The organism is Brachybacterium sp. UMB0905 (genome assembly GCF_002871795.1).
Classification (GTDB): domain Bacteria; phylum Actinomycetota; class Actinomycetes; order Actinomycetales; family Dermabacteraceae; genus Brachybacterium.
Window position 1 is genome coordinate 57,672 of sequence record NZ_PNHL01000004.1, and the last position, 55,138, is coordinate 112,809.

A 55,138-nucleotide genomic window follows, 5' to 3' on the forward strand; every position below is an offset into this window, starting at 1 on the left:
GGCCAGACGCGTCGCGGCGAAGGCGATCGTCTCGGGCATATCGTCGGCGCTTGCGAGGCTGAGGCGGTATCCCGCGGCCTCCTGCTGCGCGCGCAGCTCCCGGTCCTGCTCGGGGATCTGCCAGCCATCCAGGCTGATGCGCATCGCCACGGACTCGCCCTGCGCGGTGAAGCCGTGGGCGAGCAGCAGCTCATGCATCTGGGGCCAGGCGGTGCGGTCTACCCCGGGCCAGAAGTACCCCTGCGGATACCCGCCGATGGTCACCTGCCGGGCGCCCCGCTCCCGCAGATGCTCGAGCGCTCCATCCACCAGGCGACCGGCGAGGTCCCCGGCATCGGGCAGAGCGGGATCCACTGCCCCCACCGTGAGGTACCCCTGCTCCGGCTGAGCGGGAATGCCGCCCTCGGCGCAGGTCGCGTAGAGGAACCCCAGAAGCGTGCCATCCCCGGACTCGGCCAGCTGGAGGCCGCCGGGCCGATGGTTGGGCTCCAGCAGCACGCGGTCGCGCAGCAGACGCGGCGAGACGGGATCGGTGGGCAGGCAGCGGCCCAGCAGCTCTGCCATCGCCTCCAGATCACCGGGGCGCAGTGGGCGGGACGAGATCCTCGGGGTGGTCATGGCAGCGTCTCCAGCATCGGGGTGGGGTCGGCGGCGAGGGCCACGGCGCGCGGCAGGCCCGCGAGACAGCCCCGCAGGGTCATCTGCGCCGTGTAGTAGTCGATGTAGCGGAAGCCGTAGGTCTCCCCGCGCGCGAAGGCCTGCCCGGAGATTGCCGCGGACCAGGCCTGGAACGCGTCCTCGGAGATCTCTGCCGCGCAGGTGGGGGTGAAGCCCTCGGCATCCTCCCAGTTCTCGGTGAACAGCAGCTCGGCGATGCCGTGGCGCTCCCCGAGCTCTGGCGCGAAGCCCGGCAGGCCGCTCAGCAGTCGAGCCCGCTGGGCGGCGTGGGAGGCGCAGGTGTGATCGGTGTGGATGCTGCGCGGCCAATGCGCGATCAGCAGCTCCGGACGGATCTCGCGCAGCAGCGGCACGAGCTCGCGGGCCGCCTGCTCCACGTCGGTCAGCTCCCCATCGGCCACCTCTCCCACCAGGTGGAACTCGGCGCCGATGCCGCGGGCGAATTCCTGCGCTTCTGCGATCTTCTGCGCCCGGTACTCCTGCTGCCCCAGGCGCGGATGGCCACGCTCCCCGGCCGTGAGGGCCACGAGCACGGACCGCCCGCCGTCCAGGACGTTCTGGGCCAGCAGCGGTCCCGCCGCGAGGTCCATGTCCCCGATATGACCGCCGACGGCGAGGATCGTGCGCGCCCTCACCGCAGATCCTCCTGCGGGGACGGAGCGGGCGGCGAGTCGGCGAGGACCTGGGCGAGGTCCTTCCCGGCGTCGATGCCGTGGCGCAGGGCCGGCGAGCCCCACAGCAGGTCGATGAAGGGCGGATGCCCCTCGGGCCGGGGCGGCACCAGATCGGTCTGCTCGCGCCAGATGGGCTGCTCGGGGTACAGGCGATGCGCCGCATCGATCACCGCGAAGCCCACGGCGAGAGGATCCAGCGCCGCGGGATCGATGACGTGGATCTGCACGCCGTGCAGCGTGAGCCCGGAGTGTTTGGAGAACATCGGCCGCAGCATCGCCTCGCGGATCTCCACCCCGGGCAGCTGGCGTTCCCGCAGGGCGGCGGCCAGGCGGGCATCGGTCCAGGGGGCGCCGATCAGCTCGAAAGGACGCGTGGTGCCGCGGCCCTCCGAGAGCGAGGTCCCCTCGATGAGGCCGAGCCCCGGGTACAGGACCGCGGTGGTGGGGGTGGGGATGTTCGGCGAGGGCATCACCCAGCGCTCTGGCGCGAGCGGATCATCGTCGGCCCCGGGGCGGGCCTCGAGCACGCTCACGAGGTCTGCGCATGCGCGGCGGCGGGCGAACCAGGTGCCGAGCTCCCCGATGGTCAGGCCGTGGCGCAGCGGGATGTCCACCCGGCCGACGAAGCTCGAGCAGCTCTCCTCCAGGCCCGGGCCCTGGACCGTGGGGCCCAGGGGGTTGGGGCGGTCGGCGATGATCAGCGGGATGCCGACGTCCTGCGCGGCGCACAGCACGTCGTACATCGTCCACATGTAGGTGTAGAAGCGGGTGCCGATGTCCTGCAGGTCCAGCAGGATCTGCTCGGCCTGGGAGCCGCGGATCAGCTCGGCGATCGCGGGGGGATCCAGGCGGTACGTGTCCAGCAGCGGCACGCCGGTGCGCTCATCGCGGCCATCGCCGTCGCTGTCCCCGGCCTGGGCGGCACCCCAGTAGCCGTGCTCCGGGGTCAGCACGCCCACCAGCGGGATCCCGGCGGCGACCAGGCCGTCGAGGCCGCGCGTGAGATCGGCGGCCACCGAGGTGTAGTTCGCGCACAGCAGGGTGGGGCGGTCCGGGATCAGGGCGGGATCAGCCAGCAGGCGATCCAGGCCGGTCCCCTTGGTGGCAACCACGGGCAGACTCCTCATCGAGATGCGGATCACAACGTGTGGATACAATTTACATACCCGCCATCGTGGATGCAAAGGATTGTCGTCCGGGTGGGTTGAGGTCGAGAGGAGCCCTGCATGAACGACCCCCGACGCCGCGCCGAGCATCGCGCGCTCGCGCTGTCCGTCCTGGTGCCCGGCATGAACGGCACCACCGTCCCCACCTGGCTGCGCACCGCGATCGCCGACGGGCTGGCCGGTGTGCTGCTGTTCGCCCCCAACACTCCGTCCCTGGAGACCACCCGCGCGCTCAGCGCCGAGCTGCATGCGGCCGGTCCCGTCCTCGTGATGGCCGATGAGGAGAGCGGTGATGTCTCGCGCCTGCAGGCCGCCGGCGGCTCCTCCCTGGCCGGTGCCGCGGCGCTCGGCGCGGCCGATGATGTGGAGCTCACGCGTGAGAGCGGCCGGATGCTGGGGCGCCTGCAGCGGGCCGTCGGCATCGACATGGACCTCGCCCCCGTGCTCGATGTGGCCTCCGAGCCGCACAACCCCGTCATCGGGGTGCGCTCCTTCGGGCCCAGCGCCGAGGTGGTCTCCCGGCACGGCGCCGCCATGGTGCAGGGGCTCGCCGAGGGCGGGGTGCTCACCTGCGGCAAGCACTTCCCCGGCCACGGGGACACCCTCGTGGACAGCCACCTGTCCCTGCCCACCCTGGATATCCCCGTCGACACCCTGCGCGAGCGCGACCTGCCGCCGTTTGCTGCCGCCGCAGCAGCGGGCATGGACTCTGTGATGACCGGGCATCTGCTGATCCCCGCGCTCGGCTCCCGGCCCGGGACCCTTGAGCCTGCGGTCACTGCGCTCGTGCGGGAGCTGCCGGGCGGGGAAGACCTCGCGATCATCACCGATGCTCTGGACATGGGGGCGGTGTCCGCCGCGGGTCTCGGGGAGGTGTGCATCCAGGCGCTCGAGGCGGGCGCGGACCTGCTGTGCCTGGGGCACACGATGGGCCGGGATGATGAGGCGCAGTTCGAGCTCGCCGTCGCGGGGATCGTCCAGGCCCTCGATGCCGGCCGGCTCAGCCCGGAACAGCTGGCGGAGCCGCAGCGCCGCATCGCGCGGTTGCGAGAGCGGGCCGCCGCGCACCGCGAGCAGGCGCCGCGCGAGGATCTCCAGGAGATCGTCACGGAGCTTGAGCAGCTCGGGGCGCGGGCCGCGCGCGCCGCGGTGATCGCGCGCGGTGCGGTGCAGCGCACCGGGCAGCCCGTGCTGCTGGATGTGCGGCGCCGCGTCAACCAGGCCGCCGGGCGCTTCACCCGCAGCTTCGAGCTCGCTGTGCAGAGCCGGGACGAGCAGGCCCTCATCGGCCCTGACCTGGATCTTGCCGAGCTGCCGGAGGGTGCCGCGGTGATGGTGGTGTGCCGCGCGCCGGTAACCGATGCGGAGGAGGGGGAGCGGCTGCGCGCCGTGCTCGCCGCGAGGCCCGATGCCGTCGTGATCCACACCGGCACCCGCGACAGCGCCCCCGCGCATGATGCGCTCGTGCTCACCAGCGGCGCCGGGCGGGCGAACGCTGAGGCGGCGATCGCCCTGATCCTCGATGGGCCGCGCGAAGAGGGCGCAGCATGAACCGCCGCCCTATCCGGGACGCCGACGGTGCGACCGTCGGCACCCTCTACCTTCCGCCGGAGACCTCGGCCGACGGGGTGCTCGTCATCGCCTCGCATGGGCACAGTGCGGACCACGACTTCCTCGAGCATGAGCGGCACCGTCAGGACCTCGAGCTGTGGCTCGCGCAGGGCTGGCATGTGGCCACGCATCGGCAGGGCGGGGAGGCTTCCTGGGGCAATGCACAGGCCCTCGAGGGTGCGCGCGAGGCCTATACGGCGGCGGCAGCTCTCACTCCGGTGCGGCGTGTCGTGGCCTTCGGGTTCTCCATGGGCGGGCTCGCATCGTTGAACATCGCCGCGCACCGGGTGCTGCCGGATCTGCTGGGCGTCGTGACCGTCAACGGCGTGGTGGATACGCACACGTTCACGCCCGAGCACGGGGTGTGGGAGGCATACGGTGCGAGCTCCTGGGACGACCTCGCGGAGCGGCAGAGCGGATCTGACCCCGCGCGCGATGACCCGCAGCGCCTGGCCGGGATCCCGATCCTGCAGCTCGCGGGCCGGGCGGATCTCTCGGTGGAGCCTGCCCGGCACACCGAGGTGCTGGCTGCGCGGGCGGCGACACCCGAGCTGCTGACCACGGTGCTCGGAGCCTGGGGCCACGTGGACGGGCCGTTCAGCCCGGAGCTCATCGTGGCGTGGATCCGGGCGCGGCTGTGAGGGGGCCCAGATGACGTGGTGTTCGTTACTGTCCTCGGATCTGGTTTGGGCCAGTGCTCATCGCGGAGTACTCTGAGGGAACCTTCGGCCTCGGCGCCTATGACCCGGTGCCGGAGATACGCGCAAGTGGCGGAATTGGTAGACGCGCACGGTTCAGGTCCGTGTGCCTTCGCGGGCGTGGGGGTTCAAGTCCCCCCTTGCGCACCCGGTGAAATCCCCTGTGACCAGCACGGTCGCAGGGGATTTCGCATGAGCGGACTGCTTAGAACTCGATGACGAGCTTCACGAGCAGCCACAGCAGCGACGGCCCGAGCCCGAACACGCCCATGAACGCGGACCACACGGGCCGGTGCGTGTCCCGCGCAATGTTGCGCATCGCCACCAGCGCCACCAGGACCAGCGGGAACACCAGCCAGAACAGCACCAGAGAGACCCCACCGAGCACCGCGAGCAGCGTGCCGATATCGTCCCCCTGGGTGGCCATCGCGATCCCGACGACCAGCGCCACCAGGCCCGCCGCGCCCAGCACGATGTTGCCGAGCTGGAGAACGGCCGCCCATTCCGGCAGCAGCGAGGTCGACGTGGCCTGCCAGCGACGGCTCATAGGAACTCCAGCGGGTCGAACTCGTCGATGTCGATGATCCGCACCCGCGGCAGGCGGCTGGTGAAGGCCTGCACGTCGTACTCGAGGTCATGCACCTCGATGCCGGGCACGTCCTTGAGCTCGTTCGCCATGAACTCCTTGAAGCCCACGAGCGCGAGACGCCGCGCGGGCGCCTCGGCCAGGCGCTGCATCTGCGGCACAAAATCCTTGTCGTGGCTGACGAGCATCACGTCGGCGTCCATGTCGACGATCGCCTCGGCGGTCCGCTGGATCGCGATGTCCACCACCTTGCCGGCGCCGCGCAGCGGCACGGGCTTGTACCCGATCGCCAGCAGCGCCTGCACGAAGTTCGAGGGCAGTGACTCGTCCACAGCCAGGAAGAACAGGCCCTTTGTGGGCTGGCCCCAGGCCTGCTGCGCGTGATCCAGCAGCTTGTTCCAGCGCGGGCGCTCCTCCGGCTGCGGGCGGCGGCCCAGCACCGAGATGCCGAGCGTCGCATCGATGTTCTCGCCGTCGACCAGGAGGTACGTGGTGCGTTCCGTCATGGGGTGAGCTTAAGGGTCGACGGGGTGCCATCGGCCTGCACCGTCATCGTCGTCGCGCCAGCGCCAATGCTGAGAGGGGCCGATGGGTTTGCCAGGCGCTTCTCGCAGCCAGAGCGTGGACCCCGGATTCCAGCCGGCGATGACGCTGGCGACCCCGTCGGCCACGTCGATCAGCGTCGTGGCGGCGGTGAGATAGCCGGGCACCGTGAGGTGCACGGCGCCCCATCGCCGCGAGACAGCCTCCCAGTCGGGAATCACCCAGGTGCCGTCGCGGCCGGTCACCCGGTACCAGTCGTGCCGACGCGAGGCGGTGACCTCGAGCGGATGCTCGCGGCACAGCTTCGCCCAGTCCTCAGCGCCGGTGATCTCGAGGACCTCCGTCGGCCCCTGCACGGGCGTGGTCGTGCACTTCTCCCAGCCCAGTTCATCTTCGATGAGGTCGAGCGCGCGCGGCACCTCGTCATAGGTGACTGGCTGGTCGAGCGGAATCGACCACCAGGAGCCGCTCCACGCGGCCGCAGGGTCCTGGGGCCGCTCCCTGCGCGCCTGCTGCTCCGCATCACGGGTGGAGCGCACCCAGGCGGCGAGATCAGTCCGCGCCGCGGGGATGGGCGGCTCCCACTCCAGCAGATGCTGCACTGAGGGGGCCGGAGCGGTCCACGCGATCGTCGACACCCGCTCGGCGAGAGGGGCGAGCGCCTCCTGCACGCTGGGCATGCGTGCGACCACGTCCTCTCCGTCGGGCTCCTGCCAGTACATCGCGGAGTCCACGGAAGCCCCCAGCGCCTCGTGCACGAGATCCGGGGAGAGCGGATCCTCCGGCAGGGCGCGGAGCAGCGCGGTGAGCTCCTCGATGCTCGCCGCCTTCCGCGGCTCCACATCGCCCCAGGTCACGAGCACGCAGGACGTGTCGCGGCCGGGATTGTGCGCGTACGCGAGGTCGAACAGGGCCTCTCTCACCGCATCGGAGAGTCGGACGGCGAGCTCGAGCAGAAGCCGTCGGCCGCGCGGACCGGTCAGCAGCGCCTTCATGTCCACCCCCTCTCGATCGGTCGACCACCGCGCTCAGCGGGCGCAGCGCCTTCTCGGGTCCCGCCCCACGCTTTCTCGGGTCCCGCCCCACGCCTTCTCGGGTGCTGCCCCACGCCTTCTCGGGCCCTGCGTACCAGTATCGGTACGCAGGACCCGAGAACGCGATGTGAGGATGGGCGCGAATACGGGGATGAGGGCCGACGCGCTCAGTCCAGCCGCACCTCGCGCCCCAGTTCCGCGGACTCGTACACGGCGGCAAGGATGCGGGTGATCTCCACGCCGTGCTCGAGCGGGGCGATGCTCTCCTCGCGGCCCTGTGCGGCGGCGACGAAGTTCGCCACCTGGTTGCGGAAGCCGAGCCCGAAGTCGAAGGTCGGCGAGGCGATCTGCGGGTCGATGTTCACCACGGCGTCGTGCATCTCGGTGGCCAGGCGCAGTCGCGGCTCCACCTCCGCCCCGCCCTTGTCCCCGTACACGGACACGGCGATCGAATCCTCGAGCGCGTGCAGCGAGTACGAGCAGTCCAGCAGCATGCTCGCTCCGTTCTCGAAGCGGATCATGGCGCTCGCGAGGTCCTCGACCGTGTTCTTCGTGGGGTCGTAGTCCGCGGCGGTGTACCGCGGCATGGAGGTGATGTTCGCGCGGTTGCCGAGCTTCTCAACGGTGCTGCCGGAGACCGCCACCGCCTTCGGCGCGCCCATCAGATACCAGGCGAGGTCCAGCACGTGGATGCCGATGTCCAGCAGCGGGCCGCCGCCAGCGATCTCCTTGTCCGCGAACCAGCCGCCGGGGTTGCCCATGCGGCGGATCAGCGAGGCCTTGGCGTAGTACAGCTCGCCCAGATCCCCCGCGTCGATGAAGGACTTCAGCACCTGGCAGTTCGGGGCGTGGCGGCGCACGAACCCCACCTGCACCAGTCGGTCCGTGCCCTCGGCGGCCCGCTGGATCGCCTCCGCTTCCTCCACGGTGCGGGCCAGCGGTTTCTCCACCAGCACGTGCTTGCCGGCCTCGATCGCGGCGATCGCCCAGGAGGCGTGCGAGTCGTTCCACGTGCACACCGAGACGCCTTCCACCTCAGGATCGGCGAGCAGCTGATGCGGATCGGCGTAGGCGCGCGCGGCCCCGTACTCGTCGGCCACCTGCTGGGCGCGCTCGAGGTTCATGTCCGCGACCGCGGTGATCTGCACGCCCGGGGTGTCGCGGTAGGCGCCCAGGTGCGCGCCGGCGATGGTGCCGGCGCCGATGACGCCCACCCGGAACGGGGCGTCGGGCGGGAGGTTCGGGGCGTCGGACGCGGTGTCAGGGGTGGTGGTCATGGCGGTCAGTTCCTTTCCAGAAGATCTGTGGCGGCCGCGAGGGACCGCTCGCAGGCCAGCAGGCAGTCCTCCCAGCCTTCGAATTCGATGGTCACCGGGCCGCTAAAGCCCGCGTCGCGGATCGCCCGGGCGATGCTGCGCAGGTCCAGATCCCCGCAGCCCAGCACGGCGCCGCGCAGCTTCCGTCCGGCGCGGGAGGAGAACCAGCCGGCGCCGACGGGCGCATCGGCCGGGCGGATGTAGAAGTCCTTGAGGTGCACCGTCATCGCGTACGGCAGGTTCTCCTGCACCGAGGCGAGCGGGTCCGCGTCCACGCACACGAAGTTCCCCACATCCAACGTCGTGCGGAAATTCGGTTCGCCCACCGCGTGGATGATCCGACCCACCCGGTCCGCGGACTGCACGAAGAACCCGTGGTTCTCCAGGCTGGTCGTGATGCCCTTCGCGGCCGCGTACTGCGCGATCTCCTGGGCCCCGGCGACGATGTGCGGCAGTACTCGCTCGAACTGGACCGTGTCGTCGCCCTCGACGACGCCGTGGGGGACGACGTCATGCCGCATCCGAGTGATCCCGAGCGTCGCAGCGAGGTCCACGTAGCGCTGCACCCGCTCCACCTGGGCTGCGTCCCCGGTGGAGAGGTCCGCGCCCACGGCCAGACTGCTGAGGGGCACACCGGCGGCCTCGGCCTTGGCGCGCAGCGCCGCCAGGCGCTCATCGGACCACCCGAGCGACGGGATGGGCGAATCCGCAGCGTCGGAGAGAACAGCGAGCTCGAGGTGCTCGGCTGCGCTCGCCGCCACCCAGTCGATGACGTCCTCGAGGGTCATCGCCCCGGTGGAGAGTCTTTGGTGGAAGCTATAGGAGCTGAAACCGATGCTGATATCGCTGCTCATGCGGTGATCCCTTCTGACCAGGGGGCGGGAAGGTCCCTGACCCCCAGCGTGTGCTCGGAGAACTGGGTGTAGGCGGAGTTCAGGGCGCCGACGAGCGCACCGTCGGCCGTGAGCCGTGCGGCCACCACCTCGGGCGCACGGTCGGTGACCAGCAGGCGCGCGAGAGCCTCGCGCAGCGGATGAAGCAGCGTCTCCCCGGCGCGGGAGAGCCCGCCGCCGATGACGAGCCGATCCGGGTCCACAGTCAGCAGCACGGTCGCGAGCCGCGGCGCGATCTGCGCACAGAACTCCGCGATCTCCTGCTGCGCGGCCGTATCCCCGCGGGCGGCTGCCTCGAGCAGGGGCTGTGCCTCATCGCCCGTGGACCAGGTGAGCCGCCCCCGCTCGGAGGTCGCGGTCCAGCGCATGCCCCGCTGGGAACCGAGCTCGCCGGCCAGGCGGTGCGCGCCCTGCAGGATCTGCCCCTCGAGCACGACAGCGACCGAGATGCGGTGGCCGATCTGCACCAGCACCAGGCTGCCGGCGGCCTCACCCCGGTGATGCTCCGCGAGCGCCGCGAGCTTGATGTCGTTCTCCACCAGGGCGGGGACCGCGAACTCGGCGGCGAGGTCACGGCCCTGCAGGGTGGGCAGCACGATGCTGCGCGCCACCGTCCCATCGGGGTGCATGATCCCCGGCACGGCGATGCCCACGGCGCCCGGGGAGAGCCCGGTCCGCGCGACCACCTCGGGCAGTGGCACGTCAGCGCTCTCCTCGGTCAGGGCGAGCGGGTGCCCGGCGGCGTCGGTGACCAGGCAGCGAGTACGCCGCGCCCCGAGGTCCAGGGCCGCGAACGTGGCGGCCGACGGGTCGAAGGCGACGCGGCGGGCAGGCCGGCCGGCGGTGCCCGAAGCGGTGGCCGGGGCGGGGGCCGCGACGGGCCCGAGGTCGGTGAGGACCGCGTCGATCGTGGGGCGGGAGAGGTTCGTGCGGGCGGCGAGCTCGGCGAGGGTCAGTGGCTGCTCGGCGTCGCGCAGCGCCAGCAGGCAGTCGCGGGCGTTCGCCCGTCGGACCGCAGAGGCCGTGACCATGGGAATCCTTCATCCTCGGGCACCCTCGCGGTGCCGACAGCCCCATTGTGCAATGGGGTTACAAAATGCTGGGTGTCAGTCTGTGCGTTTGCCGAGGCCGCGTCAAGTGACAGGATCGAGGCATGCTGCAGCAGACCTACGCCGAGGCCCTCCCGGAGCTGTCCGTGCCGTTCAGGGCCGAGTGTCCCCCGTGCCCGGAGGTGGTGTTCTTCGACGAGGATCTGGGGCGCGAGCTGGACATCGGCCCCGATGATGTGGACCTGTTGACCGGCCAGATCGACGGCACGTTCGCGCAGGCCTACGCCGGCCACCAGTTCGGCAGCCCCGTCCCCGTGCTCGGGGATGGCCGGGCGGTGCTGCTCGGCGAGGTGGTGGGGGCCGATGGGGAGCGTCAGGACCTGCATCTCAAGGGCGCTGGCCGCACCCCCTTCGCCCGTGGCGGTGACGGGAAGGCGCCGCTGGGGCCGATGCTGCGCGAGGCCGTGATCGGCCGCTGGCTGCACGCGATCGGGGTGCCGAGCGCTCGCATCCTCGCCGTGCTGCGCACCGGAGAGGAGATCGCCCCGCGCCAAGGGATGCAGCCCGAGGTGGGGGCGATGGCGGTGCGCGTGGCCGCGAGCCACCTGCGCGTGGGCACGTTCCAGTACGCGGCCTGGCATCACGATGAGGAGGTGCTGGGGCGGCTTGTGGACTACGCGATCGCACGCCATCACCCTGCGGCTGAGGGGGCGCTCGGCCTGCTGGAGGCGGTGGCCCGGGTACAGGCGAAGCTGGTGGCCGGGTGGATGGTCGCCGGGTTTGTGCACGGCGTGATGAACACCGACAACATGACCATCTCCGGGCAGAGCATCGACCACGGGCCGTGCGCGATCCTCGAGAAGCACGACGCCCGCGCCGTGTTCAGCTCGATCGACGTGCAGGGCCGCTACGCCTACGGCAACCAGGCGGGGATCGCGCTGTGGAACCTGTGCCGCTTCGCTGAGGCCCTGCACCTTGAGGCCGCGGATGCGGTGCCGCTGCTCGAGCAGTTCGAGGGCTGGTTCGAGGCGGAGCGGGCAGCGCTGGTGGGCGATGCGGACCTGACCGGCATCGACGGCGCCGACCACGTCTCGTTCCTGCACGAGCGGGGGATCGGCCCGGTGTATGCGCCGCGCAATGAGCAGCTCGAGCGCGCGCTCGCCGCCGCGACCGTGGGGAACCTGGAGCCGGTGCACGAGATGCTCGAGGTGATGCGCGCCCCGTACGAGCGCCGGCCCGGCCTCGAGTACCTCGAGGAGCCGGGCGGGGAGGGCTTCGTCAGCTTCTGCGGGACGTGAGGGCCGCGAGGATCGCCTCGTCCACGGCGCGGCGGGCCGCGAGGTGGGCATGCTCGTCGTAGGAGAAGCGGGAGTAGCTGAGCGTCCCGCCCTCATCCACGAGCGCGGCGGCCGTCTGGCGATCCGTGAGCTCCGCGAGCCAGGTCAATGCCCGATGATCTGCCATGGCCTGCGCGAACACGCGGTGCCGGATCGAATACCACGGCGTCCCCTCCGGTCCGGGGTAGACCATGAAGGCGTCGCCGCCGTGGAACGCGCCGCCGGCGCAGGTCTCCTTGAACGGATCGATCGGCCGCAGCGAGAACTGCGCCCACCAAAAATTGAAGCCCCAATGCAGAAAACCGGGCGCCTCGCCGAGGAACAGCTGCCGGCCGATCACGCGGTTGCGCACCGACGGCAGGGCGATGAAGCGATTGGAGACGTCCACGCCCTGGCCCACGCAGTAGTACACCCAGGGACGCTGCCCCGCCGCGAGGAACGGCTCCACGTGGTCGGTCGCGACGATGGGGGTGTCCACCACACCCTGCTCGGCGAACTCGAAGGAGCTCAGCGCATCCACCACCAGCGCGCCCTCCAGCAGATCCGCCACCTGCTCCTTCGCCGCGCGATAGGCCGGCAGCTGCTCGGCGGACGGTTCATCGGAGATGTGCCACAGCACCTGCCCGTCCCAGTGCGCGGCCAGGTGCTCGCGCAGCGTCGGGATCAGCATCTCGAGCAGACGCCGGTACTCGGGGTCGGTCGCGTCGGTGTGCCAGCCGAAGCGGTGCTGGGGCCCGTCGGCCGTCTCCACCTGGATCGCGGGGGCGTGCCGCGCACCCCACTGCGTGAACAGGTGCGCGATCTCCAAGCCCGTGAAGCCCAGGCGCGCACAGATCTCCAGCCAGCGGTCCAGCTTCGTGAGATCCAGCTGGTACTCGCCATCCACCTCGCGGATGCCTACGAGCTGCACGAACGGGCGGGTGTGCCCCTCGGCGGTGTCCAGCGGCGGCGTCCACGTCGGGGTGAGGACGCTCGTGACATCCATCGCCCGGGCGGAGGCGAGGAAGGATTCGATGAGCGCCCAGTGCTCCTCGGAGAAGATATCCACACCGTAGTACTCCGCGAGGGAGTCCACGTGGAACCAGTGCGTGTTCGTAATCGTGAGCGGCGGCAGCTCGGCGTCATGCACCTGCACGACGGCGCGCTGCTCCTTGCCGTTCACGCGGATCACGAGCTCATGCGTGCCTGCGGGGGCGCCGGTCACCTCGATCCACAGTGCTTCCCAGCGTCCCGGGGTGAGGCCGCCGACGGTCCCGTCCGTGACCGGCTCCAGCAGGTCCGGGTACTCGCCGGGCTCGGTCACCAGGTAGTGCGCGTCGGCGTTCTCCGGGGCCGGGCTCGAGACCGGCACCCGGCGCACCGCGGCGAGGTGCGTGTGCTCAGCAAGGGGGCCGACGGCCTCCACGTCCACGCTCTCACCCTCCGGCAGCAGAGCGAGCTGCAGGGCGAGCTGCTCATTCCGGAAACCGGAGACATGTGCACCCCCGATCGGCTGCGCGGCACGGGGCATGTCCTCGCCGAACACCTTCTCCAGGGCATCGGTCAGCACGATCTGCACAGGGGGCTCCTCAACGTCGTCGCGGGTGAGGTCCCATCCTCACAGAAATTCGATGGACGGCGCGCGGGAGGAGGTCCTAGCGTCAGCGGCGCAGTGGAAAGGAGGTGATCCGAGAAGTGATTGCTGATCGGACCTGTGAGGTGGTCGCCGCCTGAGGCGACCACCGCAGAACCCCCGGGGGTCGGCCTGGTCCGGCCGACCAGCGCGCCGCGCGACCCGGGGGTTCTGTTCTGCCCGGGGCTGCGAGCGCGGCAGACACCGGGCTCACGATCACTCCGGGGGCGGAAGCTCGATGGCGCTCGTGACCAGCAGCCACCCCACCGCGATCCCGAAACTCGTGACGATCGCCGCGATGGCCTCCACCCGCAGCGGGATGCCGTTCGCCGCGGCGAGCTCCTTGTACGGCACGAACCCCATCGCCCGGTAGTACGCGAGCGCGCCCTCGCTGCCCGCTCCGATGGTGGCATCGATGTGCTGCAGACCAGCTTTCTGCGCCGCCTCGAGGACGCAGACCCGGCCACTCCATCCCCTATGGAAAGCAGGCTATCCGTTATCTGCGGTTACGTATACGCTACTGTCCATAGCGATGGGAGTTGAGATGGCGGGCTATCACATCGAGCGGGAGATGCAGGAGCTGGGTGAGCATGTGCGCGGGTGGCGCATGGTGCTGGGCCTGACCGCGCAGCAGGTCTCCGAGCGGGCAGGAATCAGTCGCGTCACCCTGCGGCGGATCGAAGCCGGGGAAAGCGGGGTCAGCTTCGGCAACGTCGCCCAGGTGCTGCGTGCGATCGGGGTGCTCGACCAGATCGTCGACGCGGCTGATCCGCTGCGCAGCGACATCGGCCGCCTCAGGGCGGGGAAGCTGCAGAAGAAGCGGGCACGATGACCACGCTCGAGGTGCTGTGGGACAGCTTCGGGTCTGCTGCCGAGCCGATCCTGGTGGGGCAGGCGCACATCACGCGCAGCCGAGGGCGCATCTCCACCACCTTTCTCTACGACCCGGGATACCTCGCCGCTGACGGGATGAGCATCGATCCCGCCCTCCCTCTGGTCTCCGGGGCTCAGCACCAGGGGTCACTCGTGCGAGCCTTCGGAGACAGCGCTCCGGATCGCTGGGGCCGAAACCTCATCGAGAAGGCGGAGAGAGCGCGAGCGCGTGAACACGGCTCAGTACCTCGCCGACTCGATGACCTCGACTTCCTGCTGGGCGTCAGCGACGACACGCGCCAGGGCGCACTGCGGTTTCGTATCGCAGGTGGCACGGAGTTTCTCGGAGCTCCGGCGCAGGTCCCCCCGGTGATCTCGCTGCCCGAGCTCCTGGATGCCGCCGATGCGCTCGCCGCGGACGACGATGCCTCTTCGGCGGTGAAGCAGCTTCTGGACACCGGGACGACGGGCCTCGGCGGTGCACGCCCCAAGGCCTCCGTCCGGCTCGAGGATGGCGCCCTCGCTATCGCCAAGTTCCCTCATCCCGGGGATCGCTGGGATGTCATGGCCTGGGAGGCGACCGCCCTCGATCTGTTGGAGTCGGCGGGGATCAGGACGCCACGACGTCGGCTCACCCGGGTAGGGGATCGGTCCGTGCTGCTGCTGCGCCGCTTCGATCGTGATGCTGACCAACGACGCATCGGATACATCAGCGCCATGACCATGCTCGGGGCAGACGACGGTGAACACCGGGACTATGCAGATATCGCAGACGGCATCCGAGATCTCTCCCGGTCGCCGAAGGATGATCATCACGAGCTGTTCGACCGCGTCGTGATGAACGTCGGGATCGGAAACACGGATGATCATCTGCGCAACCACGGGTTTCTCGCCGGACCGGGGGGATGGGCGCTGAGCCCGGTCTTCGACGTGAACCCGACTCCCGATGCGTGGCGGGAGCGCGCAACGTCAATCATGGGTGCGGACACGATGGCCGACGAGGCTGACGCGCTGCTCGCGCTGTGCGAGGAGTGCTCGCTACAACCTGAACAGGCTCGGGAACGCATGGTCTGGATCAGCGACGTGCTGGCCGGATGGCGTGAGGCGGCCCGCCGGAACGGCATCCGTGAGCAGGAGATCACGCTCATGGCCGAGGGAATCGAACTGCGGCGGGCAGCGCTGCGGCGAACTATGGGGTGAGGCTGACGATCGGACGTCGGCCTCGAGACGGAGATGCTTGCTAAGCGTAAATTTCTCGAGAGCTCTCAGCACCGATGGCAGTCCGGGGAGCGCTCGAGGGTACAGAGTCTCAGAGCCCGTGCACCACGTAGTCCCGCTCGATGTGAGCCGTGGCCAGCCCTATTCGCTCGTGCGGACGCGCTCCTGGTGCTTCTGGAACGCGGCGGCATCGAGGAACACCTCGTCGACGCTCCACACCCGGGGATCCTCCGTCGGCTCGACGGTGAAAGGGCCGCCCCGCGCTCCCCGACCGGGCCTGCGGGTGAGTGCGGGCGCCGAGAACTGAGGCCGACGGGCCGGCCGGGACGAGGGGCAGCGCAGCCGCCCTGATACCGCGGCCGTGCCGGTATGCGGCGGTCGGTGTTCAGCGATGGCCAGATAGAGCATGCCGTGGCGATATAGCCACCGCTTGTCATATATGGCCGCTCGCGGACCAGGGCCTCCGCTACATGGCCTGCTGGCGGGTACGTCTGGGCCTGCCTGCCCCTCCGTCACCGGGGCGTGCCCGCCGCCAGCTCGTCATCCGGCCCGTCGGCCGCGGCGTCATCGCCCTCGACCCACTCGAAGAGGTCCCCCGGCTGGCACTGCAGCACCCGGCACATCGCCTCGAGGGTCGACAGCCGCACCGCCTTGGCCCGGCCGTTCTTGAGCACGGCGATGTTGGCAGGCGTGATGCCCACGCGCTCGGCGAACTCCCCGACGCTCATCTTCCGGCGGGCGAGCTGCACGTCGATCCGGCTGACGATGGGCATCGCTCAGATCACCGCGTCCATCTCGGTCTGGAGGTTCGTGGCCTGCACTAGCAGGCCGCGCAGGACGACGATCAGCAGGATGACCACCATCCCCACCAGCAGGCCGAGTAGCTCTGACAGCAGGATCCACGGGGCGGAGACGTTCACGAGGGTCTGCCAGACGCACGTGATTAGCGCGATGAGCCACCCCGCGCCGATGCCGCCGATGATGGCGTCCACCCAGCGCAGTGCGCCGCGGTCGAAGATCCGGTCGCGCGCGACCCTTCCCAGCAGCGCCCAAGTCGCGACGAGGACGACCTGGAGGCAGGCGAGGACAGCGATCAGTGGGATCGCGAGCGACCACCTCGCCCAGGCGAACTCCGGGTAGGCCTCGGCCATCCACCCGGACACCACCGGGATGATGAGGGCCTGTGCGAGTAGCAGCCCGAGGCCCATGCCGACGACGGCGACCTGCAACGTGCGAGCGATTGCGCGGTTCATGCATCGAGTTTCATGCGGAATCTATCGAATGGCAATAGGTTTGAGGGTGGGATTCCGGGCACGGTGCCGGTCGGCTGGGGTTGGGGCGGGCCCGTCAGCGCGCGAGGTGCACGCGGGTGCCGGCGGCGCGGACCTCGTCGAGCATGGAGGCGGGGGCGTCGGGTGTGGTGACGAGGTCGTCCATGTCCTCGAGCGCGCCGAATCGGAAGCTCGAGGTGCGGGAGAGCTTGTCCCCGGTCACCGCGAGCATGACCCGGGCTGATGCCGCGAGGATCGCGCGCTTGATCTGTGCGTCCTCTGACGAGATGGAGGTGAGGCCGTGGGACGGGGAGGCCGAGCAGGCCCCCATGATCCCCAGATCTGCCCGGAAACCGTCCAGCGCGTCCAGGCACGCGGCCCCTCCGTAGTGCAGGCTCTCCCCGCGGACGCTGTCGCCGGGGGTGACGATGTCCGTCGAGCCACCAGTCCCGAGCGCCATCGCGGCCCGCAGCGTGAGGCACATCGCCGTGAGGGGGCGCCCGGTGAGCGCATCGGCGACCGCTGTGACGGTCGATCCGTTGTCGAGCACGAGCGCCATGTCGTCGCGCACGAGAGCGGCGACCGCACGGGCGATCGCAGCCTTGGCGGGCGCGTTCTCCGCGGCCCGGAGCGCATAAGGCATGGGCATGCCGCGCAGGTCCACCGCGACAGCCCCGCCGTGCACCCGTCGCAGGAGGCCGCGTCCCTGGAGGTCGGTGAGGTCGCGGCGGATGGTGACGGGGGAGGCTCCGATGAGGCGTGCGAGCTGGTCCACGCCGATCGGCATCGATCACCGCGGCAACCCGTCGGCCGCGTCGCGTCAGATAGATGGGATGACGCCCAACGCGCGCCGCATCGACGACGTCGGCGAGACGTGCGCGGGCGGTGGACACGCTGAGCTCAGTCATGCGTCCACTGTGGGACAACAGCGCGCTGTTGTAGATGTGTGACTGCCCCCGCCGACGTGGCGTTCAGCGGTCCCGGCTCAGCACCCCCGCTTCACCCCTCCTACCCTGGACCTATGACCTCCCCCGAGTACACCCTCCTCTCCGAGACCATCGACGAGTCCGCGATCGTCGCCTCCGGCCCCGAGGATGCGCCGATCGTGCTGCTGCTGCATGGCCTCGGCAGCCATGAGCGGGACCTGACCAGCATGGTTCCGCACCTGCCGCGGGCCTTCCGGTATGTGTCCCTGCGGGCGATCTACGCCTACGGCCCCGGCTACGCCTGGTTCGAGTTGGGCACCACCGACGTCGACGCCGCGACCACCGCGCTCGAGCAGTGGATCGACGGCAAGAACGTCATCGGCGCGATCGGCTTCTCCCAGGGCGGCCTCATGGCACTGCAGCTGCTGCGACGGGGCCACCTGCGCTTCGTCGCGAACCTCTCCGGCTGGCCGCTGCCCGTCCCGCAGCCCAAGGACGCCGCGCTCGCCGAGAATCCGCTGCCCGTGTTCTGGGGCCACGGCGGCCAGGACCCCTTCTACGACGAGGCCTCCACCGCCGCGATCCGCGAGTTCCTCACCGCCCACACTGACCTCACCGAAGTGGACCGGCCGATGATGGGCCACGCCGTCGACCAGGTCGAATTCGCGGAGCTCCTGGCATTCATACAGGCCAGGGCGGATGAATCGGACAGATAGCTGAAAGCCCGCGGGAGAGCCCCGTGCGCCGGATGGTAGAGGTAACCATCCCTCACCCTTCACGGAGCAACCGTGCGAACTCTCACCGCGTCCCCGTCGCTACCACTGTCCCGATACCGTCTCCTCCTCGTGCTGCTGGCCGCACTCGGCGCTTTGCTCCTGCTCAGCGCCTGTGCCGAGGTGGACGACGAGACTGTCGTCGAGTCCGATGGCTCGGGCGTTCAGACTCTCACCATCACCGTCCCCGAGTCCGATATGGAGGAGGTCGAGGGCTGTGCCGCCAAGATCGAGAGCATCATCAAGGAAAACAACCCCGGTCTGACCTACGAGGGGATGGAGAAGAACGGTACCGACACCGTCTACACCATGACCTTGGAGTACTCGGACGCGAAGGACGACGCCGCCAAGGCGCAGCCTGTCCTCGAAGCCGGTGAGCTGACCCCGGCCGGGGATGCCGGCACCACCGGGGTGATCGCCTTCCCGGAGGCCTCCGCCGACGAGGTCGGCCCGTGGACGGATGCCGCTCTGGCGACGGAAGGCTCCACCTTCACCTACGAGGTCGCACCCAGCTCTGACGATCCCTTCGTCGTGGAGACCCGGGTGGTGGACTCCATCGACTGCGCCGTGGCCTGCGGTGAGGCAGGGAGGGTGAACCAGTCCCTGCTGCTGGGCGAGAGCACCTCCCGTTCTGCGGAGGACGGGCTGGTCACGTACACCGTCACCGCCGCGGGCCACGGCGCCGACGAGCTTGGCGCCGCGCTGCAGAAGATCGGTTTCAGCGGCATGGAGGAGGTCCCTGTCGTCTCGGTGTCCGACATGGGGAACGGCAACCACTCGGTCTATCTCGAGATCGGAGCCGACGACGAGCTCTTCGCCAAGCTGGGCGCAGGCGGGTCCGAGCCGCAGGTCGCTGCGGAGCAGACGGCCACGACCGCGGCGACCGGGTCGATTGCCGCGGCACCGCCCGCCATCGGGGAGACGTCTGCGGAGGCGGCGCCGCCCGCGCAGGCTCAGACTCCTCCTACCGGTGAGCGCCCTGCCGAGGGTCCTGAGGGTCCGCCGCCCGCAGCGGAAGCCTGATCACCGCCACGGCATCAAGGCCGGGATCGCCCTCGGGGATCAGCCGCACCGGCTCGTTTCCGGGGGCGATCGCGATCTCCCGCACCGCCGCAGACACCTCCGGGCTGAGCGTCACCGGCCCGGCCGCGGGATCCAGCAGGAGCACGTTCAGCGCGTTCTCGGACAGCGTGAACCGCACGTTCTCCGGCGGGGTGCGCACGGCCGCGTGGAACCAGGGCCGGGTGCCGCGGATCGCATCGCCGTGCCGCTCCATCCACGCCCCAAGCTGCTCGAGCGCCGCGACCTGCAGCTCCGGCACGGACCCGTCGGCCCGTGGCCCCACGTTCAGCAGCAGGTTGCCGTTCTTGGAGACCACATCGGCCAGCAGCCGGATCACCCCGGCGCCGTCCAGCGAATGCTCCGATGACTCATCGGCGTTGTACCCGAAGGAGAGCCCCAGGCCGCGGGTGGACTCGAACACCTCCTCCTGCACTGCGGTGATGTCGTCGTATTCGCGGGTGAGCACGCCGTTCACGGGGGAGCCCCAGCGGTCGTTGATCAGCCCGTCCGGCACGGCCGCGAGGTGCTCGTGCAGCAGCTGCGGCAGGGAATCGGGGCCCTCATGCTTGCCGGCATCCGGCCATTCGATGTCGTTCCACAGAATCGCGGGGGAGTAGCCGGCGATCAGCTCCCGCAGCTGCGCGGCGGCGAACGACGCGAAGGACGAGTCGTTGCGCCGCAGAGCGAACAGCTCCTCATTCGAGGTCAGCGGCGGGAAATCGCTCACGTGCCAGTCGAGCGCCCCGGAGTAGTACAGCCCCAGCCGCAGCCCCGAGGCTGCGGCCGCGTCACGGAACTCGGCCAGAAGATCCCGGCCCGGGCCGCGCCGAGCCGCCGTGAACGGCGTGGTGGAACTGTCCCACAGGCAGAACCCGTCGTGGTGCTTCGAGGTGGGCACGATGTACCCCGCCCCGGCCCGCCGCGCCAGGTCCACGATGCCCGCCACGGCCCCATCGGCCGGATGCCACTCATCGGCGAAATCCTCGTAGGAATGCCCGAGCCCGTAGATCCGCTCATGCCGCTCGCGCGTAGGGCTACCCTCGATCCGCACCGTGTTCGCGTACCACTCGGCGTACTGGTGGCGGGCGTATGCGTTCTCCGCCGTGACAGCGCGGCGATCCAGCACATCGGCCCATGCCGGTACCGAGTACAGCCCCCAGTGCACGAAGATCCCGAGCTTCGCATCCCGGTACCAGTTCGGGATCACCGGATCCGGGTAGGCGGAGGCGGGGGCAGCATCAGCAGGGCCCTGGCGGCCGTCGAAGCGGATCATGCCAGAATCATCCCATGTCTGACTCCGCCGCCACCGCTGCTGACGCCCCCAGCCCCCACGCCGCCCCCAACGTTGCCCCCGCAACCGCGTCACGCGAGAGCCGCAGCACCCGCCCCCGCATCGGCATCGCCGGCATCGCCATCGAATCCTCCACCTTCACCCCCTACCGCTCCGGCGCCGCGGACTTCGAGGTGCGGCGCGGCACCGCGGAGATCCTGGCCCGCTACCCCTTCGAGGTGCCGGAGGCGGAGTACGTGGGCGTCCTGCACGCCCGCGCCCTGCCCGGCGGGGTGCTCGAGCGCGCGGTCTACGACGCCTGGAAACAGGAGATCCTCGAGGGCCTCACCGGCCAGGACCTCGACGGCTTCTTCTTCGACATCCACGGCGCGATGAGCGTCGAGGGTCTCGATGACGCCGAGGGCGATCTCATCACGGCGATCCGCTCCGTCATCGGCCCCCGGCCCATCGTTGGCACCGCGATGGACCTGCACGGCAACGTCTCCCCCACCCTGTTCGACGCGTGCGACCTGCTGACCTGCTACCGCCACGCCCCCCATATCGACGCCTGGGAGACCCGCGAGCGGGGTCTGCGCGACCTCGTGGAGCACGCCGCTCGCGGCCACCGCCCCCACAAGGCCCTTGTGCACGTGCCGATCCTGCTGCCCGGCGAGAAGACCTCTACCCGCATCGAGCCCGCGAAGTCCCTGTACGAGAAGATCCCCGGCCTGCTCGAGCACCCGGGCGTGCGGGACATCTCCTGCTGGGTGGGTTTTGCCTGGGCCGATCAGCCCCGCTGCAAGGCCGCGATCGTCGCTTTCGGCGATGACCAGCAGGCCGTGGAGGACGCCGCCCTCGAGCTCGCCACCGCCCTGTGGCAGGCGCGGCACGACTTCGTGTTCGTCGCCCCCACCGCGAGTTTCACCGATTGCCTGGATCGGGCGATCGCCTCTGACGCCCGCCCCTTCTGGATCTCCGACTCCGGGGACAACCCCGGTGCGGGCGGCGCCGATGACACCACCGGCTGCCTCGCCGAGCTGATCGCCCGCCCCGAGATCCGCAGCGCCCAGATCAGCGCCCTCATGGTCTCCCTCGTCGACCCCGAGGCCACCGATGCGGCCGTCCTCGCGGGCATCGGCGGCCGGATCGACGTCGAGGTCGGCGGGCACATCGACACGCGCGATCCCGGCCCCGTGCCGCTGCGCGCCGAGGTCACCGCGCTCGCCCAGCACCCCACGGTGGGGGAGCAGGCCGCCGCGCTGCGCGTCCTGGATGGGGAGGAGCCGACGGGCCTGACCGTCGTCGTCACCGCCCGCCGCTCCCAGTGGTGCACCCATGCGCAGTTCGACCACCTGGGCCTGTCGATGACCGGCTTCGATGTGGTCACCGTGAAGATGGGCTACCTCGAACCGGACCAGTACGACTCCGCCGCCGACTGGCTGCTCGCCCTCACCCCCGGCGGCGTCGACCAGGACCTCCAGCGCCTCGGACACACCCACATCGACCGGCCGATGATCCCCTTCGATGCGGAGATCCCCGCGCCCGTGCGCGCGGATGTGCGCTCGGGTAGCATTCCCCCATCGTCCCCCGAGAGCCGGGAGGACCTCTGAGGAGCACCAGGAGATCATGAGCGCCGCCAGCGACGCCCCCAGTGACAGTCGAAGGCCTTCGGGCCATCACACACTCACCCCGGGCGGAGGGATCCGCTCATGGACCTGATCGGTCCACTTGTCTCCCTGGGCGTCGGCCTGCTGCTGGTGCTGGCCTGCGGCGGTTTCGTCGCCGCCGAGTTCTCCCTGATCACCGCCAACCGCAACGACGTCGAAGCCGCTGCGCAGAACGGTGACAAGCGCGCCGCCGGCGTCCTGCACGGCATGCACACCCTGTCCACGCAGCTGTCCGGCGCGCAGCTCGGCATCACCGTCACGAACCTCGGCATCGGCTTCCTCGCCGAACCGGCGATCGCCGCGCTCACCGGCCCGCTGCTCGAGGACGCCGGGCTCAGCGCCGTCGCCGCCCGCTCGGTGTCCGTCGCGATCGCCCTGATCCTCGCCACCGGCGTGACCATGATCTTCGGGGAGCTGGTCCCCAAGAACCTCGCGATCGCCGAACCGCTGCGCACCGCCAAGCTCGTCGTCGGCTTCCAACGCCTGTTCACCCGCATCTTCATGCTCCCCATCCGCCTGTTCAACGGCAACGCGAACATGGTGGTGCGCGCCCTCGGTGTGGAGCCGCAGGAGGAGCTGTCCTCCGCTCGCAGCGCCGATGAGCTGTCCGTCCTGGTCAAACGCTCCGCCGACGAGGGCGCGCTCGCTGCGGAGACCGCCTCCCTGATCCAGCGCACCCTCGCCTTCGGCGACCGCCGTGCCCACGACGCCATGGTCCCGCGCGGTCGCGTGGACTCCCTCGAGGTCGAACAGACCGTTGCTGACCTGCTCGAGCTCGCCCGCGAGACCGGCCACTCCCGCTTCCCCGTGCGCGACGACGAGGACGAGGTCGTGGGCATCGCCCACATCCGCCACGGCCTCGCCGTCCCCCACCCCGAACGGTCCACCACCACCGTCGGCTCCGTCATGGACCCCGCCACCTACGTGCCGGACACCGTGCCGCTGGATGACCTCATGGACACCCTGCGCGCCGGCGGCCTGCAGATGGCGATCGTGGTCGACGAGTTCGGGGACCATGCGGGTCTGATCACCCTCGAGGACCTGGTCGAGGAGATCGTCGGCGAAGTGCGCGATGAGCATGATGATGAGCACGACGACGTCCCCGACCCCGACGGCTCCTGGGACCTCGATGCGCGTCTGCGCCCCGATGAAGCCACCGAGCGTCTGGGCGTGACCGTCCCCGAGCACGAGGACTACGACACCCTGGGCGGCCTGCTCACCATGGAGCTCGGGCGCCTCGCGGAGGTCGACGATGAAGTGGTGGTCCCCACCGACCCCGCCCCGGGCGAGGAGCCCGCGCAGCTGCGGCTCGTCGTCACCGAGATGGACGGCATGCGCATCGAAACCATCCACGTGTGCGTCGAACCCCTCCCGGAGGAGACCGAGGAGGAGGACCGATGAGCGACCTGCTGGGCATCGGCCTGACCCTCGTGCTGCTGCTGGCCAACGCCTTCTTCGTGGGCGCGGAGTTCTCCCTGATCTCCGCGCGCCGCTCCGTCATCGAGCCCAAGGCCCTCGAGGGCAGCTGGGCCGCGAAGGTCACCATCTCCGCGATGGAGCAGGTGTCTCTCATGATGGCCGGCGCGCAGATGGGCATCACCGTCGCCTCCCTGGCGCTCGGCGCGATCAGCGAACCGGCCATCGCCCACCTGCTGGCGATGCCACTGGAATCCCTCGGGGTGCCCGGCGCGCTGCTGCACCCCATCAGCTTCGCGGTCGCCCTCGCGCTCGTGACCTACCTGCATGTGGTGTTCGGGGAGATGGTCCCCAAGAACATCGCCCTGGCCGGCCCGGACCGCATGGCCCTGATCCTCGCCCCGCTCCTCATGGGTGTGGTCACCGTGATCCGCCCCCTGCTGTGGCTGCTGAACTCCACCGGCAACCTCGTGCTGCGGCTCCTCGGCGTCCAGCCCAAGGACGAGGTGACCAGCGTGTTCACCCGTGACGAGGTGGCCGCGATGGTCAGCGAATCCAAAGAGGGCGGGCTGCTGGAGGACAACGACGAAGCACTGCTGCTGGGCGCCCTGCGCTTCGAGGCCCGCTCGGTCGCGAACGTCGTGATCCCCTTGCCGCGCGTGGCGACCCTCCCCGAAGGGGTCACCGCCGCGCAGGCCGAGGCCGCCGCCGTCGAGGGCTTCTCCCGCTTCCCCATCAAGGCGGCCGATGGCTCCCTGGTGGGCTACGTCCACATCAAGGACCTGCTGGACGCCGTCCAGCACCACCGTGACCGCCCCATCCCCGCTGAGTGCATCCGCGCCCTGCCCCGGATCGGCGCGGACCAGCCGCTGCAGGATGCGCTGGCGCACATGCAGGCCTCCGGCGCCCACCTCGGAGCGGCCACGGCCGCCGACGGCACCGTGATCGGCGTGGTCACCTTGGAGGACATGCTCGAGGAGCTCGTGGGCCAGATCCGCGACGACTCCCGCCTGGCCGCCTGACCAGCTGTCCGGCCCCGGGACCGTCGGCGGGGGAGCTGCGCAGCGCCCCTGACCGACTGTGCCGCTCCGTGCGCGTTTCCAGTCGTCATCGCGCATTTCCTCCGTGATACCGGACACCTTCGGGGCGCAGTGGCACGCGCGGTCATCGGGCATGGATACGGTCGAGCCAGCACACCGTCGTGTCCCCCGGGAAGGCCTGTCCGTGAGCACCGTCGTCCCCGTCTACTTCGTCTCCGATTCCACCGGCATCAGCGCCGAGACCATGGGCAATGCCCTGCTGCTGCAGTTCCCGAAAGTCCCCTTCGAGCGCCATCTGCGGCCCTTCGTCTCCAGCGTCGCCGACGCCGAGCAGGTCCGTGCCGAGCTCGACGAGGCCGCCGCCGGCCCCGTCTCCCCGATCGTGTTCCTCACCGCCGTGGACATGGACGTGCGCGCCACCATCCTGCAGACCCGCGCGACCGTGATCGACTTCGTCTCCGACCCGATGGGCGTGCTCGAGCAGCAGCTGGGAGTCCCCGGCGACCACGCCCCGGCCCGCCTGCACTCCGTGGCCGACTCCCAGCGCTACAACCGCCGCATGGCCGCCGTGGAGTTCGCGATCGAGCACGACGACGGCCAGTCCGTGCGCGCCATCGAGAAGGCCGATGTCATCCTCATCGCCCCCTCCCGCTGCGGAAAGACCCCCACCTCGATGTACCTCGCGCTCATGCACGGCATCTTCGCCGCGAACTACCCGCTGGTGGACGAGGAGCTCGAGGGCGAGGTGCTGCCCGAGACCATCCGCGCAGTCTCCGACCGCTGCTTCGGCCTGCTCACCTCCCCGCAGCGCCTCGCCGCGGTGCGCGGCGAGCGCCGCTCCGGTTCCCGCTACGCCTCCATGGAGCAGACCCGCTGGGAGCTCTCGCGCGCCCGTCGGATCTACGACACCTACCGCATCCCCTACGTCGACTCCTCCACGAAATCCGTGGAGGAGATGTCCACCCTCATCCTGCAAACCCTCGGTCAGCGCGGCGCCGCCTGCTGACCCCGTCCCCTAGGAGCACACCCATGTCGCAGAGCATCCGCTGGTTCTCCGGACTCGGCATGAAGGACCTGGACCAGGTGGGCGGCAAGAACGCCTCCCTGGGCGAGATGGTCTCCAACCTCACGAGCCTGGGCGTCCACGTCCCCGACGGCTTCGCCACCACCGCCGACGCCTACCGCGAGTTCCTGGGCGGAACGGGCCTCGCCGAGCGGATCGACGCTCGTCTGGCGGACCTGGACACCGATGACACGGTGGCGCTCGCCGAAGCCGGGCAGGAGATCCGCGACCTCGTGGTGGCCCAGCCCTTCCCCGCCCAGCTCGAGGCGGACATCCGTGAGGCCTACGAAACGCTCGCCGCCGGCAGCGGCGATGAGGCCTCCTTCGCGGTGCGCTCCTCCGCCACCGCCGAGGATCTGCCCGATGCGTCCTTCGCGGGGCAGCAGGAGACCTTCCTGAACGTGCGCGGGATCGACGCGGTCCTCACCGCGATCCGTGAGGTCTTCGCCTCCCTGTACAACGACCGGGCGATCGCCTACCGCGTCCACCACGACTTCGACCACGCCGCGGTGGCACTGTCCGCGGGCGTGCAGAAGATGGTCCGCTCCGACCTCGGCTCCAGCGGCGTCATGTTCACGGTGGATACCGAGTCCGGGTTCGACGGCGCCGTGTTCATCACCTCCGCCTACGGCCTCGGCGAGGGCGTCGTGCAGGGCGCGGTGAACCCCGACGAGTTCTACGTCTCCAAGACCGCGCTGCGGGACGGCAAGGCGCCCGTGCTCAAGCGGCAGGTGGGGGACAAGGCCACCAAGATGGTCTACACCGAGGATGCGACCGTCGGCCGCTCCACCGCCTTCGTGGACGTGGACCCGGCCGAGCGCACGAAACTGTCGCTGACCGATGAGCAGCTGGTGGAGCTCGCCAAGCAGGCGCTGATCATCGAGGAGCACTACGGGCGCCCGATGGACATCGAATGGGGCCTGGATGGGGCCGATGGCGGGCTGTACATCCTGCAGGCCCGCCCCGAGACGGTGCAGTCCCGCGCCGGCTCCACCGTCGAGAAGTACCACCTGGCCGAGCGCGGCCCGGTGCTCGCCGAGGGCCGTGCGATCGGCGCGAAGATCGGTGCGGGTCCGGTGCGGGTCCTCGAGCGGATCGAGCAGATGCACGAGTTCCAGCCCGGCGAGGTGCTGGTGGCCGACATGACCGACCCCGACTGGGAGCCGATCATGAAGCGCGCCAGCGCCATCGTCACCAACCGCGGCGGTCGCACCTGCCACGCCGCGATCATCGCCCGCGAGCTGGGGATCCCCGCCGTGGTGGGCACCGGCAGCGCCACGCGGGAACTGGCCGACGGGCAGGAGGCCACCGTCTCCGCCGCCGAGGGGGACACCGGGTACGTGTACGAGGGGATCCTCGAGTTCTCCGTCGCGTCCTCCTCCGTGGAGTCGATGCCGCAGCTGCCCACCAAGATCATGATGAACGTCGGCAACCCGGAGCAGGCCTTCGCCTTCTCCCGCCTGCCGAACGCCGGGGTGGGCCTGGCGCGGCTGGAGTTCATCGTGAACCGGCAGATCGGCATCCACCCGCGCGCCCTGCTGGAGCCGGAGAAGCTCGATGAGCGCACTGCCGCGGAGGTGACGGAGCGCATCGCCGCCTACCCGTCGGCTCGCGAATTCTTCGTCTCCCGTGTGGCCGAGGGCGTGGCGACGATCGCCGCGGCCTTCGCGCCGGAGCCGGTGATCGTGCGGATGAGCGACTTCAAATCCAATGAGTACGCGAACCTCCTGGCCGGCAGCATCTTCGAGCCGGAGGAGGAGAACCCGATGATCGGGTACCGCGGCGCCTCCCGCTACCTCTCCGAGGACTTCGCGGAGTGCTTCGCGATGGAGTGCGAGGCGCTGCGGCACGTGCGCGAGGACATGGGCCTTGAGAACGTGAAGATCATGATCCCCTTCGTGCGCACCCCCGGCGAGGCGAAGGGCGTCATCGACCTGCTGGCCGCGAACGGTCTGCGCCGGGGCGAGAACGGCCTCGAGGTCATCATGATGTGCGAGGTGCCCTCGAACGCCGCGACCCCCGAGCTGTTCCTCGAGCACTTCGACGGCTTCTCCATCGGTTCCAATGACATGACGCAGCTGACCCTGGGCCTGGACCGTGACTCCGCCCTGGTGGCGGAGGCGTTCGATGAGCGTGACCCGGCGGTGCTGTTCATGCTGGACCGTGCGATCACCGCGTGCCGCGAGGCCGGGAAGTACGTGGGCATCTGCGGGCAGGGCCCCAGCGACCACCCGGATCTGGCCGCGTGGCTGATGGAGCGGGGCATCACCTCGCTGTCGCTGAACCCGGACACCGTGGTGGACACCTGGCTGCGCCTGGCCTCCCAGGAGCGCACCGGCAGCTGACAGGTCCGACGGGGACGGGCCTCGGCCGTGCGGCCGGGGCCCGTCCTGTCAGCGGTGGTTCAGAGCTGGATCTGCGGGTGGCTGCCGGTGTCGTGCTGCGAGGTGACGGTGGTGAGAAGGAACACGGAGTTCTCGAGCGCCTCCACGCTGTGGCGGTGATGGGTGAGAGCCTCCAGCTGCCCTTCGACGAGCTCCACCGGGTCCTGGCCGGTCACGCGCAGGCGGCCCCGCAGCACATGGATCGAGGCGGCCGGCGGGGCGTTGTGCTCACCCAGGCTCGTGCCCTGGGCCAGGGCGATCACGGTCTGGCGTAGCGGGCCGTCGTGCACCAGGCGCTCTGCATGCCGACCGTTAGCCGCCTCTCGGGCGCGCTTGATCGCGGTCTGGATCGCTTCATCAAGGTCGGCCATCGGACACCTCCGGAGGTCAGGAATGCTGACCTCGAGTATGACCCAGGTCTCACGCGCGGTCGAGGGTGGTGGGGGCGCAGGCGGAGGTGTGCCCGATCGACGCCCGCGCGATATCGCGATATCGTCGGGGCTGAGGTGATGGATATGACGGATGTGCTTATCAGGGGACTCAGCACCGAGGCGGTAGCCCGGATCGATCATGCAGCTGCTGCCCAAGGTCTGTCTCGCAACGAGTACCTGCGTCGGCACTTCGAGTCGACTCCAGCCCGGGCCGATGTCGTGCGGGTGACGGCTGCCGACTGGCAGCGTTCCGCAGAGGTCTTCGCCGATCTGGCTGATGAGGCCGTGATGGAGGACGCGTGGCGGTGAAAGGCTGGCTTCTGGATAAGTCAGCTTATGTCCGGATGCAACGGGGCGAGGTTCCAGCGCTTGACGAATGGAACTCCCGCATCCAGCGCGGGCTCGTGCGTCTCTCTACCGTGACGCGCCTTGAACTGGGATTCTCCGTGCGGTCAGGTCAATCAGGGCGCGAAGCCTTCACCGCGCCGCCACTATCGCTGATGCCGATCGAACATTTGACGCCTGCGATGGAGGACCGTGCATTCGAGGTCCAGATGCTGCTGGCAGATCAAGGGCATCACCGAGCCCCCTCGATTCCGGACCTCCTTATTGCCGCGACAGCCGAGAAAGCAGGCTTGACCGTGCTCGCTGCGGACAAAGACTTCTTGCTGATCGCGTCGGTCACAGGGCAGCCGGTCGAGCATCTCGTTGTGGACTGACGGGGGCACGCCTTCCTCCTCCCGATGACATGCGGGGGAGGTGAGGCCATGTTGCGGATGCAGATGCACGCGGACGTTGAATGGGCGCGGCCCTCGCCGACGGCGGTGAGGTGCTGAGGCGTCGGAATGATGTATGAAGCGTCCACGATGTCAGTGAAGCCGATGGGGTCGGCAATCGCACCCGCTTATCGACGTCCGCCAGCTCTATCAGCTCGTGCTACGGGCGGCTCATACCTGCTGAGTGTTCTGCACGTGGGTGTGCTAGCAACGCGAGTCCTGTCACGGCACAGGAGAGAAAAGCCCTAGCTCTCGGCGACAGCGGCGCGTGCGAGGTCCAGCATCTCTCGGGCGCTGATGCCCAGCTTGCGGGCGGCGGCGGCAACGTCGCGGAACTCGGGCTCGCGGCGCACCACCTGCCCGTCGGCCCCGCGCGCGACCTTCACGGCGATCCGCTGGCCGCGCACCTCGATCTCCTCGAACTCTCGCGTACGGATCTCCCGCTCGACCCGATGCCGACGCACCCCGAGCGTGCCTGTGAGGTCCATGAGCAGAGCGGACAGCTCCAGCTCCGCGCCTTCGCGCACGAGCGCATGGACAGTCACCGCAGGCCGCCCCTGCTTCATGACGATCGGCGTGAGCCAGGCATCCAGCGCCCCCGCCGCGAGCAGGTCCTCGACCACCCCGGGCCAGAGCCGCGGGTCCAGGTCGTCGACGTTCGCCTCGAGCTGCCAGGCGGCAGCGGGGGTGTCATGGGCGTCGGCTGCCTGCTGCGTCACTGCGCCGGGTGCGCTGTCGGTGGCGGGCGCCGTGCCAATGAAGACTCGCACCACGTTCGGCCGGCCCGGGGTGTCCTTCGTGCCTGCGCCGACGCCGAGAGTCGTGACCGTCATCGGCGGCTGCGGACCGGCGCTCGCCGCCAGCCCGCGCAGCAGCGCCGCACCGGTCGGGGTGGCGAGCTCGCCGATGCCGGGGGCGACGCCGGCGGGGGAGCCGTGCGCGTGCGGGCCGCCCCGGGCGTGCTCCGGCAGCTCCTCCTCGTGAGCGTGCGCGGCATCGTGGTCGCGCTGGTGAGCGTGTGCGTGGTTGTCCCCTTGGTCATGCCCGTGGCCGTGGTCATGCCCGTGCCCGTGCCCATGCCCATGCCCATGCCCATGCCCATGCCCATGCCCATGCCCATGATGGTGGTGCCCGCGCGCGGGCAGGAGCTCACCGGCCACCGTCGGCCATCCGAGCGCCAGGCGCGCCACCGCCGGAACCGGCACCGGGATATCGCCGTGCGCGGCACGGATCCGCCCGGAGCCGACGGCGAGCACGCTGCCCGTCGCGTCCGTGATCTCGAGCTGACGCCAGGCCTCGCACGCGCCGATCACATCAGCCAGCGAGTCCAGCGCCCCCACCTCATGGAAGTGCACCTCGTCAGCGGGGACACCGTGCGTGGCGCCCTCCGCCGCAGCGAGTCGGCCGAACACCTCAAGCGCCAACTCGACGGTGCGCGCGGGTACCGCTGCGGGCGCCTGCTGCAGCATCTGCCGGATCGACGCCCAGGTCCGATGCGGCGGATCCTCCACGAGGACCTCCACGTCGACCTTCACCGCCCGCTGACCGCCACGGTCCACATCGGACCGCACGAAACGCACTGACCCAGGAACCAGGGCGTCCAGCACTTCTTGGATGTGCTCAAGGTCCGCGCCGGCGTCCACGAGGGCCCCCAGCAGCATGTCTCCAGCGATTCCGGCGGTGGCGTCGATGTGCGCAAGCATGCAGTCGAGCCTATCGACGCTGGGTCAGCGTGCCTACTCGCCGAGCTCTTGGAGTACGTCGTCGAGGTCGTCCGTGGCGATCTCGCGGAAGCGCCGCTCGGCGATGTCCGCCCGGCCGACTGCGGCCGCTGCCCGAAGTGCGCCAGCTTGGCTCGCTGTTCGGCTTCGTGCTGCTCTAGAAGGCGCAGCCCCGCCCGGAGCACCTCGCTGGCGTTCTGGTACTGCCCCGTCGAAACCAGTGAATCGACGAGCTTGTGCTGATGGTCGCTGAGCACAACATTTCGCGTCGGCATCTCACCACCTCCTCTATAGGTATGGCAGGTTCTGCCATGCGTGATGAGTTACCGCTCTTTGACCCTGCTTCCCGTGTGGCTCCAACGTGCCGGGTCATCTGACCCGTCGGCAGTGGGAACAGCACCTTCGGCCGGTGGTGGCCTGCCCGCCAGATCCTTAGCGTCGAGAACGACAGGACCTCGAGACATGCGCCACCCGGCGCCAAGGAGCTGAACCGAGATGTTCCCGACCACCCGTTCCTTCGACCGTCGATCCTTCTTCGCCGCCACCGCGGCGCTGGGTGGCGGGGCCGCTGCCCTGACCCTCCCGGCCACCATGGCTCGGGCGGAGGACACCGCGATCCGCGGCCAGGACGTCTCCTCCCACCAGGGCAATGTGGACTGGGCCGCGCAGGCCGCCGCCGGGTCCCGCTTCGCCTACTGCAAGGCCACCCAGGGCAACTGGTACAAGAACCCGTACTTCTCCCAGCAGTACGGCGGCTCCTACGAGCACGGCCTGGTGCACGGCGCCTACCACTGGACTGAGCCGGGCAACTCCGACCCCGTGGCCGAGTGCGACTTCTTCGTGGACAACGGCGGCGGCTGGAGCGACGACGGCCGCACCATGCCCGGCATGCTCGATGTCGAGGACAACCCCAACGGCATGGGCATGGAGGAGCTGCAGGGCTGGATCGTCGCCTGGATCGACCGCTACCGCGAGCGCACCGGCCGCACCCCCGTGGTGTACACCGGCGCATGGTTCTGGGACGCGCAGGTGGGCCCGAACTGGGCGCCGGAGAACGTGCCGCTGCACGTGGCCGCCTACACCGCCGAGCCGCCCGTCGGCACCCAGATCCCCGGCACCTGGAACGCCTGGGAGATCTGGCAGTACAACGACAGCGGCGCCTTCGCCGGTGACCAGAACCTGTGGCACGGCAACCAGGAGCAGTTCGAGGCCTTCCTCGTGGACCCGAACTACGACCCCGTCAGCAACTGACGAGCCGCGACGGTGGTTTCCATCGCACCCCCGTACGCGGGGTGGGTGATCCACGCAGGCGTACCCGTCACCCGGGGGCCGGAGCGGTGACTACAGTGGACCGCGGACTACGCGACCCCCTGGAGGAGCCCCGGCCATGAGCGATCTGCGGATGATCATCCACCCCGACGGCACGGGGGTGCTGCACACCCCGCGCGGCGAGAAGCCGGTGAGTGCGCCGAACCCGGCGGAGACCCGCCGGCAGCTGCTGCAGCTCGCCGTCGAGGAGACCCGCGCCGCGGGCCGGGATCTGCAGGTCACGGTGCTGGCCGAGGGTCGCAGCTCCGAGATCATGGTCGATCCCTTCGGCGCCACGCGTCCCGCCTCCCCGGAGCCGATGATCCAGTCGGTGCCCGGGGCCAGCTCCACCGCCGATGAGGTGGACGATGAACCGGACCTGGAAGCCACGGTGGTCCGCCCCGCGGGAGGAGCGGACATGATTCCGCCGCCGCCCGGGCCGACGCACGCCGCGCCCGCGCCGCAGGCCGCCGAAGCCTCGGCCCCGTCGGCGCCCCCGATCCCGTCGGCCCCGTCGGCTGCCCCGATCCCGTCGGCCCCGTCGGCTGCCCCGCCGCCCTCTGCGCCTTCAGCACCCTCGGCCCCGGCGGCTCCGGCCGCGGAGCAGCCCGAGGTCAACGCGTGGTATCAGCCGGCGAGCCCCGCCCCGATGCCCACCGCGCCCTCCCCGGCCCCGGCCCCGCAGCCCGCGGATGAGGCGCAGGGGTACCCGCAGTCCGCCCCGCAGCAGGGGCAGGGCTCGCCGCAGCCGCCGCAGGCCTCCCCGCAGATGCAGCAGGGGCAGCCGCAGATGCAGCAGCCCCAGCCGGTCCAGCCGCAGCCCGTCCCGCAGCCGATCCCGGGCCAGCCGTCGGCACCGGAGCCCGCCCCCGCGCACCACGGCATCGCCGAGGATGACCCGGAGTGGCAGCGCATCGCCCAGGAACCCGCCACCGAGGGATCCCGCGGCAGCTGGAACCGCCGACTGGGCATGAAGCTGAAGCCCTCCGAGGAAGAGCTCGCCGCGCGCCGCGCGCGCCTGGCCGAGGAGCGCAGCCGCGCCGAGGAGGAGCGCCGCGCCGAAGCCGTCCGGCAGGAGGAGGAGCAGCGCGCCTCGAGCCGCCGCGAAGCCCGTCGGCGCCAGCAGGAACAGCGCCGGCGCGAGCAGCGCGAGGTCATCCAGACCAACTTCCAGGGTGCCCGCACCATCCTCATCGCGAACCCCAAGGGCGGCGCACGCAAGACCACCAGCACCTACCTGCTCGCCGCGACCATGGGCATCGTGCGCGGCGGGTCCGTCGTGGCATGGGATGCCAACGAGACCATGGGCACCCTCGGGGACCGGTCCCGCGTCGGCAACCACACCCGCACCGTCGTGGACCTGCTGCACGGCGCCGAGGGGCTTTTCTCCTCGATCGAGGGCAGCCGCCTGGGGGCCCTGGACGCCTTCGTGCGTCCGCAGGGGGACAGCCACTTCGACGTGCTGGCCTCCGATGAGGACCCCACCCGGCAGGACATCGTGGACGCCAAGGGTTTCGCGACCGTCCACGAGATCCTCACGCGCTTCTACCGGCTGATCCTCGTGGACACCGGCAACAACATGCGCACCGGCCATTTCCAGGCCGCCCTCGAGGCCGCCGATCAGCTCGTCATCCCCGTCGCGGCCAGCCACGACTCCGCGCGCGTGGCCCAGCAGATGATGAAGGCGCTGGTCGCGAGCGGGCACGAGGAGCTGGTGCGCTCGGCCGTCGTGCTCATGCACGAGCTCGAACCGGAGGGATCGCCCGACGGCCCGGCCGTCGCGCAAGAGCTCGCGGACGCCTTCGCGCCGCAGGTCGCCGAGGTGCTGCCGATCCCCTTCGACGATGCCCTCAAGCGCGGTGGCGCCATCGACTACGCCACCACCTCCGAATCCACGCAGAACGCCTACCTCGATGCCGCGACCGCCGTGGCGCGCGGGGTCCAGCAGGCCGCGCAGAATCGCGAGGAGAAGAGCGCCGACGGGGACGCCTGAGCAGCAGAGGCCCCCGTCGGGCCCGGACCGGTCAGATGCCGGTCCGGGCCTCGTCAGCCGCTGAGCTTCAGCCCTGCTCCTTTTCCCAGGCGCCGTAGCTGCCCTGCAGCTCCACGACGTCCCAGCCGGCCCGGCGCAGCGCGGAGGACGCCACCGTGTTGCGCTGCCCGGACTGGCAGAACGTGATGAGCTTCGTGCCCTCGGGCAGCTGGTCCTGGTGGAACAGCACCTTCCCGGCGCTCAGCTGCTCCGCCCCCGGGATCGTGCCGGCGGCATGCTCGGAGCGGTTGCGCACATCCAGCAGGTAGTCCTCCGGCTCGCTCTCGCGCAGCGCCGCGAGATCCGCGGGAGCCACCACCGCCGGGGCCGACAGCTCCAACTCCTCCAGGGAGGGCAGGTAGCCGGTGAGGCGATCCACGCCCACCCGCACGAAGTGGTCGCTCCACTCGCTCGCGGTCTCGGCATCAGGCGCGAGGACCACGAGCTCGGCGTCATCGGACTCCGGATCGAAGGCCCAGCCGATGTGCGTGGCGGCCTTGCCGAGGTTCGGCAGGGACAGCGCCCCGGGTACGGTGCCGGCGTGGACCTCCTCGACCGGGCGGGTGTCCACGAGTGCGAGGGAACCATCGGCCATCCCCGTGCTGAGCTGGGTGGCGCTGACCTCCCGCGGGACGGGCCGCTCACCCATGATCGCCGGGCCCTGCTTGTTCTGCCGCTTCATGCGGGCGAAATAGGCGTGGGCATCGGGCTGGCCGTCCAGCAGCTCCTCGACGAAGCCCTGCTCATCGTCGTTCTCCAGGTACGTCGCCCACCAGGCGAACTTGCGCTCATAGCCCACGGTGGTCGACGGCAGAGCGCCAAGCGCCTTGCCGCAGGCGGAGCCGGCGCCATGACCGGGGAAGACCTGGATGTGATCGCCCAGGTCGATGAAGGCATGCTTGAGGGAGGCGAACAGCTGCTTGGCGCCTGCGAACCGGGTGTCCTGGTAGCCGGCGGCCTCATCGAGCAGGTCCGGGCGGCCCAGGTCCCCGGAGAACACGAAGTCACCGGTGAGGTAGTAGCCGGGCTGGTCGGTCACTGCCCCGTCGGTCACCAGGTAAGCGAGATGCTCGGGGGTGTGGCCGGGGGTGTGCTTGGCGGTGACAGTGATGTTGCCGAGCGTGATGGTGCCGCCGTCGTGCAGCAGCTCGGCGCCGAAGCCGTAGGTCCAGTCCTCCCCACCCTCACCGGAGACGTACGCGGTCGCGCCGGTGGCGGCGGCGAGCTCCCGGGTGCCGGAGAGGAAGTCGGCGTGGATGTGGGTCTCGGCGACCGCGGTGATCGTCAGGCCGTGGCGGGCGGCGAGGTCCAGGTAGACCTGGATATCGCGGCGGGGGTCCACCACGAGGGCTTCGCCCTTGGCCTGGCAGCCGATCATGTAGCTGGCCTGCGCCAGGTCTTCGTCGTAGATCCGTTCGAGCAGCATGGGGTTCTCCTGGGTCAGTCGGTGGCGGGGTGGCCGTTCGTCCGGCGGGTGGGGCTGTCGTTGGGCTGGGCATCGGGCTGGGCATCGGGTCGGGTGAGGTCCCAGCTCTGCCCGGTGGTGGGGGTGAAATGGGAGGTCAGACGGAACTGGTCGCCGCGCAAGAGGGTGATGCGCCATTCGATCGCCCCCCGTTCGCTGCGGCTGAAGCGTTCGATGCGGAAACCGGGGGAGCGGGGGGTGACGCCCAGCAGCTCGGCGTCCTCGGCCGCGAGGGTGACCGCCTCGATGACTTCGTGGCCGAAGCGGGGCACGACGCCCAGACGCTGTTCCATCTGCGTGTACAGGGCGGTGTGGGAGAAGTCCGCGTCCAGCAGTGGACGGGCGAGCTCGGCGTCGAGGTAGACGGTGTCCAGTGCGAGCGGCACTCCGTCGGAGCAGCGCAGCCGGGTGAGGACCAGCAGCGGATGGTCTGCGGGGAGGTTCAGGTGGGCGGCGGCCTCCGGGTCGGTGGTCTCCTCCAGGCGCAGCACGCGGCTGTCCTGGCTGTGTCCGGCATCCTCCACGGAGGCGAACAGGCTGTAGAGCACGCCGACGGGCTGCTCGACCACGCCCGGGCACACCCGCGGGGTGCGGCCGCGCTCAGCGCTGACGAGGCCGGATTCACGCAGCGGGCGCAGGGCCTGCCGCATGGTCTGCCGACTGACGCCGTATTCTGCTGCCAGCACCTTCTCGCCGGGGAAGGCGGTGGGGTATTCGCCCAGGTCGATGCGCCGCCGCAGGTCCTGTTCGACCTGGCGCCACAGCGCGGGGCCCCCGTCACGTATCAGATCGATCGCCGGCATCTCTTGCCTCCTGAACTCTCCGCCGCCTAAGGTACGTACATTCCGGCCCGCGGGCAAGACGGGGCCACGCACAACACCCCAGGGGGTCAACGATGACCAGCATCCACCACCGCGTCCTCATCATCGGCGGCGGCAACGCCGGCATCACCGTCGCCGCGCGACTGCGCCGCCAGGGGGTCGAGGACATCGGCCTCATCGAACCCAGCGACAAGCACTACTACCAGCCACTATGGACCCTCGTGGGCGGCGGCTGCGCACGGCAGAAGGAGACCGTCCGCTCCGAGGCATCGGTCATGCCGCAGGGCGTGGCCTGGATCAAGGACCGCGCCACCGACATCGACCCCGAGCAGAAGCTCGTCTCCACCGCCGGTGGTGTGCAGATCACCTACGACCAGCTCGTCGTCTGCCCCGGCATCCAGCTGGACTGGGACGCGATCGACGGCATGGCCGAGGCGCTCGAGACCCCGGCGGTGTCCTCCAACTACCGCTTCGACCTGGCCCCGAAGACCTGGGATCTGATCCGACAGCTGCGCTCGGGAACTGCCGTGTTCACGATGCCGTCGGGCCCCATCAAATGCGCGGGCGCCCCGCAGAAGATCGCGTATCTCGCCGCCGACTACTGGCGCACGCAGGGCGTGCTGGACAACATTCGCGTGGTGCTCGTGCTGCCCACCCCCGGCATGTTCGGCGTGCCGGAGTTCGCCGAGGAGCTCGAGCGCGTGGTACAGGACTACGGCATCGAGGTCCGCTTCAGCAGCGAGGCCACCGCGATTGACGGCCCCGGCAAGACCGTGACCATCACCCCGAACGACGGCGGGGAGGCCGAGACCCTGGCCTTTGACATGCTGCACGTGGTGCCGCGGCAGTCCGCGCCGGACTGGCTGAAGCGCACGCCGCTCGCCGATCCCGAGAACCCCGCCGGCTACGTGCAGGTGGACAAGCACACCCTGCAGCACGTGCGCTACCCCGATGTGTTCTCGCTCGGTGATGCCGGCTCCACCCCGAACTCCAAGACGGGCGCCGCGATCCGTAAGCAGGCCCCGGTGCTGGTGGAGAACCTGTTGGCCCGCATGAAGGGCGAGGAGCTCACCGGCTCCTACGACGGTTACGCCTCGTGCCCGCTGACCACCTCGCGCTCGACGATGCTGCTGGCCGAGTTCGACTACACGATGCGGCCCACCCCGAGCTTCCCGAAGATCGACACCACGAAGTCCCGCAAGGACATGTGGCTGCTCAAGCGCTACGGGCTGCCCGCGATGTACTGGAACCTCATGCTCAAGGGCAGGGCCTGAGAGATCTGCCGCCTGCCGTGTTGCGGAGTTGTTTGATCATCAGCAAACAACTCTGAACAACTTTGGGAAACAACTCTCGGGTCGGGTGCGGTCAGAGGTCGGCCGCGATCCATCGAACCCCCGGGCCTCGAGTGGGACCATCGGGGTCTTTCTTGATGCGACGGGTGTTGGCGAGGTAGCGCAGAACCTGCGTGACCTCCCGAGCGGGGGCGCCGGTGGCGGAGGCGATGGCGCGATTGGTGACTGTCTCGCCGGATTGCACCGCGCTCATCACCCAGTGCTCGACCGCGCCGGCCTGGGGAGCGGTGCCGCCAGAGGCGGAGAACTCGTTGCGCGCCTGCCCACTGAGCTGCCACTCGTCAGCGCCCTGCGCTTCCTGCAGCACACCGGTGCTGACCATCCAGCCGAGGACCGCGCGCGCCTCCGAAATCCCCACCTGGAGGAGAACAGAGGCTTGGCGCCCGGACAGGACGGGCGCGCTCTCCAGATGCTTGAGAACCAGAAGGGCATTGAGACTGTTCACCTCCGCTGCGGGCCCGAGAGTCATGTCCAGGGCGCTGAGCCAGCGGATGAACGCTGTGTCTACCGCATCTGCGGTGAACGTGACAGACACGTGGAAGTTGTCGGCCTGGACGTGGGGTGCCGTGCGCCCATCTCGCAGCATCGAGACCCACATGCGGTCGAAGCCGCGTGACGTCTCCTCTACCAAGCCCAGGCGATGCAGAGCTCGCATCAGCGCCACGTTGCGAGGCATGGAGCGGGTGCTGAGGATCTGGTCTAGTTGAACGCCGTGCGGGAGCGGTCCGGGCGAGTCGATGCTGAGCCTGATCGGAGAGTGGTCGATGTCGATCGGCATCTGTGACGCCCAGTCACGGTGGACAAAGGCGTTGGTCACCGACTCGTCCACAGCCTGCGCAGGAAAATCGGGGATAGGGCGTTCGAGCCCGCTGGGCAGTTCGACGCGAGAGTTCTCTGGATCCGACAGAGCCGAGATGCGCTCGCGCACTGACGTCATGGCGAGCAGGAGCGGACCGGTGTACTCCGTGGTGGACGGCTCTGCCCCAGGGGTGCGTCGCCAGAGGTGACGAGCAAGTACTCGATCGGTGCTGGCCAGTAGGATCTCCCCGGCCACGGTGAGTGTTCCCCGGTCGTCGAGAACGCCCAGGCGGCGCAGCACATCCTCCGCGGAAGTGGCGCGCTCGCCAGGGGAGCGGTGCTCAAGCAGGCGCTGAGCGAGTGTCATGGCGGCGGGGTCCAGGTCGCTGATCCCCAGTGATGAGGGCCGTGCGGTGTAGTCGGGGTTCGCCCGCGCGAACGCGATCGCCTGGCGTTCGCGATCAGTGAGCTCCCGGCAGGAATCCCCGTCGCGGATCGTCGCTGCTCCGTTGGAGCGGGAGTAAACCGTCAGGCCCGGGGGGATACGGATGTCCAGCAGTCGTACCCCATCCCAATCCAGCTCCGTGACGTCGACGGTCAGAGGCGGTCTGGTGTTGTGAAAGATCTTCGCCCGGATGGTGTGCGCATCAGCATCGGTTCCCGTGAACGCTGCTGGACCAGCGGCCTTGTCCCGGAGGCCGAGAATGATGTGGGACTCGCCGTCGGCGTTCGCGAAGCACACCGTAGCGTCCAGCAGCACCTCGATCCGGCGCGCGTCAGGATTGCGTGCGGGAGTGGTCGCAGGATCCTCTTTGAAGTCGAGGTGCTGATCCTCGACGTCCGCGGGTCGGGCGCCGGTGGAGATGGCCTCCAGGGCTGTACGGATCGCCTGCGGCAACGACGGTGACGTGGGCATGATCCGAGACTAGAGTTGTTTGCGAGTTGTTGCAACAACTACAAACAACTCTGAACAACTCGGCGGAACAACTCCTAGGTGTGCGGTCAAGACGGCTCGTCTCTGCCGTGCTATGGGAAGCTGCCTGCCGTAGTAGGCCGGAGGTGCTGACGGGGTCCTGAAGGTGTCCCGCTGCAGCGGCCGGGTTTATCCACGATCGCGGCGGAGCGGATGGTGCGGCGCGGTCGGGGAGCTTCGTTGGCGATGCTGCAGATGAAGGTGAAGATGCGATTCCTGCTCGGGACCCGGCGGGCTATCCCGGGTCAGGATCCTGAGGCAGTACACCGGGAGATCTGACCCGTCGCGCGGAACGCCTGGCCCCGATTTCCTCACGGCGTCGCGCGGGTGAAGCGCTCGGCCTTGCGGCTGGGGCCGATCACCAGGATGACGTCGCCCTCGCGCAACACCGTGTCCGCAGTTGCGGTCTCCCATCCCGCGCCGCGGTGCTTCACCGCCGAGACCGTCACGCCATGGCGCTGCCGGATGGCGCTGTCTCCCAGGCGCACCCCGTCATACGCAGGGTTCACCTGGGTCTTCACCATGGCGAAGTCGGTGTCGATCTCGATGAAGTCCTCCATGCTGCCCAGGACGATGTGTGCCACCCGTCGGCCCATGTCCTTCTCCGGGTACACCACATGCGGAACCCCCAGCTGCTGCAGGATCAGGCCGTGCGCATCGCTGACCGCCTTCGCCCAGATGTGCGGGACGCCGAAGCGCAGCAGCAGTGAGGTGATCAGAATGCTGGACTCCAGGTGGCTGCCGATCGCGATGACCACCCGCTCGAACTCCGTCACGCCGAGCTGCCGCAGCACCTCCTCATTTGTCGCGTCGGCGGCGACCACGTGGGTGAGCTGCCCGTTGAGGGACTGGACAACGTCCTCGCTGACATCGATACCCAACACTTCCGCGCCGTCGGCCATCAGCTCCCGGGCCAGGGACTGACCGAAGCGGCCCAGGCCGATCACGGCCACAGCCTGCCGGGATGCCAGGCGGGTGGGATCGAAGGCGCTGAGAAACCTGTGCTTAGCCAATGATCGGCCTTTCCTTGGGGAGCTCATACAGGACAGTGCGGGGACGCAGCGCGAGCGCGGTCGCCGCTGTGATCGGCCCGAGACGCCCGATGAACATCAGGGCGATGATGATCAGCTGCGCCGCCCCGGGCAGGTCCGCCGTGATCCCGGTGGACAGCCCCACGGTGCCGAAGGCTGAGGTGACCTCGAACAGGATCTGATCCAGGGCGAGATCCGTGAGCAGCATCAGCACGGTAGTGGCGGCCAGCACCAGGCCCGCGGCGAGCATCACCACCGTGATCGCCTGCCGATGCACGGCGCGCGAGAGTCGCTTCCCGGCCACGGTGACCGCCCCCGCCCCGCGCAGCTCCCCGAGAGCCAGCAGGAACAGCACTGCGATCGTCGTGACCTTGATGCCGCCCGCCGTACCCGCCGGCCCGCCGCCGATGAACATCAGCGCATCCATCCCCAGCCACGTGGCAGGATCCATCGCCCCGACGTCCACAGAGTTGAAGCCCGATGTGCGGGTCTGCACCGACATCGTCAGGCCGTTCAGCAGGCGCTGGGCCGGGGGTAGAGCGCCGAGTGTGGCCGGGTTCGCCCATTCGATCGCCGTGATGTACACCGTGCCGAGCGCCAGCAGCAGAGGTGTCATCAGCAGCACCAAGCGGGTGTTCATGCTCCAGCGGCGCGGGGTGGCCGGATACCGCCATAGCTGCATGATCACCGGGAACCCCAGGCCGCCCAGCACCGTCGCACTGGACAGGGTCAGCAGGATGATGCCGTCGTCGGCGAAGGATATGAGGCTGTCACTGAACAGGGCGAAGCCGGCGTTGTTGAACGAGGACACCGAGTGGAAGACACCCAGCCAGAGGGCGCGAGGCCAGGACTCGCCGTATCCCAAGGCGAAGCGCAGCGTAAGGATCACGGCGGCGACCGCTTCGATGAGCAGGGAGATCCGCACGACCCCGCGGACCAGGTGCCGCACGTCGTCCAGTCCCAGGCTCTTGACCTCCGCGGCGGCGGTCAGCGTGGAGCGCAAGGACAATTTTCGCACCACCATCAGCCCCACCACGGACGCGAAGGTCATCACGCCGAAGCCGCCCACTTGGATCAGCGCCATGATGACCACGTGGCCCAGCGGCGTCCAGAACGTCGCCGTATCCACGGTGACCAGGCCCGTCACGCACAGTGCGGAGACGGCGGTGAACAGCGCCTGCAGGGGCGTGGCACCGCCCTGGCCGGTGGAGGCGGCCGGATGCATCAGCGAGAGGGTGCCCAGGACCGCGGCCACGGCGAAGCCCAGGAACACGGTCCGGGCCGGTCGGGGTCGATGGTCCACTGGGCGGTGGCGCGCAGCGACGGGGTCGAGCACGCCGGGGATCCTACGCCTCCGGGCGCGGGATGCCACCCGGGGGCGGGGCCCGGTTCTGTGACGTCAGCTACGCGCGGTCACGCTCGCGACGGTCTCGCCGGGCGCGTGATGCCGTCCGGAAGCTGCTGTCCTCGTCATCCTCGGAGGCCGCGCGGCCCTCGAAGTCACGGTCGAGTGGCTCGTCAGGCGCATGATCCTCGCCGACGGGCCCCGTGGTGGCCGTGGCGAGCAGGTGCGGGCTGAGGTCCGCGGTGAGCGCGCGGCGGCGGCCGTCCGCGTCGAGCAGCGCCATGCGGTCGAGGATCCGCACGCTGAGGTCCAGGAGTTCTTTGTCGGCCTCGTACAGCTCTTAGGCGATCGAGGGCCATGCGCAGCCACTGCGAAGTAGGCTCGCCCGCGAGGTCGGTGAGGTCCGGACGCACCCAGCGGGCCTCGCGCAGCTCGTAGGAAAGGTGCGCGTCCGCGCTCGCCGCAGTGCCGGTGAGCACGGTGACCGTGTCGCGCTTCCCGGAGGTGGTGACGGTGCGGGTGGTGAGGACGGCGAGGGTGCCGGTGACCTCCAGGCCCAGCTCCTCGCGCACCTCACGCCGCGCCGCGTCCTGGGCGCTCTCACGCCGCGGCCGGTATCCGCCCCCCGGCAGGCTCCAGCGCTCCGGGTCCGCGTACGAGTGGCGCACCGCGAGCACACGGCCCGAGCGGTCGGGGTGGCGCAGCAGCACCTGCACCCCGAAGGTCCGCGGCCGACGCACCCGCCACCAGAGGCGCTGCAGCTGGTGGCCGGCGCGCAGGAGGCAGGGGAGCAGGGGTGATCGGTTGGGCATGGCGCGAGACTCAGTGCAGGGACGCGTCCGCCGGGCCCGTCCGCCAGGCGGTGAAGCGCACCTCGAGCCCCGCGCGGGTGGGCGCGCACAGGAACGGCCCGGCCTCTGCCACGGCCTCCGGATCCAGCGGTGTCACCCGCACGAACTGCCACGGCTCGCCCACCGGGGCTGCGCGCACGATGAGGGCATCTCCCGTGCGGCTCACCCGCACCGTCACCTCGCGGCCCGCCCAGTCATCGACCGGGGCCACCGACCAGTCCGAACGCCCCGCGGTCACGACCGCACCCAGCTGCAGCACCCCGTCGGAGCGCTCGAGGCCCGCCTTCACCCAGGTCTCTGCATCCACGCGCACGAACACCCCGGCCTGATCGAACTGCTTGGGCAGGTCCGCGCGGAAGGACACCTCCACGGCCTCACCCTCGGCCAGGGGCGCCAGCAGCGCATGCTCGGTGTCGTGGATGAAGCCGTAGCTCGTCACCCGCCAGGCGTCCGAGCCTTCCACGGCCGTGACCAGCAGGTCCTCACCGTCGGTGCGCGCTGCGGCCGGAGGGGTGGTCCAGCGGCCGTCAGCCCAGGGGCGCGGGGTGCTGTGCGGGGTCGTCATCCCGTCACGGTAGCTGCTGGATTCCACGGAAGGGACTCCAGCGACCGGCCGCGTGCACTATGCAGGCGGCCGGTCAGGAGAGTGCCGTTCGTGGAATCTCCATCCTGTCCGTGGACGCGGACCAGCGGAGGGAATCGACCTCTGAGCGGCACGGTGCGTGCACGATGCAGGGCGCGTGCCGCTGAGAGGTCAATTTCCTCCGCCCACTCCTCCAGCCTCGGTCCCGGCCCGGCCCCACAGCCCCGTCACCCCTGGCAACCCCTGGCCCGTCCTTGTCCGCCGTCAACCGGCCGCGCATAGTGGACCTATGAGCGAGACGACGCAGACTCCCGGCCCTGAGATCCTCCCCATCCCCGCAGGGCTCGCCGAGCGTGCCGCCCTGATCGGCGGCACCGAGGGCAGCCTCAGCCACCAGGAGATCCACGACTTCGTCACCGCGCAGCTGGACGACCAGGACCTCGACGGCAAGAGCGTGTGCCTGATCATTCCCGACGGCACCCGCAACGTGCCCCTGCCGCTCGTGCTCCCTGCGATCCACGAAGCCCTCGCCGGCCGCGCCGCCTCCGTCACCGTGCTCATCGCACTCGGCACCCACGCCGCGATGAGCGAGGAGGCGATCGACCAGCTGCTGGGCGCCACCGAGCGCGGCGCCGCCGCGACCTACCCCGGCTGGGAGGTCGTCAATCACGCCTGGGATGACCCGTCCGCGATCGCCGACCTCGGCGAGATCCCCGCTGAGCGCATCGCCGAGCTCACCGGCAATCTGCTCACCGACCAGCCCATGCGCGTGCAGATCAACCGCCTGTGCGTCGAATCGGACGTCAACCTCATCGTCGGCCCGGTCTTCCCGCATGAGGTGGTGGGCTTCTCCGGCGGCAACAAGTACTTCTTCCCCGGCTGCTCCGTCCACGACGTCATCGACATCTCGCACTGGGTGGGGGCGCTCATCACCGCCAGCCGCATCATCGGCACCCTCGGCATCACGCCCGTGCGCCAGCTCATCGACGCGGCGAGCGACCTCATCGACAACCAGAAGCTGTGCTTCACCATGGACGTCACCGAGGGCGGGAAGGGCCTGGGTGCCGTCGCGTTCGGCGACCCGCAGGCCGCCTGGGCTGCGATGGCGAAGATCTCCGCCCAGACCCACATCACCTATGTGGACAAGCCTTACCGGCGGATCGTCGCCCTGGTCCCGGAGATGTACGACGACCTGTGGACCGGCGCGAAGGGCTTCTACAAGTCCGAGCCGGTGTGCGCCGACGGCGGCGACGTCATCATCTACGCCCCGCACATCACCGAGGTCGCTGCCATGCACCCGGGGCTGCGCGAGATCGGCTACCACACCATCGAGTACTTCACGAAGCAGTGGGACCGCTTCGAGCAGCATCCCTGGGGCGAGCTCGCCCACTCCACGCACGTGACGGGCCTGGGCACCTACGATCCCGCCACCGGTGAGGAGCGTCCGCGCGTGAACCGCTATGTCGCCTCCTCCATCCCGCGGGAGGTCTGCGAGGAGTACAACCTGCTGTACATGGACCCCGAGAGCCTGGACATCGAGGCGCTGCGCGAGGACCCCGACACCCTGGTGATCGACCACGCCGGTGAGGTGCTGTTCCGCCTCGCGAGCGAGAAGCAGGACCAGTGACCGCCCGCCCCGCCCCGACCGACACCGCCCACCCCACCGTCGCTGAGCAGCTCGCGGGCATCTCCCGCCTGGGCGTCGCCTACTCCGGCGGCGTGGACTCCGCGGTGCTCGTCGCGCTCGCCGTGCGTGAGCTCGGCGCCGAGAACGTGGTGCCGCTGCTGGGGATCTCGCCCTCGCTCGCCCGCCGGGAGCGCCGTCTCGCCCATGAGGTCGCCGCCGTGATCGGCGTCGAGGTCGTGGAGATCGAAACCCATGAGGGCGAGAACCCCGACTACCGCAAAAACGACGCCGCCCGCTGCTTCCACTGCAAGGACGAGCTGTTCACCCGCATCGACGAGGAGATCATCGCCCAGCATCGCCTGGACGCGGTCGCCTACGGCGAGAACGCCGATGACGCCCAGCGCCACGACCGGCCCGGCGCCGGTGCCGCCACCCGCCACCAGGTCCTGCGGCCACTCGCGAGGGCCGGGATGACCAAGGCCGATGTGCGCGCCGCCGCCCGCGAGCTCGGCCTGCCCGTGGCCGACAAGCCCGCTGCCCCGTGCCTGGCCTCCCGCGTCCCCTTCGGCGAGCCCGTCACCCCCGAGAAGCTGCGGCAGATCGATGAGCTGGAGGACGCGGTGTTCGCCGCCGGGTTCAGCGACTGCCGGGTCCGTCACCACGGCAGCATCGCCCGTCTTGAGCTCCCGAGCGACGAGCTGCCCCACGCCCTCGAGCCGGAGCTGCGTGAACAGCTGCTGCGGGCCGGGAAGCAGGCCGGTTTCGCCCACGTCACCGTGGACCTCGACGGCATCCGCTCGGGCCTGTTCCACCTGCAGGTGGTGGGGCGTGGCTGAGCCCGGCCACCATCCGGACCCCGGCCGGATCGACGGCCTGGCGGACCTGGACCTGGACCGCGGGGCCCGCCGCGGCGCCCCTGAGGCTGTGCTGTGCGACGCCAAGAGCGTCGAGCAGGTGGCACGCATCGCCGCTGAATACGCCCGGTGCGACCCGGCTGACGTCGGCCCCATCCTGTTCACCCGCGCCGATGCCGAGCGGGCCGCTGCCATCCGTGCTGCCCTGCCTGCCGCCCACCATGATCCCGCCGCGCGCCTGCTCGCTTGGCCCGCAGAGGCCCCGGAGCCGAGCGGGGGCCTGGTGATCGTGGCCTGCGCTGGCACGAGCGATCTGCCCGCGGCGCGCGAAGCCGAGCTCACCGCCCGCTACCTGGGCCGTCCCACCCGTCTGATCGCCGACATCGGCATCGCGGGGCTGCACCGGCTTGAGCGTCGCCTGCCCGAGCTGCACGAGGCCGCCTGCGTGGTCGTCGCCGCCGGGATGGATGGCGCCCTGCCCACGGTGATCGCCGGGCAGATCAGCGCCCCCGTGGTCGCGCTGCCCACCTCCGTCGGCTACGGCGTCGCGAGCGGCGGTGTCACCGCCGCGCTCACGATGCTCTCCGCCTGCGCCCCCGGCATTGGGGTGGTCAATATCGACAACGGCTACGGCGCCGGGCATCTGGCCGCCCAGATTGCCCGTTGGGCGCCGACGAGCGAGGGCTCACACCGCGGTTGAGACTCACCGGGCCCCCCGCCTACTATCGCCGATAGTAATCACCGGATGGGGGATGGACGGAGCATGGCAGCGGGCAAGCGCGAGCAGACCCAGAACCTCGGCGACGGCAGCAGCGCCTGGCTGGTCCCCGTCGCGATCATCGCCGTGGTCGCACTGCTGATCGGGGTGGTGATCTGGCTGAACGCCGGGGCCGACGGGGACGATCCCGCCGCCGCGGAGACCGCCGCCACTGAGCCTGCGGCGGTTGAGCACCCCGACTCCGTGGCCACCCCCGACCTCAGCTCCGAAGAGGCCCGCGACCCCGATGACCTACTGGCCGTCGGCCCCGTGGACGCCCCCGTGGGCATGGTCGTGTTCAGCGACTTCCAGTGCCAGTACTGCGCGCGCTGGTCCCACGAAACCCTGCCGGTGCTCATGGAGTACGTGGATCGCGGTGATCTGCGCATCGAGTTCCGGGACGTGAACATCTACGGCGATGACTCCGAGCGCGCCGCCAAGGCCCTGCTCGCCGCCGCCCAGCAGGACGCCTTCCTCGAGTACCACGAGGCGCTGTTCCCCGAGGGGGAGATCCGCTCCAGCGGCGAGCTGTCCGAGGATGCCCTGGTCGCCTCCGCGAAGGAGCTCGGCCTGGATGTCGAGCAGTTCCGCACCGACCTCACCTCCGATCAGACCGCCGAGGTCATCGCCGCCAATGCGCAGCAGGGCTGGGACCTGGGCACCATGTCCACGCCCGCGTTCATCATCGGCGGCACCCCCACCATCGGCGCGCAGCCCACCGCGGAGTTCACCCGGATGGTCGACGAGAAGCTCGCGGCGGCGGAGGGCTGAGATGGAGGTCGGCCTGCTGACCGCCTTCTTGGGCGGCGCCCTGTCCCTGCTGAGCCCCTGCGGGGCGCTGCTGCTGCCCGGATTCTTCGCCTCCACCGTCACCTCGCGCGCCCGCCTGCTGCCGCACGCCGCCATGTTCTACCTGGGCCTGCTGGTCACCCTCGTGCCGCTCGGCGTGGGGGCCGGGATCCTCGGCGCCCTGTTCATGCAGCACCGCAGCACCGTCGTGGTGATCACCGCGATCGTGCTGATCGCCCTGGGCATCGCCCACGCCCTCGGCTTCGGCATGGACCTCTCGCGCGCCGTGCCCGGCATGGACCGCGCCCGCCAGGCCTCCTCCCGTCGGGCCCCCGGCATGATCCGCACCTTCCTGCTGGGCGCCGTGGGCGGCGTGGCCGGGTTCTGCGCCGGGCCCATCCTCGGGGCGGTCCTCACCCTCGCCGCCGGGCAGGGCAGCGTGCCGCTGGCGGCGGTGCTGCTGGCCGTCTACGGCGCCGGGATGGTGGTGCCGCTCATAGTTCTCGCGGCCCTCTGGGAACAGCTGGGCGAGAAGGGCCGACGGGTCCTGCGCGGGCGCACCGTGACCGTCGGCCCCCTCACCCTGCACACCACGAACCTGCTGACCGGCGCGCTGATCATCGGTGTCGGCATCCTCTTCTGGGCCACCAACGGCCTGGTCACCATGCCCTCCCTGGTGCCCACCGCACTGCTGTCCCGCTGGCAGGCCGGCACCGGCGCACTCGACCACCCGGCCGTGCAGATCGCCGTGATCCTGCTGCTGGGGGCGATTGCACTGGCAGCCTGGTGGCGCCACCGATCCGGAGCCCGCCGATGACCCCGTACCGCACGCCCCATCGGACCGGAGCCCCGGCTCTGCGCCCGATGCCGCGCCGGGCCCTCCTGGCGCTGCTGCCCATGGGTGCGCTCGCCGCCTGCACCGGCGATGACGAGGAGCCCGCGCCGCAGGAGCCGGGCGGAGCGGAGCTCTCGAGCCCGCCCGCGGACCTCGCCCCGGACCCGGTGGAGGTCCACGAGCGCGCCGAGGTGGTGGACTTCTCCACCCTCAGCGTTCCGCTCGAGATGGAGCCGATGATCGTGGTGGACCCCGGCTGGAGCGCCACCCCGCTCTGCCTGGGCGGGCACTTGCTGGGATACGCGAACGCCGAGGATCGCCTGCAGTTCACCGCGGTGAAGCAGGACGGCACCGTGCTGTGGACGGCCGAGCGCCCCCTGGGCTGCACCGCGGCGGCGCTCACTCGGGACGGCGACCGCCCCGTGGCGGTGCTCGCCTCCGTGGATGAGAGCACCGACGGGGAGCTGATCAGCGTCCTTGCCGGCTACGACGTGCGCACCGGCGCCCAGCTGTGGACCGGCGTGGCCGGGGCCGTGACCGGGCCGGGCCTGGTGATCGGCGAGCCCGGCTCCCGCGCGGTGCTCGACGCCGGCTCGGGATCGCGGCGCCTGGCCGAAGAGGACCTCGACGGCGGGCGGATCCTCGCCGAGCACGCCGGGACCATCCTGCACACCGCAGGTCAGGAGCTCGTGGCACTCGGCCCCGATGACGCTGAGCTGTGGCGGATCGACCTACCGGGCGGCCTCGAAGCGGCCGCCGCATGGGTACCGCGCGAGATCGACTCCGCGACCGGCTGGGCCGTGGTGACCGACGACGACGCGGCCGGCACCGTGGTGGACTTGGCCGACGGCACGATCCGCGCCGAGAAGGCCGATGCGGTGGCCCGCGACCATGTCATGGAGGTGACGGTCGTCGCCGCCGGGCCGCTCGTGCGGGGCCTGGACGCGGAGGGCGAGGAGCTGTGGCGCCACCAGGACCCCGAGCCGCTGGCCTTCCTCACCGCCGGGGAGCGCCTGGTCTACGCCGTGCGGCCGCAGGAGGGCACGCTCGTGGTGCTGGATAGCAAACAGGGCACCATGGTCCACCCCTACGACGTGGACAAGGACGCGCCTCTCGCGGTGCCCGAGCTGTTCACCGCGGACTCCGCCGCCGCCATCCGGGTGGATGACGAGGCGCGCTACCTGGTCACCACCGAGTTCGACCCGGACTTCGGGACCCGCTGAGGGGTGTTGGGGTCTGCTGAGAGGTTCCGGGACCCGCTGAGAGGTGGGGAGTGGGCCGACGAGGCGCGGACTCGCTCAGCTCGTGGCTCAGCGTGTGCCCCAGCGCGCGGCCCCGCTCACCGCTCGGCGCGCGACTCCGCTCACGGCTCGTCTCGCGGCTCGTCCTCGTCGCTCAGGCACTCGCGCAGCAGCGCCAGATCCTCCCGATCCATACGGCGCAGCAGCCGCGTGAACACCTTGCGGTGATCCGGGGAGTCCACGAGCGCCTGCTCCATGGCCCGCGCCGCATACTCGCAGCGCGTGTACTGCGCCGAATGCAGGGCGCTGCGCCCCTCATGCCGATTCAGCGTCAGGCCCTTGCGCTCCAGGTTCGCCAGCACCGTTGCGATCGTCGTATAGGCGTGATGGCCGCCGAGCGCCGCGATGAGGTCCCGCACCGTGAGGTCATCACGATCCCACAGCACCTCCATCACCTGCCGTTCAAGGGCGCCGAGCGGCACATGGACCGGAGACTTCGTGGTGCTCATACCGAGACCTCCTGGCGGGCGCTCTCGCCGGTCATCGCCGGCGATCTGCGTCGCTGGCCTGCACGGGCGGTATGCGCCGCCAGCTTCTGTCGACTATTGAGCATAGTCGAGCAGTGGGGGAGGTGTCAGCGCCGACCGTGACCTGGAGGATAGGATCCTCGCCGTTATCCCGCGCAGGAGGAGAGCTGTGACCATGTGGCTGCTGCTGCTCGGAGCGATCCTCACGGAGGCCGCGGCGACCCTGTCATTGCGCGGAGCACTGGACCACCCGGGGCTGTATGTCGTCGTCGTCACCGGGTACCTCGCCTCCTATGGGCTGCTCGTGCAGGTGCTGCGCCGCGGAATGGGCCTGGGGGTCGCCTATGGCATCTGGGGCGCTTGCGGCGTGGTGCTCACCGCAGTGCTGTCCGCGCTGCTGTTCGGCGAGATGCTCACAGCCCTGAAGATCACGGGGATCGTGCTGGTCGCGGCCGGGGTGGTGCTCGTCGAGCTCGGGGCCGTGCGCGCTGCTCCCCAGGCGGCACCGGTGCCAGCTGCCGTCCCGGCGACCGCAGGTCCGGCGGCCCCGGGGCATACCGCCCCGCGTCGCACCCGGGAGCGCGACGCATGAGCGCCTGGCTGCTGCTGCTCGGCGCAGTCCTCGCCGAGGTCATCGGCACCCTGTCGCTGCGGGCCGCCGCCCACGGCGCCCGCCGCTGGTACGTCGTGGTCGCGGGCGGCTACGTCGTCGCGTTCGTCCTGCTGTCCGGGGCCCTCGCCGCGGGGATGCCCCTCGGCGTGGCCTACGGGATCTGGATCGCTCTCGGGATCACCCTGACCGCTCTGGCCTCCCGCGTCCTGTTTCGAGAGCCTCTCACTCCGCTCATGCTCAGCGGGATGGGACTGATCGCGGTGGGGGTGCTGCTGATCGAGATCGGCGGCACCGTCTGAGACGCCGCCGGAGAAAGAGCGGTACTGCCTGAAGATCACCGGCGCGGCCTGAGAGATGGTTGCCACAGGTTGCCGTTAGAGTGCGACCCTATCGGTGCGCGCAAAAGCGCCCGCCGACCAGCTGGCCGCCACCGCCGGGAGGAGACCCGATGAGCCGTAAGCGCGTAACCATCTATGACGTCGCCACGCAGGCAGGTGTCGCTCCCTCCACGGTCTCTCGCGCTTTCTCCCGCCCCGGCCGCGTCAGCGCCGCCACCCACGCCAAGGTCATGGCTGCGGCCAAGGTCCTCGGGTACCGCACCGACGCGCCCCCGTCCCAAGAGCGCACCCACCGCCACCACCGCCTCGGCATCGAGGTCGCCGACCTCACCAATCCCTACTTCGCCGAACTGGTCTCCGGCATGCAGGAGGCCGCCCACGAGCTCGAATACCTGCTGCTGCTGCTGGACACCGTGGAGGATGAGGCGCGCGAGCGCACGAGCCTCGAAAGCGCCGTGAACGTCGTGGACGGCCTCGTGCTCTCTGGCACCCGACTGTCCGACGCCGCCCTGAACCACCTGACCAAACGCATCCCCGTCGTGGTCATGAACCGGCGGGTGGCCGGACTGGACTCCGTCACCCCGGACTTCGAGCACGGCATGTCCCAAGCCATCGCCCACCTCGACGAGAACGGGCTGCGGACCATCACCTATGTGGCCGGCCCCGTGAACTCCTGGTCCGACGGGGAGCGGTGGCGCGCCGCTCGCGACGCCGCCCGCCATCACGGCCTGCCCATCCAGCGCCACGGCCCCTTCGCCCCCACCATCGCCGGCGGTGAGCAGGCCTTCGAGGAGCTGCGAGACACCCTCCCGCATGCCGTGATCTGCTACAACGACCTCATCGCCTTCGGGTTCCTGGTCGCCGCGCTGCGCGTCGGGATCCGCGTGCCCGGGCAGCTGTCGGTCATAGGGCACGACGACATCCAGCTCGCCCGCCTGATCGGCGGAGGGCTGACCACCATCGTCAGCCCCAAGCGCGCCCAGGGCCGCGCCGCCGTGGAGCGTTTGGTGCGCCGCATCGAGAACCCGTCGGCCCACCGCACCCCCGTGGAGGGGTCCCTGCCGGTGCGCCTCATGCCGCGCGGCACCACCGGCCCGCGCGAAGATGCCCGGTAGTCCGGGGTCGTCTCGGATAGTTCGGGACGCCGCGGAAACGCGGCAATTGCGGGCAACCAGCCCTGCGCGCGAGCCCGCATTGCGAGGATGGGCCCCATGAGCAACGACGCCTTCACTCCGCATCCCGATCGACTGCTGCCCGCCGATCCCGCTGTGCGGGACATCGCGCGCGGCCTCTATCAGCTGCAGAAGGACCAGCCGATCGTCTCCCCGCACGGCCACGTGGATCCGCGGCTGCTGCTGGACGATGAGCCGTTCCGTGACCCCACCTCGCTGTTCATCACCCCCGACCACTACGTCAACCGCCTCATGCACGCCCGCGGCGTGGACCTCGCAGACCTCGGCGTGGGACAGGCGCCTCTGGACGATCAGGCCTCCCGCCGTGCCTGGCATCTGCTGGCCGAGCACTGGCACGCCTACGCCGGCACCCCCTCGCGCTACTGGATGGAGCACGAGTTCGCCGAGGTGTTCGGGCTGACGACCGTGCTCAGTCCCCGCACCGCCGATGCGATGTACGACGCGATCGCCGAGCAGCTCGCCCAGCCCGAGTTCCGGCCCCGCGCCCTGTTCGACCGCTTCGGCATCGAGGTGCTCGCCACCACCGATGACCCGGTGGATGACCTGGCCCCGCATGATGCGCTGGCCGCCGATGACTCCTTCACCGGCCGCGTCATCCCCACGTTCCGGCCCGACCGCTACCTCGAGCCCGCCCGCGCCGATTTCCGTGAGCTGACCGATGCGCTCGGCGAGGCCGCCGACGTGGACACCAGCACCTATGACGGCCACCTCGAGGCCATGCGCGTGCGCCGCCTGTACTTCCGCGACCACGGCGCCGTCTCCTCCGACCACTCCCACCTCGACCCCGGCACACAGCGGCTGGACCTCGAGGACGCCCGGCGCCTCTACGCGAGCGCACGCAGCGGACAGATCGCTGAGACCGACGCGGTCGCGCTGCGCCGCCACCTGCTGGCCGACCAGGCGCGCCTGGCCGCCGAGGACGGCCTGGTCATGACGCTGCACCCGGCGGTCTCCCGCAACCACAGCGACGCCATGCTCGAGCAGTTCGGCGCCGACATCGGCTTCGACATCCCCGTCGCCGTGGACTACGTGAACCACCTCCGGCCGGTCCTGAACGACGTCGGCCATGCGGAGAACTTCCGCCTGGTCCTGTTCACGATCGACGAGACCGTCCTGTCCCGCGAGGTCGCGCCGCTGGCCGGGGTGTACCCCTCGGTGTTCGCCGGTGCCCCCTGGTGGTTCATCGATGCGCCCGATGCAATCCTGCGCTACCGCCGAGCCGTCTCCGAGACCATCGGCTACACCCGCACCAGCGGCTTCATCGACGACACTCGCGCGTTCTGCTCCATCCCCGCGCGGCACGACATGGCCCGCCGCCTGGACGCCCACCATCTCGCGGGGCTGGTCGCCGAGCATCGCATCCGCCTCGAGGATGCCGAGCAGCTCGCCGCCACCCTGCCCGTCCAGCAGCCGCGCGAGGTGTTCCGCCTCGACGCCGTGACGACGAAGGAGAAGGCCTGATGAACGCCCCCGCCCCGTCCGATGAGGGCCGCCTGGTCCACCTGGGCATCGGCAACTTCGCCCGCGCCCACACCCTCGCCGCGACCGCCGCGGCTGGCGGCTGGTCCGTCGTCGCCTTCACCGGCCGCTCCGCCCGCATGGCCGATCTGCTGAACGCCCAGGACGGGCGCTATGGGCTGATCGTGCGCGGCGCCGAGGGGGATGAGGTTTCGCTGATCGACGTGATCGACGAGGTCCACCCCGCGGGCGACATCGACACCCTCGTGGCCCTGCTCGCCGACCCCTTCACGGCCGTGGTCACTCTGACCATCACCGAGAAGGGCTACGCCGCCGGCTCCGACCCGGAGAGCTCTGCCCCCGCGCGCATTGCGCTCGGGCTGAAGGCGCGCCGTGAAGCCGGGGTGGAGGAGCCGATCGCCCTGGTCAGCTGCGACAACCTGACGGGCAATGGGCAGGTGCTGCGCGAGGCCGTGCTCGCTGCCTGCGATGAGCCCACCCGCGCCTGGTTCGACGAGCACGTCGACGTCATCTCCACCATGGTGGACCGCATCACCCCGAGCGCCGATGACGCGGCCGCCGAGGTGGTGCGCGAGCAGACCGGTTTCGTCGACGCTGCGCCGGTGGTCACCGAGCCGTTCACCGAGTGGGTCATCGAGGACCGTTTCCGCGGCCGCCGCCCCGCCTGGGAGAAGGCCGGGGCGCAGCTGACCGACGACGTCGAGGTCTATGAGCTGCGCAAGCTGCGGCTGCTCAACGGCGCCCACAGCCTCATGGCCTACGCCGGGCAGGTGGCGGGCGTGGAGCGCGTCGACGAAGCGATCGCCCATCGCGAGGTCCGCGCCCTGGTGGAGAAGCTATGGGAAGAGGCCCGCCAGACCCTGCCACTGCCGACCGCGGAGCTCGATGCCTACACCGCGGCGCTTGAGGAGCGGTTCCGCAACCCGCGGCTCGCCGATCAGCTGATTCGCATCGCCGCTGATGGGTCGGCGAAGCTGCCGGTGCGGGCACTGCCCGTGATCGCCGAGCTCGGTGGGCCGGAGCAGTCGCCGGGGGAGACCGCCGCCGTGGCCTCGTGGACCAGCTGGGTCACGCAGCGGGCGCGCGACGGCCATGAGATCGCCGACCCGCAGGGCGAAGCGATCGCTGCCGCCGCGGGGCGCGAGGAGGACCGCGAGCGCGTGGTGGCGCTGCTGGACCTCCTGGGCGTTGCGTCCGACGACCCCCTGGTGGACGCCGTCCTCGCCGAGGAGCCGCGC

Annotated in this window: 53 protein-coding genes, 1 tRNA gene and 2 pseudogenes (2 of these 56 only partly in view); 29 read left to right on the forward strand and 27 right to left on the reverse strand. The window is 70.3% G+C overall.

Annotated features, from left to right (window positions below; translation table 11 throughout):
* The 3 genes in view from CJ197_RS04705 to CJ197_RS04715 are tightly spaced (each overlapping or abutting the next) and all read right to left on the reverse strand, a layout consistent with a single transcriptional unit that may run on beyond the window.
* Positions 1-618 carry the 5' portion of a GNAT family N-acetyltransferase gene (locus tag CJ197_RS04705; RefSeq protein WP_102235601.1) on the reverse strand. The gene continues 342 nt to the left of window position 1, outside the view, so only the first 618 of its 960 coding nucleotides appear in the window; its start codon is at positions 616-618; its stop codon lies beyond the left edge, outside the window.
* Complete coding sequence (locus CJ197_RS04710; protein ID WP_102235602.1) at positions 615-1,313, reverse strand: PIG-L deacetylase family protein; 699 nt, start codon at positions 1,311-1,313, stop codon at positions 615-617. The genes CJ197_RS04705 and CJ197_RS04710 overlap by 4 nt, the downstream gene beginning before the upstream one ends.
* Entirely contained in the window at positions 1,310-2,464 is a 1,155-nt protein-coding gene (locus CJ197_RS04715; protein ID WP_158239376.1) for an exo-beta-N-acetylmuramidase NamZ domain-containing protein, read from the reverse strand. Before CJ197_RS04715 ends, CJ197_RS04710 begins: the two co-directional genes overlap by 4 nt.
* Before the next feature lie 114 nt (positions 2,465-2,578).
* Between CJ197_RS04715 and CJ197_RS04720 the strand changes: the two genes are divergently transcribed.
* From CJ197_RS04720 to CJ197_RS04730, 3 genes are all read left to right on the forward strand, one after another.
* The gene (locus tag CJ197_RS04720) at positions 2,579-4,069 is read left to right on the forward strand and encodes a glycoside hydrolase family 3 N-terminal domain-containing protein (protein WP_102235603.1); all 1,491 of its coding nucleotides are present in this window, start codon (positions 2,579-2,581) and stop codon (positions 4,067-4,069) included.
* Entirely contained in the window at positions 4,066-4,770 is a 705-nt protein-coding gene (locus CJ197_RS04725; protein WP_102235604.1) for a S9 family peptidase, read from the forward strand. The genes CJ197_RS04720 and CJ197_RS04725 overlap by 4 nt, the downstream gene beginning before the upstream one ends.
* A 120-nt stretch (positions 4,771-4,890) precedes the next feature.
* Positions 4,891-4,974 (forward strand) — tRNA-Leu (locus tag CJ197_RS04730).
* A 58-nt stretch (positions 4,975-5,032) separates the two neighbouring features.
* On the opposite strand, the gene CJ197_RS04735 is transcribed toward CJ197_RS04730, so the two are convergent.
* From CJ197_RS04735 to CJ197_RS04760, 6 genes are all read right to left on the reverse strand, one after another.
* Positions 5,033-5,374, reverse strand: a complete 342-nt coding sequence (locus tag CJ197_RS04735) for a hypothetical protein (RefSeq protein ID WP_102235605.1) — start codon at positions 5,372-5,374, stop codon at positions 5,033-5,035.
* Positions 5,371-5,919 (reverse strand): NYN domain-containing protein, encoded by a 549-nt coding sequence (locus CJ197_RS04740; protein ID WP_102235606.1) that lies wholly within the window; start codon positions 5,917-5,919, stop codon positions 5,371-5,373. Before CJ197_RS04740 ends, CJ197_RS04735 begins: the two co-directional genes overlap by 4 nt.
* A gap of 9 nt (positions 5,920-5,928) precedes the next feature.
* Entirely contained in the window at positions 5,929-6,951 is a 1,023-nt protein-coding gene (locus CJ197_RS04745; protein WP_146007703.1) for a hypothetical protein, read from the reverse strand.
* A gap of 206 nt (positions 6,952-7,157) precedes the next feature.
* On the reverse strand, positions 7,158-8,267 hold the full coding sequence (locus CJ197_RS04750) for a Gfo/Idh/MocA family protein (RefSeq protein ID WP_102235608.1): 1,110 nt from the start codon (positions 8,265-8,267) through the stop codon (positions 7,158-7,160).
* 5 nt (positions 8,268-8,272) lie between these two features.
* Positions 8,273-9,160 carry a sugar phosphate isomerase/epimerase gene (locus CJ197_RS04755; RefSeq protein WP_102235609.1) on the reverse strand — a complete coding sequence of 296 codons (888 nt, stop codon included), beginning with the start codon at positions 9,158-9,160 and terminating at the stop codon, positions 8,273-8,275.
* Positions 9,157-10,230, reverse strand: a complete 1,074-nt coding sequence (locus tag CJ197_RS04760; RefSeq protein ID WP_102235610.1) for an ROK family protein — start codon at positions 10,228-10,230, stop codon at positions 9,157-9,159. Before CJ197_RS04760 ends, CJ197_RS04755 begins: the two co-directional genes overlap by 4 nt.
* Before the next feature lie 122 nt (positions 10,231-10,352).
* Between CJ197_RS04760 and CJ197_RS04765 the strand changes: the two genes are divergently transcribed.
* Positions 10,353-11,546, forward strand: coding sequence for a protein adenylyltransferase SelO family protein (locus tag CJ197_RS04765; protein ID WP_102235611.1), 1,194 nt, complete (start codon positions 10,353-10,355; stop codon positions 11,544-11,546).
* Here the strand turns inward: CJ197_RS04765 and CJ197_RS04770 are convergent.
* Together CJ197_RS04770 and CJ197_RS15325 are read right to left on the reverse strand one after the other, a co-directional pair.
* Complete coding sequence (locus tag CJ197_RS04770; RefSeq protein ID WP_102235612.1) at positions 11,527-13,143, reverse strand: DUF4091 domain-containing protein; 1,617 nt, start codon at positions 13,141-13,143, stop codon at positions 11,527-11,529. The genes CJ197_RS04765 and CJ197_RS04770 overlap by 20 nt on opposite strands.
* 270 nt (positions 13,144-13,413) lie before the next feature.
* Positions 13,414-13,560, reverse strand: a complete 147-nt coding sequence (locus tag CJ197_RS15325) for a hypothetical protein (RefSeq protein ID WP_199173875.1) — start codon at positions 13,558-13,560, stop codon at positions 13,414-13,416.
* Between the two features lie 181 nt (positions 13,561-13,741).
* Here CJ197_RS15325 and CJ197_RS04780 point away from each other — a divergent pair, with 181 nt between their 5' ends.
* Both CJ197_RS04780 and CJ197_RS04785 read left to right on the forward strand, forming a co-directional pair.
* The gene (locus CJ197_RS04780) at positions 13,742-14,029 is read left to right on the forward strand and encodes a helix-turn-helix domain-containing protein (RefSeq protein WP_102235613.1); all 288 of its coding nucleotides are present in this window, start codon (positions 13,742-13,744) and stop codon (positions 14,027-14,029) included.
* Positions 14,026-15,270 carry a type II toxin-antitoxin system HipA family toxin gene (locus CJ197_RS04785; RefSeq protein ID WP_102235614.1) on the forward strand — a complete coding sequence of 415 codons (1,245 nt, stop codon included), beginning with the start codon at positions 14,026-14,028 and terminating at the stop codon, positions 15,268-15,270. Before CJ197_RS04780 ends, CJ197_RS04785 begins: the two co-directional genes overlap by 4 nt.
* Positions 15,271-15,800: 530 nt before the next feature.
* Here the strand turns inward: CJ197_RS04785 and CJ197_RS04790 are convergent.
* From CJ197_RS04790 to CJ197_RS15510, 4 genes and pseudogenes are all read right to left on the reverse strand, one after another.
* Entirely contained in the window at positions 15,801-16,061 is a 261-nt protein-coding gene (locus CJ197_RS04790; protein ID WP_102235615.1) for a helix-turn-helix transcriptional regulator, read from the reverse strand.
* A gap of 3 nt (positions 16,062-16,064) precedes the next feature.
* Entirely contained in the window at positions 16,065-16,541 is a 477-nt protein-coding gene (locus CJ197_RS04795) for a DUF2975 domain-containing protein (protein WP_102235616.1), read from the reverse strand.
* A gap of 94 nt (positions 16,542-16,635) precedes the next feature.
* The gene (locus CJ197_RS04800; RefSeq protein WP_233190646.1) at positions 16,636-17,346 is read right to left on the reverse strand and encodes a DeoR/GlpR family DNA-binding transcription regulator; all 711 of its coding nucleotides are present in this window, start codon (positions 17,344-17,346) and stop codon (positions 16,636-16,638) included.
* A gap of 46 nt (positions 17,347-17,392) precedes the next feature.
* Positions 17,393-17,467, reverse strand: a pseudogene (locus tag CJ197_RS15510) (hypothetical protein); the annotation flags it as partial.
* Positions 17,468-17,580: 113 nt separating this feature from the next.
* Here CJ197_RS15510 and CJ197_RS04805 point away from each other — a divergent pair.
* Together CJ197_RS04805 and CJ197_RS04810 are read left to right on the forward strand one after the other, a co-directional pair.
* Positions 17,581-18,201, forward strand: a complete 621-nt coding sequence (locus tag CJ197_RS04805) for an alpha/beta hydrolase (protein WP_102235617.1) — start codon at positions 17,581-17,583, stop codon at positions 18,199-18,201.
* Between the two features lie 72 nt (positions 18,202-18,273).
* On the forward strand, positions 18,274-19,281 hold the full coding sequence (locus CJ197_RS04810) for a hypothetical protein (protein ID WP_102235618.1): 1,008 nt from the start codon (positions 18,274-18,276) through the stop codon (positions 19,279-19,281).
* On the opposite strand, the gene CJ197_RS04815 is transcribed toward CJ197_RS04810, so the two are convergent.
* Positions 19,223-20,593 carry an alpha-L-fucosidase gene (locus tag CJ197_RS04815; protein ID WP_102235619.1) on the reverse strand — a complete coding sequence of 457 codons (1,371 nt, stop codon included), beginning with the start codon at positions 20,591-20,593 and terminating at the stop codon, positions 19,223-19,225. The genes CJ197_RS04810 and CJ197_RS04815 overlap by 59 nt on opposite strands.
* Positions 20,594-20,607: 14 nt before the next feature.
* On the opposite strand from CJ197_RS04815, the gene CJ197_RS04820 reads away from it, so the two are divergent.
* From CJ197_RS04820 to ppsA, 5 genes are all read left to right on the forward strand, one after another.
* Positions 20,608-22,200, forward strand: coding sequence for a M81 family metallopeptidase (locus CJ197_RS04820; RefSeq protein ID WP_102235620.1), 1,593 nt, complete (start codon positions 20,608-20,610; stop codon positions 22,198-22,200).
* Between the two features lie 99 nt (positions 22,201-22,299).
* A complete protein-coding gene (locus CJ197_RS04825; protein WP_102235621.1) occupies positions 22,300-23,658 on the forward strand; it encodes a hemolysin family protein in 1,359 nt (452 codons plus the stop codon).
* Positions 23,655-24,695, forward strand: coding sequence for a hemolysin family protein (locus CJ197_RS04830; protein WP_102235622.1), 1,041 nt, complete (start codon positions 23,655-23,657; stop codon positions 24,693-24,695). The genes CJ197_RS04825 and CJ197_RS04830 overlap by 4 nt, the downstream gene beginning before the upstream one ends.
* 202 nt (positions 24,696-24,897) lie before the next feature.
* Positions 24,898-25,719 carry a pyruvate, water dikinase regulatory protein gene (locus tag CJ197_RS04835; RefSeq protein WP_369801483.1) on the forward strand — a complete coding sequence of 274 codons (822 nt, stop codon included), beginning with the start codon at positions 24,898-24,900 and terminating at the stop codon, positions 25,717-25,719.
* 23 nt (positions 25,720-25,742) lie between these two features.
* The gene (ppsA, locus tag CJ197_RS04840; protein ID WP_102235624.1) at positions 25,743-28,121 is read left to right on the forward strand and encodes a phosphoenolpyruvate synthase; all 2,379 of its coding nucleotides are present in this window, start codon (positions 25,743-25,745) and stop codon (positions 28,119-28,121) included.
* A 59-nt stretch (positions 28,122-28,180) separates the two neighbouring features.
* On the opposite strand, the gene CJ197_RS04845 is transcribed toward ppsA, so the two are convergent.
* A complete protein-coding gene (locus CJ197_RS04845; RefSeq protein ID WP_102235625.1) occupies positions 28,181-28,531 on the reverse strand; it encodes a hypothetical protein in 351 nt (116 codons plus the stop codon).
* 144 nt (positions 28,532-28,675) lie between these two features.
* Between CJ197_RS04845 and CJ197_RS04850 the strand changes: the two genes are divergently transcribed.
* A complete protein-coding gene (locus tag CJ197_RS04850; protein WP_102235626.1) occupies positions 28,676-28,900 on the forward strand; it encodes a hypothetical protein in 225 nt (74 codons plus the stop codon).
* Complete coding sequence (locus CJ197_RS04855; protein ID WP_102235627.1) at positions 28,891-29,310, forward strand: PIN domain nuclease; 420 nt, start codon at positions 28,891-28,893, stop codon at positions 29,308-29,310. The genes CJ197_RS04850 and CJ197_RS04855 overlap by 10 nt, the downstream gene beginning before the upstream one ends.
* Before the next feature lie 302 nt (positions 29,311-29,612).
* Here the strand turns inward: CJ197_RS04855 and CJ197_RS04860 are convergent, their stop codons facing one another.
* Complete coding sequence (locus CJ197_RS04860) at positions 29,613-31,070, reverse strand: LarC family nickel insertion protein (RefSeq protein ID WP_102235628.1); 1,458 nt, start codon at positions 31,068-31,070, stop codon at positions 29,613-29,615.
* 128 nt (positions 31,071-31,198) lie between these two features.
* Positions 31,199-31,363: pseudogene (locus tag CJ197_RS15860) on the reverse strand (type II toxin-antitoxin system ParD family antitoxin); the annotation flags it as partial.
* 220 nt (positions 31,364-31,583) lie between these two features.
* On the opposite strand from CJ197_RS15860, the gene CJ197_RS04870 reads away from it, so the two are divergent.
* Both CJ197_RS04870 and CJ197_RS15110 read left to right on the forward strand, forming a co-directional pair.
* Complete coding sequence (locus tag CJ197_RS04870) at positions 31,584-32,339, forward strand: GH25 family lysozyme (protein ID WP_102235629.1); 756 nt, start codon at positions 31,584-31,586, stop codon at positions 32,337-32,339.
* Between the two features lie 136 nt (positions 32,340-32,475).
* Positions 32,476-34,389, forward strand: a complete 1,914-nt coding sequence (locus CJ197_RS15110; protein ID WP_158239377.1) for a hypothetical protein — start codon at positions 32,476-32,478, stop codon at positions 34,387-34,389.
* A gap of 67 nt (positions 34,390-34,456) precedes the next feature.
* Here CJ197_RS15110 and CJ197_RS04880 read toward each other — a convergent pair whose 3' ends face one another.
* The gene (locus CJ197_RS04880; protein WP_102235630.1) at positions 34,457-35,854 is read right to left on the reverse strand and encodes an MBL fold metallo-hydrolase; all 1,398 of its coding nucleotides are present in this window, start codon (positions 35,852-35,854) and stop codon (positions 34,457-34,459) included.
* A 14-nt stretch (positions 35,855-35,868) separates the two neighbouring features.
* The gene (locus tag CJ197_RS04885) at positions 35,869-36,696 is read right to left on the reverse strand and encodes a GntR family transcriptional regulator (RefSeq protein ID WP_102235631.1); all 828 of its coding nucleotides are present in this window, start codon (positions 36,694-36,696) and stop codon (positions 35,869-35,871) included.
* 92 nt (positions 36,697-36,788) lie between these two features.
* On the opposite strand from CJ197_RS04885, the gene CJ197_RS04890 reads away from it, so the two are divergent.
* On the forward strand, positions 36,789-37,988 hold the full coding sequence (locus CJ197_RS04890) for an FAD/NAD(P)-binding oxidoreductase (protein ID WP_102235632.1): 1,200 nt from the start codon (positions 36,789-36,791) through the stop codon (positions 37,986-37,988).
* A gap of 91 nt (positions 37,989-38,079) precedes the next feature.
* Here CJ197_RS04890 and CJ197_RS04895 read toward each other — a convergent pair whose 3' ends face one another.
* From CJ197_RS04895 to CJ197_RS04915, 5 genes are all read right to left on the reverse strand, one after another.
* Entirely contained in the window at positions 38,080-39,780 is a 1,701-nt protein-coding gene (locus CJ197_RS04895) for an RNA-binding domain-containing protein (protein ID WP_102235633.1), read from the reverse strand.
* A 368-nt stretch (positions 39,781-40,148) separates the two neighbouring features.
* On the reverse strand, positions 40,149-40,850 hold the full coding sequence (locus CJ197_RS04900; RefSeq protein WP_233190647.1) for a TrkA family potassium uptake protein: 702 nt from the start codon (positions 40,848-40,850) through the stop codon (positions 40,149-40,151).
* Complete coding sequence (locus CJ197_RS04905; RefSeq protein WP_102235635.1) at positions 40,843-42,204, reverse strand: TrkH family potassium uptake protein; 1,362 nt, start codon at positions 42,202-42,204, stop codon at positions 40,843-40,845. Before CJ197_RS04905 ends, CJ197_RS04900 begins: the two co-directional genes overlap by 8 nt.
* A 182-nt stretch (positions 42,205-42,386) precedes the next feature.
* A complete protein-coding gene (locus CJ197_RS04910) occupies positions 42,387-43,025 on the reverse strand; it encodes an NUDIX domain-containing protein (RefSeq protein WP_102235636.1) in 639 nt (212 codons plus the stop codon).
* Positions 43,026-43,035: 10 nt separating this feature from the next.
* On the reverse strand, positions 43,036-43,629 hold the full coding sequence (locus CJ197_RS04915; RefSeq protein ID WP_102235775.1) for a DUF1349 domain-containing protein: 594 nt from the start codon (positions 43,627-43,629) through the stop codon (positions 43,036-43,038).
* A 307-nt stretch (positions 43,630-43,936) separates the two neighbouring features.
* Between CJ197_RS04915 and CJ197_RS04920 the strand changes: the two genes are divergently transcribed.
* From CJ197_RS04920 to CJ197_RS04945, 6 genes are all read left to right on the forward strand, one after another.
* Positions 43,937-45,274 (forward strand): lactate racemase domain-containing protein, encoded by a 1,338-nt coding sequence (locus CJ197_RS04920; RefSeq protein ID WP_102235637.1) that lies wholly within the window; start codon positions 43,937-43,939, stop codon positions 45,272-45,274.
* Complete coding sequence (gene larE / locus CJ197_RS04925) at positions 45,271-46,110, forward strand: ATP-dependent sacrificial sulfur transferase LarE (RefSeq protein WP_102235638.1); 840 nt, start codon at positions 45,271-45,273, stop codon at positions 46,108-46,110. The genes CJ197_RS04920 and larE overlap by 4 nt, the downstream gene beginning before the upstream one ends.
* A complete protein-coding gene (larB, locus tag CJ197_RS04930) occupies positions 46,103-46,828 on the forward strand; it encodes a nickel pincer cofactor biosynthesis protein LarB (RefSeq protein WP_102235639.1) in 726 nt (241 codons plus the stop codon). The genes larE and larB overlap by 8 nt, the downstream gene beginning before the upstream one ends.
* Before the next feature lie 63 nt (positions 46,829-46,891).
* Positions 46,892-47,656 (forward strand): thioredoxin domain-containing protein, encoded by a 765-nt coding sequence (locus tag CJ197_RS04935; protein WP_102235640.1) that lies wholly within the window; start codon positions 46,892-46,894, stop codon positions 47,654-47,656.
* 1 nt (position 47,657) lies between these two features.
* Positions 47,658-48,491 carry a cytochrome c biogenesis CcdA family protein gene (locus tag CJ197_RS04940; protein WP_102235641.1) on the forward strand — a complete coding sequence of 278 codons (834 nt, stop codon included), beginning with the start codon at positions 47,658-47,660 and terminating at the stop codon, positions 48,489-48,491.
* Complete coding sequence (locus CJ197_RS04945) at positions 48,488-49,732, forward strand: PQQ-binding-like beta-propeller repeat protein (RefSeq protein ID WP_102235642.1); 1,245 nt, start codon at positions 48,488-48,490, stop codon at positions 49,730-49,732. Before CJ197_RS04940 ends, CJ197_RS04945 begins: the two co-directional genes overlap by 4 nt.
* Positions 49,733-49,872: 140 nt before the next feature.
* Here CJ197_RS04945 and CJ197_RS04950 read toward each other — a convergent pair whose 3' ends face one another.
* Positions 49,873-50,259: a BlaI/MecI/CopY family transcriptional regulator gene (locus CJ197_RS04950; RefSeq protein ID WP_102235643.1), complete on the reverse strand. Its 387-nt coding sequence runs from the start codon at positions 50,257-50,259 to the stop codon at positions 49,873-49,875.
* Positions 50,260-50,452: 193 nt separating this feature from the next.
* On the opposite strand from CJ197_RS04950, the gene CJ197_RS04955 reads away from it, so the two are divergent.
* From CJ197_RS04955 to CJ197_RS04975, 5 genes are all read left to right on the forward strand, one after another.
* Positions 50,453-50,869 carry a multidrug efflux SMR transporter gene (locus tag CJ197_RS04955; RefSeq protein WP_369801491.1) on the forward strand — a complete coding sequence of 139 codons (417 nt, stop codon included), beginning with the start codon at positions 50,453-50,455 and terminating at the stop codon, positions 50,867-50,869.
* Positions 50,866-51,189, forward strand: coding sequence for a multidrug efflux SMR transporter (locus CJ197_RS04960; protein ID WP_102235645.1), 324 nt, complete (start codon positions 50,866-50,868; stop codon positions 51,187-51,189). Before CJ197_RS04955 ends, CJ197_RS04960 begins: the two co-directional genes overlap by 4 nt.
* Before the next feature lie 149 nt (positions 51,190-51,338).
* On the forward strand, positions 51,339-52,343 hold the full coding sequence (locus CJ197_RS04965; protein WP_102235646.1) for a LacI family DNA-binding transcriptional regulator: 1,005 nt from the start codon (positions 51,339-51,341) through the stop codon (positions 52,341-52,343).
* Between the two features lie 96 nt (positions 52,344-52,439).
* The gene (uxaC, locus tag CJ197_RS04970) at positions 52,440-53,882 is read left to right on the forward strand and encodes a glucuronate isomerase (protein WP_102235647.1); all 1,443 of its coding nucleotides are present in this window, start codon (positions 52,440-52,442) and stop codon (positions 53,880-53,882) included.
* Positions 53,882-55,138 carry the 5' portion of a mannitol dehydrogenase family protein gene (locus tag CJ197_RS04975; RefSeq protein ID WP_102235648.1) on the forward strand. The gene runs 15 nt beyond the window's last position, so 1,257 of the gene's 1,272 nt are visible here — the first part of the coding sequence; the start codon lies at positions 53,882-53,884; its stop codon lies beyond the right edge, outside the window. The genes uxaC and CJ197_RS04975 overlap by 1 nt, the downstream gene beginning before the upstream one ends.

Excerpts from the sequence above, each read along its gene's own strand:
- CJ197_RS04720 (WP_102235603.1), top strand. The coding sequence starts at position 2,579 with ATGAACGACCCCCGACGCCGCGCCGAGCATCGCGCGCTCGCGCTGTCC.
- CJ197_RS04725 (WP_102235604.1), top strand. The coding sequence starts at position 4,066 with ATGAACCGCCGCCCTATCCGGGACGCCGACGGTGCGACCGTCGGCACC.
- CJ197_RS04735 (WP_102235605.1), bottom strand. The coding sequence starts at position 5,374 with ATGAGCCGTCGCTGGCAGGCCACGTCGACCTCGCTGCTGCCGGAATGG.
- CJ197_RS04740 (WP_102235606.1), bottom strand. The coding sequence starts at position 5,919 with ATGACGGAACGCACCACGTACCTCCTGGTCGACGGCGAGAACATCGAT.
- CJ197_RS04745 (WP_146007703.1), bottom strand. The coding sequence starts at position 6,951 with ATGAAGGCGCTGCTGACCGGTCCGCGCGGCCGACGGCTTCTGCTCGAG.
- CJ197_RS04750 (WP_102235608.1), bottom strand. The coding sequence starts at position 8,267 with ATGACCACCACCCCTGACACCGCGTCCGACGCCCCGAACCTCCCGCCC.
- CJ197_RS04755 (WP_102235609.1), bottom strand. The coding sequence starts at position 9,160 with ATGAGCAGCGATATCAGCATCGGTTTCAGCTCCTATAGCTTCCACCAA.
- CJ197_RS04760 (WP_102235610.1), bottom strand. The coding sequence starts at position 10,230 with ATGGTCACGGCCTCTGCGGTCCGACGGGCGAACGCCCGCGACTGCCTG.
- CJ197_RS04765 (WP_102235611.1), top strand. The coding sequence starts at position 10,353 with ATGCTGCAGCAGACCTACGCCGAGGCCCTCCCGGAGCTGTCCGTGCCG.
- CJ197_RS15325 (WP_199173875.1), bottom strand. The coding sequence starts at position 13,560 with ATGGGGTTCGTGCCGTACAAGGAGCTCGCCGCGGCGAACGGCATCCCG.
- CJ197_RS04780 (WP_102235613.1), top strand. The coding sequence starts at position 13,742 with ATGGCGGGCTATCACATCGAGCGGGAGATGCAGGAGCTGGGTGAGCAT.
- CJ197_RS04785 (WP_102235614.1), top strand. The coding sequence starts at position 14,026 with ATGACCACGCTCGAGGTGCTGTGGGACAGCTTCGGGTCTGCTGCCGAG.
- CJ197_RS04790 (WP_102235615.1), bottom strand. The coding sequence starts at position 16,061 with ATGCCCATCGTCAGCCGGATCGACGTGCAGCTCGCCCGCCGGAAGATG.
- CJ197_RS04795 (WP_102235616.1), bottom strand. The coding sequence starts at position 16,541 with ATGAACCGCGCAATCGCTCGCACGTTGCAGGTCGCCGTCGTCGGCATG.
- CJ197_RS04800 (WP_233190646.1), bottom strand. The coding sequence starts at position 17,346 with ATGCCGATCGGCGTGGACCAGCTCGCACGCCTCATCGGAGCCTCCCCC.
- CJ197_RS04805 (WP_102235617.1), top strand. The coding sequence starts at position 17,581 with ATGACCTCCCCCGAGTACACCCTCCTCTCCGAGACCATCGACGAGTCC.
- CJ197_RS04815 (WP_102235619.1), bottom strand. The coding sequence starts at position 20,593 with ATGATCCGCTTCGACGGCCGCCAGGGCCCTGCTGATGCTGCCCCCGCC.
- CJ197_RS04820 (WP_102235620.1), top strand. The coding sequence starts at position 20,608 with ATGTCTGACTCCGCCGCCACCGCTGCTGACGCCCCCAGCCCCCACGCC.
- CJ197_RS04825 (WP_102235621.1), top strand. The coding sequence starts at position 22,300 with ATGGACCTGATCGGTCCACTTGTCTCCCTGGGCGTCGGCCTGCTGCTG.
- CJ197_RS04830 (WP_102235622.1), top strand. The coding sequence starts at position 23,655 with ATGAGCGACCTGCTGGGCATCGGCCTGACCCTCGTGCTGCTGCTGGCC.
- ppsA (WP_102235624.1), top strand. The coding sequence starts at position 25,743 with ATGTCGCAGAGCATCCGCTGGTTCTCCGGACTCGGCATGAAGGACCTG.
- CJ197_RS04845 (WP_102235625.1), bottom strand. The coding sequence starts at position 28,531 with ATGGCCGACCTTGATGAAGCGATCCAGACCGCGATCAAGCGCGCCCGA.
- CJ197_RS04850 (WP_102235626.1), top strand. The coding sequence starts at position 28,676 with ATGACGGATGTGCTTATCAGGGGACTCAGCACCGAGGCGGTAGCCCGG.
- CJ197_RS04860 (WP_102235628.1), bottom strand. The coding sequence starts at position 31,070 with ATGCTTGCGCACATCGACGCCACCGCCGGAATCGCTGGAGACATGCTG.
- CJ197_RS04870 (WP_102235629.1), top strand. The coding sequence starts at position 31,584 with ATGTTCCCGACCACCCGTTCCTTCGACCGTCGATCCTTCTTCGCCGCC.
- CJ197_RS15110 (WP_158239377.1), top strand. The coding sequence starts at position 32,476 with ATGAGCGATCTGCGGATGATCATCCACCCCGACGGCACGGGGGTGCTG.
- CJ197_RS04880 (WP_102235630.1), bottom strand. The coding sequence starts at position 35,854 with ATGCTGCTCGAACGGATCTACGACGAAGACCTGGCGCAGGCCAGCTAC.
- CJ197_RS04885 (WP_102235631.1), bottom strand. The coding sequence starts at position 36,696 with ATGCCGGCGATCGATCTGATACGTGACGGGGGCCCCGCGCTGTGGCGC.
- CJ197_RS04890 (WP_102235632.1), top strand. The coding sequence starts at position 36,789 with ATGACCAGCATCCACCACCGCGTCCTCATCATCGGCGGCGGCAACGCC.
- CJ197_RS04895 (WP_102235633.1), bottom strand. The coding sequence starts at position 39,780 with ATGCCCACGTCACCGTCGTTGCCGCAGGCGATCCGTACAGCCCTGGAG.
- CJ197_RS04910 (WP_102235636.1), bottom strand. The coding sequence starts at position 43,025 with ATGCCCAACCGATCACCCCTGCTCCCCTGCCTCCTGCGCGCCGGCCAC.
- CJ197_RS04915 (WP_102235775.1), bottom strand. The coding sequence starts at position 43,629 with ATGACGACCCCGCACAGCACCCCGCGCCCCTGGGCTGACGGCCGCTGG.
- CJ197_RS04920 (WP_102235637.1), top strand. The coding sequence starts at position 43,937 with ATGAGCGAGACGACGCAGACTCCCGGCCCTGAGATCCTCCCCATCCCC.
- CJ197_RS04935 (WP_102235640.1), top strand. The coding sequence starts at position 46,892 with ATGGCAGCGGGCAAGCGCGAGCAGACCCAGAACCTCGGCGACGGCAGC.
- CJ197_RS04940 (WP_102235641.1), top strand. The coding sequence starts at position 47,658 with ATGGAGGTCGGCCTGCTGACCGCCTTCTTGGGCGGCGCCCTGTCCCTG.
- CJ197_RS04945 (WP_102235642.1), top strand. The coding sequence starts at position 48,488 with ATGACCCCGTACCGCACGCCCCATCGGACCGGAGCCCCGGCTCTGCGC.
- CJ197_RS04950 (WP_102235643.1), bottom strand. The coding sequence starts at position 50,259 with ATGAGCACCACGAAGTCTCCGGTCCATGTGCCGCTCGGCGCCCTTGAA.
- CJ197_RS04955 (WP_369801491.1), top strand. The coding sequence starts at position 50,453 with ATGTGGCTGCTGCTGCTCGGAGCGATCCTCACGGAGGCCGCGGCGACC.
- CJ197_RS04960 (WP_102235645.1), top strand. The coding sequence starts at position 50,866 with ATGAGCGCCTGGCTGCTGCTGCTCGGCGCAGTCCTCGCCGAGGTCATC.
- CJ197_RS04965 (WP_102235646.1), top strand. The coding sequence starts at position 51,339 with ATGAGCCGTAAGCGCGTAACCATCTATGACGTCGCCACGCAGGCAGGT.
- uxaC (WP_102235647.1), top strand. The coding sequence starts at position 52,440 with ATGAGCAACGACGCCTTCACTCCGCATCCCGATCGACTGCTGCCCGCC.